This is a genomic window from Bacillus sp. EE-W1 (assembly GCF_009760835.1).
Classification (GTDB): domain Bacteria; phylum Bacillota; class Bacilli; order Bacillales; family Bacillaceae_G; genus Bacillus_A; species Bacillus_A wiedmannii.
The window spans coordinates 1-46,725 of the sequence record NZ_WIPE01000116.1 but is presented as its reverse complement, the minus strand read 5'-3'; the positions used below and the strand labels follow the sequence as shown (position 1 = coordinate 46,725).

Below are 46,725 nucleotides of genomic sequence, written 5' to 3'. Positions count from 1 at the left end.
ACCCCCACTGATTAAAGTTTCACTTTATAAGGCGAAGAAGAGGTGTACCCAGTAGTATAAGAGGAATAATGTGACGACTGTTGTGAGAGGAATAACGATAAGGGATACACTTAAATAGTCTTTCCATTTTACTTTAATTTTGTTTTGTTTCAGGATATACATCCAAATGAGGGAAGCTAACGTACCGATTGGTAATAATAGTGAACCGATGTCACTACCAATGATATTTGCGAGATAGATAGTTTTTAATGTGACTGGATCTAGGCCCATTTCTGTTAATGTGATTGTACCAATCATAAGTGCAGGATGGTTATTGAAGACGTTAGAGAGGAGAGAAACGAGTCCGCCCATTGCAAAGCTAGCATAGAGTAGATGTTGACTTACAACTGGTTCAAGCCAATTTACAAGCGCCGTTGTTAATCCTGCGTTGTGAAGCCCGTAAATAATTACATACATAGAGAAAGCGAAAATTAAAATGTGCCACGGTGTCTTTTTCAAAATATCGACTGGATTTGTTCGTAAGTAGTACCATCTCCAGATGAGAAGAACGAGTGAACCGAGTACAGCAACAATTTCGATTGGAATCGATAAGAAGGATGCAACGAATAGAAGACAGCGCATAAGAAAGACGAAACCTAATACTTTTAACATGAATTTTGTACGTTTTTGTTTCGTATTAACAGATTTTGTTCCTTTAAGTGGATGGAAGTTTTTTGTGAAGAAAATCTCTTCAATGTCATAAGAAGAAACAGGTAATTTTTTCGGAAGCTTTTTCTTTAACACTGTATACATGAGCCATGACATAAATAATAAACCTAGTGTTGCAGGTACAAACATCATAGCAGTATGCATGTAAAGAGTCATATTAACGATATTTAATGCGATTAAGTTTACGATATTACTTACACCAATTGGTGCACTAGATGCAGTAGCGATTAAAGCACCACTTAATAAATAAGGAATTTGTTGATGTGGTTTTAATTGAAGGTTTTTCAGAAGAAGAATTAAAATTGGAGTTGTAATTAAAATACTACCGTCGTTATTAAATAAAAGAGTCATAAGAAAACATAATAATTGAATATACCAGTATAGACGGCGACCAGATCCTTTTGCTAAATTTGCAAGTTTCGCTGCGGACCAGTGGAAGAAGCCGAAGCTTTCTAATATAACCGCCATAACGATGGTCGCTAATATTGTTATAGAGGCACCGCCAATTTTACTAATAATATCTATGACGTCTGGTCTTGATACAAGTCCAGTAATCAAGATAATGCCAGCGCCAATTGCTGCCGGCCAAGCCTCATTTAAGCCACGGGGTCGCCAAAAGATAACAATCATCGTTAAGAAGAATACAATAATAGTAATCCATATTTCAATGCTCATATTTTACCTACCTTTCTACTTTTCCTTAAACCAATGTAGCTTGTCTCAAGGTTTGTATTAGTAGTATATTCAGCGAAAAATAGGAAGAACTAGACATATAATGGAATAAAGTGAATATGTGTTTTTCAAGCGAAAGGACAAGTGTCACGAATAGTGAAATAACTATTATGAGAGAAGTCTATAAATTAGAGGGGCAGTAAGATAGTAAATGGAATTTATATGGGCGATTATGGAGATATATTGGCGCAACTCAAAATATATCAGCGATTTTTAAAATATATCGACTTATCGATAAAACATGACAAAAGGAGCCCATCCCAAATGCCTTTTGGAACAGACTCCCCCGAATATATTATTTTTCCTTTAAAAAAGTTCGATCCTTCAAGAATAAATTCCAGAAGAAAATAAATCCTGGTAGTAAAATTGCGATTCCAATTGCGTATAGGATAAGCAATGCATAGAATGTTTCTGTCGTTGTAAAACTTGTAAATACAGTTACATCAGGATAAATAATATAAGGTAAATGTGCGACACCGTAAGCGTAACTTGCAAATGCATATTGAGCGACGACCGCTAAAACGGCGATGCGAGGGTATCCTAGTGTGCCGTACTTCTTGTTTGTCCACCAAAGAGAAGAGTATCCGATAACGAATAAAACGATAGAAACTGTAAACCATGGGAATTGCTTTATTAGTCCTTGCATAAGCCAGTGTGTTTCCGGATCCATTACAACGAGGGCGATAATCGCCGTAACGAGTGTTGCAGGACCAAGGATGATGGCGTTTCTTCTATAAATTCTATACGAATCTTCTGAACCTTGCTCTCTCGCAAAATCAGCAAGAAAGAGAGAGGAGAGAAATAGTTCCGAAGTTAGCCCAAAGAGCATATAGCAGTAGATAACCGGGCTAGAAAGAAGTTTTCCATACAGGAGTACTTCTTTTCCTTCAGAAATTGTAATATAAGCCCCCTCTGTAACGGGTAAAACAGTAATTAATAAGGCTGGAATTAAGAGCCCAGTAATACCTGAAATCACCCGAAGGAGGAATTGATACTTTGGCAGAGAGTAAGCAAATACCATGAATGTACTGCGAATTGCAATGAGTATTAAAATTAACATAACTGGCACGAACATCACTGTCGCAAGGGTGAAAGCAGCTTTCGGAAAGAAACCGAGAAAAGCGACAACGACAAAAACGAGAAATGTATTTGTTACTTCCCAAGTTGGTGATAAGTATCGATTGGCAAGTTTGGCAGCGAGCGTTGGATGTTTTGCGTATACCATGCCCCAAAAACCTGCTCCAAAATCGATGGACCCTAATATACTGTATACGAAAATAAGAGCCCATAAGATGATGATTGCAATACTTTCCTCATGCACGAGAATCGCCTCCTTCGTGATGTAAATCATTTGTAAGCGGATGTTTCTTAAAGAATGTCCGTAGTACAAAAACTGTTAAAATGCCGAGTCCAATATATAAAATGATGAATAGAATAAATAAAGGACCGACAAAATCAGCGCGTGTAGAAGCGTCCACTGTCCGTTGCATACCATAAATGGTCCATGGTTGACGACCACTACAGCTGAAAATCCACCCGAATTCAATACCGAGCATCATAATTGGTCCACATGCTGCAGCTCCCCAAAGAAGCCACTTCGGTAATTCTGCACCTTTTTTTCGGTAAACAAAGTACCAATATAAGAGGGCGATTGCTGCAACTGCAAAAGTAAAGGCAGCGGTGCCGACCATTAAGTTGAATAGTGTATGTGTGTAAAATGGTGGCCATGTTTCTTGTGGGAATTCCTTTAGTCCTTTTACGACGGTGCTAGGGTCGAGTCCCACTAGTAGGCTAAGCATGTTCGGGATTTCTAGTGCATAGTTTAGTTCAAGTGTGTTAGGGTCTACAACTCCGCCAATTGATAACGGTGCATGTGATGTCGTTTCAAATAAAGCTTCAGCAGATGCAAGTTTTTCAGGAGAATGCTTATGTAAGGCAATCGCCGATTCGTGTCCCGAAAGCCACATCGTAGCACCTGTAATAAATGTCACGACGAGTCCTAACAGTAGTCCCTTTTTATGATAAGCAATTTCACGTTTACTTAAGTTCTTCTTTAATAATTTAAATCCAGCGATAGAGGCAATGACGGCAGCTCCAGTTGTATAGGCTGTAATCACAACGTGGAATGCGCTTGTACCAAAACTCGGATTAAAGAAAGCTTTCCATGGATCAACGTTAAAAACTGATCCATCTGGCCCCATTGAAAAGCCTGCGGGTGTATTCATCCATGTATTTGCTGATGTAATAAGCACGGCAGATGCCGTGGCACCAATCATGACGAAGAATAGCGAGATTAATCTCATGAATGGAGGTAGTTTGTCAGCTGCATATACATAAATAGACATGAACAACGCCTCTAAAAAGAAGGCGAAAATCTCAATTTGAAAGGGAACAGAAATAACCTGCCCAACAATTTTGGCAAAACCAGGCCAAAGAAGTGAGATTTGCACACCAACAATTGTTCCAGTTGGAATTGCTACACCGAGAAGGATGGCAAAAGCCTTCGTCCATCTTTTCGCCATAATGGCGTAATCGGAATCTTTCTTCCAGTGATAGAGTATTTCACTTATAAAAATCATTAATGAAAGTCCGACACCAAGTGTTGCAAAGATAATGTGGAATGCTAATGAAGAACCAAAAAATGCTCTTGCTAATGTTACCGTATCCATATGTAAACTCCTCTTCTTTTTGCCATTATTTTCTGATTGAATTGGAAGATTTATTCAGAAAAACTACCAAAAATATATATGTATTTAAAAAGTGGATATGGTAATATAATGTTTGAATATTCTGAATAGAAAGAAGTTAATGTTTAATAATATTTTGTTTGTTTTTTAGTAAGGAATATTTTATAATCTTTTATGCGAACATAAGTTCTGTTTTTCGAGGTGAAGAAGTTTATGTGAAATGGAGAGGATGTTTTATGTATCCTGAAGTCATTAAAAAGATGGCATTTTCAAAAGAGCATAGAGATTTATTATTGAAGCTGTATAATAAAGAGATTACGCGTCGTGAATATGATCGACTTGTGGCATCGCTATATAGACCTTCTAAAGAGGCTTGTGAGGGATAGAGGCAAGGGAGACAATCTAATAGATTGTCTTTTTTAATTTTACGTATGTTCTGGTAAAATTAAGGCTAGCCTTATTAGGGAGGTGAAAAGATTGCGGAAACGTTTATATATAGGGATTGGAGTTATTCTCTTAATCGCTTTAGGTGGCATTGTATTTTGGTCAGCTATACAAGGAAACCGTACAGAACATTTTATTTTAAGACATATGGTGAATGAAAATGGGACGCTTGCCACATATCGTTTAGCGGATACAAAGGCAGGTACGGGTGAAGCGAAAGGCCGTGAAGCTTTATCGGAATCAGCAGGACTATGGCTACAATATACATTGGATAAAGACGATCAAGCGTTATTCGATGAACAAGTTAAGGTTATTCAAAATAGCTTTGTACATAAGGATCATATTGTTATATGGAAAATCTCTGAAAAGGGAGAAATGCAGTCAGCTACAAATGCACTTATAGATGATCTTCGTATTATAGAACAATTATATCGTGCTTATGAAATGTACAAGGAAGAGCGTTATAAAAACTTGGCAGATCAATTGAGTGACGCTGTAATTCGTTATAATAAGAAAGATAATTATTACGTTGATTATTATGATGCAGATGCAGGGAAACAAAATAATTTTGCAACTACATCATACTTAAATCCACACGCATTTTCGTATATGAAAAAGTACGGCAAAGTTTCTGCACAGCAATATCAGGAAGTCGTTCAATTTTTAGCGGATTATCCAAGGCATGGCTGGGCATTCCCAAAAGAGTATAAAGAAGATGGTACATTTACGTACGATAAAGAAGTAAATCTTATTGACCAATCATACGTTGCATATCATCGAAGTTTAGGTGGCCTTTCATCAGCTGCTTATTTGGAATTTATCAAGAAGAAGTTCCAGGAGGATGGAAAGCTATACGGTCGTTACAATTTAGAAACGGGAAAACAAACTGTAAATTATGAATCACCAGCCGCATACGGACTAACGATCTTGTACGTACTACAAACAGGTGATACAAAGTTTGCAAAGGAATTATATGATCATATGGCCACATTCCGAAATGACAATATATTTAGTAGATATTATGGTGGATACGTAACAGGTGAAAATAATAATACGCATATTTTCGATAACGTATTGCCGCTTTTAGCGGAAATGGAATTGGAGAAGAGTAAGAAATAGAAGGTGCTATCCTCTGAAGGTGGCACCTTTTATTTTTTACTAAGTCGATATAATTTTACGTTCTAATATTGGAGAAGTAGTCAATTACGAATTTACGGAATTGCTGAGCGGTTTTTGATAAGTAGCGTTTCTTCGACCAACTCAATCCGATAGTCCGCTCGCAATTGGGTTCAATAATACGTAACTTATTTAATGCTAAAGTAGAGTTTTTTAATAAAGTTAAACTTGGGACAAAGGCGATGCCGAGACCTTGCTTAATAAGGTCGCTAATCACGGTTGGTTCATCTACTTCAAAAGCGATATGTGGAGTGAAGCCAGCTTCTTTACAAAATTCATCCGTTAAGTGCCGAAATCCGTAACCAGTGTTCATACTAATAAATGGTTCGTCTTTTACTTCATGCAGATGGATATTTTCGCGTCCTGATAAACGATGACCTGAAGGGACAACTAAGAAAATTTCTTCTGTAATAAGTGGTTCCCACATAATTTCCTCGCCTTCAATTGGCACAGAAGAAATGCAAAAGTCAATTTCTATATTATCTAGTTGTCGCTTCATAGAAGGAGTAGATGCGAGAAATTGTTGGAATCGAACGTTAGGATGTTCTAGTAAAAAAGAACCGAGTAGTTCTGGTAATATTCTCGGAATAGAAACTGCCAGTGTAATAGAGCTTTGTTGTAATTCAGCTAAATCTTTAATTTCTCGTTCGCCTTCACTTAATTCATAAAAAATGCGCTCTACTCGTTTTAAAAATACTTTCCCAAAAGAGTTTAATGTAATGTGTCGACCTTGGCGATCAAATAGCAAGACGCCTAAGTCTTTTTCTAATCTAGCGATTGTTTTGCTGAGCGAAGGTTGTGCGATATGCAATTCCTCAGCCGCTTTTGTCATATGTTCTAATCGTGCGACTGTCTGAAAGTATTTTAGTTGAAGAAGTTCCATTTTGACTCTCCTTTCTATAGACCAAAAGGAATGAATTAATAATTAAAGATGTATTATACAGTATGGAAAGTGGCGTGTATAGTAAATCTGTTAAACCATTCTAATGGTGTTAAATTAGGAGAAGGAGTATGTTTCATGAAGGGAATTCAACTTATATTTAAAGATTGGAAAGCGATGTGGCACCATAAACATGGACGTATCGCTTTAATTTTTTTATTAATCGTTCCTTTAATTTATTCAGGATTCTTTTTAGCTGGATACTGGGATCCATATGGAAAATTAGATAAATTACCTGTTGCGATTGTAAATTTAGATGAGGGTGCTGCGATGGATGAAAAAACAATTCACGCAGGAGACGATTTTGTCAAAAATTTAAAAGAGAATAAGGAACTAGCTTTTCATTTCGTATCAGAAAAAAATGCTGATGAAGGGTTAAAAAAAGATAAGTATTATATGGTCGTTACGATTCCAGAGGATTTCTCTAAAAAGGTAAGTACACTTATGGATGAGAAACCAGAGCCAGCGCAGCTTCAGTACAAAGTAAATCCTGGTAAAAACTTTGTAGCAGCTCAAATTGGAACGACAGCTGTTGAAAATATGAAAACAAAAATTTCAAATAGTATTACGAAATCTTATACAGAAGGTGTCTTTTCAAAGTTTCAAGATTTGGCACAAGGATTGAGTGATGCAAGTAATGGTGCTGAGAAGCTGCATGAAGGAACGACAGATGCAAAAAATGGGGCGAATCAGCTTGCAGATGGTATTCATCGTTTAAGTGACGGGGCATCAAAAGTGAAAGAGGGAAGTGAAAAGCTTGCTTCTAGCCAATCTGCCTTAAGTGGCGGCGCAAATGAGCTGAGTGAAGGGGCAACCTCACTTCATAGTGGTATGGCGTTATTAGCTCAAGGTGAAAAAACTTTACAATCAGGGGTTAGTGAATTAAGTGCTGGTACAAATGAATGGGTGAACGGAAGTGAGAAACTTGCTGAAGGGCAAGTGAAAGCGGACAATGCAGCAAATAGTGTAAAACAACAATTAGAAGAGTATGTGAAAAGTCATCCAGAAGTGCAGCAAGATCCTGCTTTTCAAAAGATCATTGCTACTTCTAACGGATTAGCTAAAGCAGTAAACACTTTAAATAATAGCCAACAACAATTGACACAAGGTGCGAAGAAGCTTGCTGACGGTCAGAATAAGATTGAAGAAGGTATGAATACATTCGGAGTTAAGTTAAGCGAAGCTACTGCTGGAACGAAAAAGATAGCAGATGGTGCTGCGAATGTAGCTAATGGATTTACGAAGTGGGGAAATGGATTTACAACATTACAAGAAGGTGTAAATCACCTTGCGATTGGCGGAACAGAGCTGAATCATGGTGCTAATAAGTTAGAGGACGGACTTGTTAAACTTGACGATGGTGCGAAAGAACTTTCTACGAAATTAGGAGAGGGCGCAGAGAAGATAGCGGATGTTCGCAATGATGATGCCCGTAATACGATGTTCTCAGAGCCGGTTCAGTTAGTGAAGTCGACAGTTTCTGATGTGCCTAACTACGGTTCAGGCATTGCACCATACTTTTTATCACTGGCATTTTATGTTGGCGGAATTATGGCATCGAATATTTTACCTCTTGGCCGTAGACAAAATATGAAGGTAAGCGGAACAGTACATTTTATTAATAAACTAGGATTGGTATATGTAATTGGACTTATTCAAGCATTACTTGTGGATGTGGCTGTGCTAGGAGTTATGAAATTAGAAGTTGCAAGTGTGCCACTCTTTGTTTTATCAAGTATCGTTATTTCCTTTACGTTCATGACGTTTATTCTTATGTTAGTAACGGTATTTGGTCTTGTTGGAAAGTTCTTAGCGGTAACGCTTCTAGTCTTGCAATTAGCGACGAGCGGGGGGACTTTCCCAGGAGAATTAAATATAGCTGTTCTTAGCAAAATTGGAGAATTTCTTCCAATGTCCCATTCTCTTAGAGGGCTACAAGATGTGATTTCTTTAGGAGATTGGTCGCAATTACAAATGCAAATTTTAATATTGTTATGCTATCTCGTTGTTGCTGGCGGAATTGCTTGGATTACGAGTCATATACAACATAGGGAAACGAATGCAGAACAAGTTTCTTAAAATGAAAGAAGCTATCCGTTTTTTTAGGATAGCTTCTTTTTTATTTACGCTCCATTACCGCAAAGTAATTGTTTTCATTATCAGCAAAGTTGAATGCTCTACCTGTAGGTAAATCTACAACTTGTCCAACTGTAACGTTTTTCTCAGAAAGATCTTTATACAGTTGATCTAAGTTATTAGAGAAGAACATAAGTGAAGGTGTATTTAAGTTTAATTCAGGTTGCATCTTCGCAATTAACGCTTTATCGTGAAGGACGATGCTTGTGCCTCCTTCTTTCGTTGGTGCAATTTCAATCCAGCGAAAGCCTTGTCCGTTATTTTCTTCCGCAATAATTTGGAATCCTACTGTCTCAGTCCAAAATTGTACTGCTTCATCTTGATTATTTACATATAACATAATTTGTCCAATTTGATTAATCATAGGTGTGTCCTACTTTCTTTTCTTGTATGGAATTCTATTATATCAAAGATATGGTTTGAATACTTTTTCGTGATTTTTCCGAAGTACAATCTTAGCCCATTTCATATTTGTCGTAGGGGAAGGCCCTGTAATCCATGTATGAAATGGTAGTGTACTGCAAATGACCATTGCTGAAATCGAGATTGTGGCCGTTATTGTAAATAATAATAAGCTATATAATATTGTGTTTTCTTGCAGTGTGAATAAAGAAAGAAATTTTGTACATAGTTGCAAGAAGAAAAAATGAGCTAAATAAGCACCATACGTGTAACTCCCAATAAATCGTAAAGCTTTATATAAGAAACCTCGTCGTTGTACGATTGTAATAGACAGCACGTAAAGTATAATAATTTCGCATACGATATATAAAAACATAGACGGTTTTAAATAAGTCGAAACGGTTAAATGAATAGAGTTTGCTCCGTAAAAACTAAATAACTCATAATTGATGAATAGAAATAAGACGAAAAATAACATTGTTATAAGCGGGATATGTTTCATGACAAATGTACGCCACGCTTTTAGTGCGACAGCAGCGATTCCTCCCATGACGAAATAGAATGAGTAGAAGAAGAAGGAACGATCTGTATAATGTAAAATGGTTGAGCTAGTCAATTTCTCTCCATTAAAAATGTAGTGGGAAGAATACCACATTAAGAGGAAATATAGACAAGCAAAGATGGTCATATATTTATATATGTCTTTTTTATTTTCTGTTCGTTTTTGAAACCAATAAAATAGTGTGCATAGCAAAGGGAACAATAAGTGAATTTGGAACATCATAATAACGTACCAAAGATGGGGCGCGGCTGTTCCGAGTAATAAACTTTTTATACCACTTTGTAGTGTAATCATATCGTTTGTTGTTAATAAGTAAAGAATAGACCAGAAGAAATAAGGAATGAGTAAATGTGCGGCTTTTTCATAAATATATTCTGTATAGGCTAGTTGCTTCGTATATTGCCGAATTAAGTGAAAGCCGACGATAAATATGAATGCAGGTGCTGAAAATTTTGCAAGGTTAAATAGCATACCCATAATGAGGGATTGCTCAAGTGAAACATTTCCTTGATTCATTGTATATAATAAGGAACTTTGCAAAACGACAGCGAGGAATGCAATGCTTTGCAAAACTTTAAATTCTGGTGCGCTTTGAGTCATAATGTCCATCTCCTTTTCCATACATGATTATAGTACGGAGAATGGATAATGAGTGTGGAATATTTGTGAAGATTATAACAAATTTGTGGCGGAATGGATTATATCGACGTTTCGACAAGGATATCGACTTATCAACAAATAACAACAAAAGAGGATGCTCAAAATGAGCATCCTCTTTCTATTTATTAAGCAAATTTATTTTTGATCCAGTTCTTACCTTCTACAAGGCGAGCTGTCATTACGGCACAAGCGTTATCTCCTGTTACGTTTAACACTGTTGCAGGAGGGTCAATGATTGTACTAATTGCTGCGATAATTGGCAATGCTTCTGGCGGGAAGCCGTATAGAGAAACGATTAACATTTCACCAATCATACCACCACCTGGAATAGCGCCCATTACTGTTCCTACTAATAGAGAAACAACAAGTGCAATTGCTAATGTTTTCGGTCCTTCGAATTCCATGTTGAAAATACCGAATAAGAAAGCAATTTTTAATACGCCACCTAAAACAGATCCATCTTTATGAAGTGTAGATCCAAGAAGGACAACTGTTTCACGAACGTCAGAAGAGATACCCATTTTCTTCGTTGCTTCCAAGTTCGCTGGAATACTAGCAGCACTACTACAAGTTGCTAGTGATGTAACTGTAGGAGATACCATGTTCTTCCAAAATATTTGTACACCTTGTTTGCGACCGGCAAGGTATGCATAGAACGTGAAGAATACAAAGAAGTAAATTAGAGACGCTGGATAGTATACCATTGCTGCTCGGAAGTAAGTTCCAAGAAGTTGTGGTCCGAATTCACCAACTAATGCCGCGAAGTAAGCAGCAAGTCCGATTGGAGCGTAGTACATAATGAAAGATACAACTTTCATTGAAATTTCTGCACCAGCTTGTAAGAATGTAGCGAATGGCTTTCCTTTTTCACCAACTGCGGAAGTGGCAACCCCCATTAAAATAGAGAAGAAAATAAGAGCTAACATATTTTCACGAGATAGTAACTTCGAGAAATCAGATACTGTTATAATACCAACAATTTGATCCGCAACACTAACCGCTTTTTCAGCTTTGTCAGGTTGTGTTAGTTCTAATACAACACCTTGTGCTGGCGGGAATACTTTCACGACAATAATCATAAAAATAGCAGCTAAAATACTTGTAAATAAGAAAGTCCCAGCCATACTAGACATAATTTTACCGAAACGTTTTAATCCATCCATATTAGCAATAGATGACGCGATGCTAAAGAACACTAAAGGTACAACAATCGTAAACATTAAGTTTAAGAAAATGTCACCAAGCGGCTTTAAAGCAACTGCATCGGCACCCATGAAATAACCAATGAAACCACCAATTAGGATAGAAGATAATAAAATAAGTGGAAAGCGATATGCCTTCATAAATATATCCTCCTATCAATTAAAAAAATCATACTGAATTATTATAGCGAGTTAGAGTCCTCTTTACTAGGAGAATAATGATAGATGGAATAGCGTGAAAACCGAGAAATTTTTGTTTTTAAGCTCGGCATACAGCAGGAAATCTAGACATATATATTTGTAACCTAGTGATGGCAAAGGATGCACCGTAACTTAGGTTTGGAAAAAGGGGGAGGGAAAAGGGATGAATATTTTACTTTGCTGTGCAGCGGGAATGTCTTCCAGTTTGATTGTTACAAAAATGGAGAAAGCAGCAGAGGCAAAAGGGATAGAGGTAAAGATTTGGGCTGTATCAGGTTCTGAAGTAAATAGTCACATAGATGAAGCTGATGTACTTTTACTAGGACCGCAAGTACGTTATTTATTACCGAAAATGAAAGAATTATGTAAGGAGAAGGGAATACCTGTTGATGTCATTCAATCCGTCCATTACGGGCTTTGTAATGGAGAAGCTATCTTGCAAGCAGCTTTGTTAATGAAACCATGAGGAGTGTGGGATAGATGATACGGTTTTTAGAGAAATATGTAATGCCAGTAGCGGGGAAGGTTGCAGAACAGAGGCATTTGCTAGCGATTCGTGATGGACTTGTATTGACGATGCCTTTCTTAATTATAGGATCATTTTTCCTTATTATTAGTGCTTTACCAATACCAGGTTATAATGATTTTATGGCAGGTTTGTTTGGAGATAATTGGCAGAGGGCTTTAGGGTATCCAGTTAGTGCAACTTTTAATATAATGGCTTTAATAGCTGTTTTTGGAATCGCTTACAGACTTGGAGAATATTATAAAGTGGACGCTTTAGCATCCGGGGCATTGTCGCTTGTGACGTTTTTACTTGCGACGCCATTTCAAGTTGCATATATTATACCAAGTACAAAAGAGAGTGTACTTGTAGAAGGTGCTATCCCAGCTGCGTTAATGGGAAGCCAAGGGTTATTTGTAGCAATGATTATTGCACTTATATCTACTGAACTTTATCGGTTTATTGTACAAAAAAAGATAATTATAAAGATGCCAGAGACAGTTCCGCCAGCTGTGACACGTTCATTTGCCGCGCTTGTTCCAGGATTTATTGTTGTAACGGTTATTTGGATTTTACGCTTAATTATAGAAAATACTTCTTTTGGCAGTATCCATAATATTGTGGGGCAAATTTTACAGGAACCACTTAGTGTACTTGGTGCTAGTCTTTGGGGCGCAATAATAGCTGTTATTCTCGTTCATGTTCTTTGGTCATGTGGAATTCATGGAGCTACTATTGTTGGTGGTGTAATGAGTCCGGTTTGGTTGTCGTTAATGGATCAAAATCGAGTTGCTTACCAAGCAGGGCAAGATATACCAAATACGATTACTGCACAGTTTTTTGATTTATGGATTTATATGGGCGGATCTGGTGCGACACTTGCTTTAGTTATTGGAATGTTATTGTTTGCACGAAGTCAGCAATTAAAAAGTTTAGGGAGATTGTCAATTGCACCTGGTATATTTAATATTAATGAGATGGTAACTTTTGGTATGCCGATTGTCATGAACCCAATTTTACTAATTCCATTTATATTGGTTCCAGTTGTGTTAACGATTGTTTCTTACTTTGCGATGGAATGGGGGTTAGTTGCCCGTCCGAGCGGAGCTGCTGTACCTTGGACGACACCTATTCTTTTTAGTGGATATTTAGGATCAGGTGGGAAAATTTCAGGTGTTGTGTTACAACTTGTTAATTTTGCGCTTGCATTCTTCATTTATTTACCGTTCTTAAAAATATGGGATAAACAAAAGTTGGCGGAAGAAAAGGGGGAGTAAAGAACTAAAATGGATACGATAGAAACGAAGGCTTTTCATTTAATTTTGCATGGGGGAAATGCGAGAAGTTGTTCAATGGAAGCAATTGATTGCGCAAAGCGTGGAGAATTTATAGAAGCAGAAGCTAAATTACAAGAAGCGTTAGAGGAATTAAAAGAGGCGCACCGTGTGCAAACGGAGCTCATACAGAAAGAAGCCGGTGGTGAAAAGACCGAGGTTACCCTTCTGATGGTGCACGCGCAAGATCATTTAATGAATGCGATTACGGTGAAGGAATTAGCGAGTGAATTTGTAGAATTATATAGGAAGATGTCAGTATCGGAATGAACCTTGCGTATGCAAGGTTTTTTTATGTATGTGTCTGTACCATCAGTGGAGTGTTCGTTCCACTGATGGTATTTATAATCCTCCTTTTTACAAATGAGTAAGAGTGATATTTAATCGGTAGTAACAATCTCCCCTATACCACGGATTAGCTTTTTTATATGCATCTCATTTGGTTTTAATATACTTACGATATAATCAATCGCTATTTGCGGTTCAACGGTCGTACCACACGTATAACAGTCAATGGCTGCAAAGTTTTTTTCTGGATAAGTGTGAATAGAAAGGTGGCTTTCAGATAGTAAAACTAAAACAGTAACGCCATGCGGATCGAATTCTTTTGTACTTACGTTTAAAACATGGGCACCAGAGCGATCAGCAGCAGTAACTAAATGATATTCTAAAAAGTGAACATCATCTAATAAAGAAAAGTCCACTCCCCATAAATCTACTATTATATGCTTACCGAAAGTAGAGTATTCCATAAAGTAGCACTCCTCACTATAATATCGTCAAAACTCCATTTCTTTTTTGTAACATTGATGTAGGATAAGGTTTGATTCTGAGTTTAAAAGAGCGAGATTACGTTGTTCTAAATGTTCTTCTTGAAATTGAAACAAAGGAGCAAGAAGAGAAGGTAATGTTCGAGGAGTTGGCACAACATATAATTGTTCAATTTGATCGAGTACATAGGCAGAGTTAGCAGCAATATGAAATCCCCAGTCAGTTCCGAAAGAAGGAACGATTGTATGATAACTTTTCACAGTCAATCCAGCATGTTCGATTGTGTTACCGATGCTCCAATATACAAGAGGTGCATCAGCAGGTGAATTAGATTGGCAGACGAATGCTCCATCTTCTGTTAAAAATGTAGCTATCCGAGCAAAAAGTTCGCTTGTATATAAAGTACTTAAAACTTCTGTTGCTGGATCAGGAAAATCAATAATAATTACATCGTATAGAGAGGAAGAAGAATTTAGAAATTCTTTTGCATCGCATACGTGTACATTTACACGACTATCAAAAAATGCACTTTGATTTAAAGAAACTACTTCCGGAACATTACGTGCCATATTAATCATTGCCTCGTCTAAATCAACAAGATCTACATGTAGCACAGTTTCATATTTTAAAACTTCTCGTAAAGCAAGACCATCGCCACCACCTAATATAAGAACACGTTTTGGATCAATTACCTTTGACATAATTGGATGAACAAGTGCTTCATGATAAATTTGCTCATCGACGGAACTAAATTGTAATTGCTTGTCCAAATATAAACGGACGTCACTTACTTGTAACAAAGTAATATTTTGATAATTACTTTGTTCTGCAAATAAATTTGTATGCTCACCAGCTTGTATTTCTTTAAGAGAAATTTCATCCCATATATCTAAGCTGTGTGAATTTGTGGGTACTATGATTACATTTTCCGATTGTTCTTGTTTGTTCTGCTTATCCTGTTTATCTTGCTTGTCCTGTTTATTTTCCATTTCCTGTTGTTCTAGTTCAAATTTATCAGAGTCTAATTCAGAGCGCTTGTCTTTTTTATAGCTTGTTATTCTATAAATCTTTATTTTGTTCTGTTTTCTATGTTTTGGCATAGGAATCCCCTTTCGAATTGTGTTATTTTATTCTATTCTATGTAATTTAGTAGAGTTGGCTTGGACAATAGATAGAAGAGTGTATTGAAGAGAGGTTTATTTTTACTAGATTTTCACGCGCAAAAAATTTTTTTAGTGTATTTTTTGTTTTAAATACAACTAGACAACTAAACACTAATCTATTTTCATACAGTTATGTGTTAAAAGCGTGTTGTTTTATAACACACTGTGTGTTTTTTAGGTGACACACTAATTGAAAGCGTTAACACACAAAGAAAACAGTCGAAAAAGTGCTGATTTTAGTGGTTTTAAAAAGTTGGCACGCTAATTGCATTAATAAATAGCGTAAAGAAAAATAAATAAACATAAATTTTTTATACTACACAAGGGGGATTTTCAAATGAATATTTTATTATGTTGCTCAGCAGGGATGTCTACAAGTTTACTAGTTACAAAAATGGAAGCGGCTGCAAAAGCTCGCGGTCTAGAAGGAAAGATCTGGGCTGTATCTGGGGATGCAGTAAAAACAAATATCGATCAAGCAGATGTATTATTACTAGGACCACAAGTTCGTTACATGCTTTCTTCAATGAAAACGCTTGCTGATGAGAGAAACGTTGGAATCGACGTTATCAATCCAATGCACTACGGCATGATGAATGGAGAAGCAGTTTTAGATCACGCGTTAACACTTAAAAAATAATTAGGGGGGAAGCGAAATGCAAAAGTTTATTGCATTCATGGAGAAATATATTGTTCCTGTCGCTGGTAAAATCGGATCGCAACGTCACTTAGCTGCGATCCGTGACGGATTTATTGCAGTTATGCCACTTATCTTAGTTGGTGCATTGGCATCACTAATTAATGGTTTTCCGTCTGAAGCTTTCCAAGAGTTTATGAAAGGTTTGTTTGGTGAAACGTGGAAACAAGTTGGCGGTGGAATGTGGACTGGTTCTTTCGCAATTCTAGCACTAATCATAGCATTTACAACAAGTTATAACTTAGCAAAATCTTACGGCGTTGATGGTTTGTCAGCAGGTATTATTTCATTTGGTGCGTTAATTATTCTTACGCCAACAACACCGAAAGAAGGCGGATTGAACTTAGCTTGGACAGGTGCACAAGGGTTATTCGTAGCAATTATTGTGGCGCTCCTTGTTACTGAGGTATTCCGTTTCTTTGTACAAAGAAACATTACATTTAAAATGCCTGATGGAGTACCACCAGCAGTTTTAAGATCGTTCGCAGCTATAGTTCCAGCATTTGTTATCTTAACAGTAGTTGCAGGTATTCAATTAGCAGTGAAATTAGCTGGTACAAGTGTTCATGAATTTATCTTTAATACGATTCAATCACCACTGCAAAGTTTAGCAGGGACATTACCAAGTGCAATTATCATTGTAATCCTTGTTCATCTTCTTTGGTTCTTCGGTTTACATGGTCCAAATATCGTTGGTGGTATTATTGAGCCATTATACTTACCGGCATTAGAGGAAAACATGAAGTTATTCAAAGGTGGTACATCTGCATTTGATGTTCCAAACATTGTTACAAAACCATTCTTTGATACTTTCGTATATCTTGGTGGTTCTGGTGCAACATTAGCGTTCTTAGTAGTTGTGTTAATTGTAGCGAAAAGTGCACAATTACGCAGTGTATCTCGTTTATCAATTGGTCCTGGTGCATTTAACATTAACGAACCAGTAATCTTTGGTACACCAATTATTTTAAATCCAATTTTATTCTTACCGTTTATCATAACACCAATTGTATTAGTAATTACTTCTTATACAGCTATATCTATTGGCTGGGTACCAAAAACAGTTGGGATGATTCCATGGGCAACACCACCAATTATTAGTGGTTATCTTGTAACAGGTGGACATCTTTCAGGTGCACTCCTACAGTTATTCAACTTTGTAATTGCGATGGTGATCTATTATCCATTTGTTGTATTATGCGATCGTTCTGTTGTTCGTACTGAAAAAGCAGCAGCACAAGGAAATAACAACTCTGTACCTATGTAACATAAAGGTTGTTCTCGCAGATAAGATTGTCTGTGAGAACAACTACCTTTATATCATGTTCAAAAAGATGAAATCCATCTACAAGAACACCAAACTATCATTCATAAAATAATAATGTAATAGAAATGTTCAAACTGAAGGGGTATTTCAATCGGTTGAACCATAATAGAGAGGGCGGTAATTATGATGACTACAGCAGAACAAATTCCATTCCAATTAATTTTAAATAGTGGTAATGCACGAAGCTTTGCAATGGAGGCACTTCAATTTGCCAAACAGGGGAAAATGGCAGAGGCTGATGAAGCGATGGTGAAGGCGAAAGAAGCGATTAATGAAGCGCATCATTTCCAAACAGAGCTCATACAATCAGAAGCAAGAGGAGAAAAAACAGAGATTAGTGTTCTTTTAATTCATGCACAAGATCATTTAATGAATGCGATTACAGTAAAAGAATTAGCAGCAGAATTTATTGATCTTTATAAAAAGTTAGAAGCGAAAGGGGAATAAAGCATGACTGGAATTAAAATTGCTACAATCGGCGGTGGATCTAGTTATACACCAGAGTTAATTGAAGGGTTTATTAAACGTTATGATGAGCTTCCTGTTCGTGAAATTTGGTTAGTAGATATTGAGGCAGGAAAAGAAAAATTAGAAATCGTTGGTAACTTAGCGAAGCGTATGGTGAAAAAATCTGGTTTACCAATCGAGGTACATTTAACACTTGATCGCCGTGAAGCATTAAAAGATGCTGACTTCGTAACAACGCAGCTTCGCGTAGGTTTATTAGAAGCTCGTGCAAAAGATGAAGCAATCCCATTAAAATATGATGTAATTGGTCAGGAAACGAATGGTCCTGGTGGTTTATTCAAAGCGCTGAGAACGATTCCTGTTATTTTAGATATTTGTAAGGATATGGAGGAGCTTTGTCCGAATGCATGGTTAATTAACTTCGCGAACCCAGCTGGTATGGTAACAGAAGCTGTCCTTCGTTATACAAATATTCAAAGAGTAGTTGGTCTATGTAACGTTCCAATCGGAATCCGCATGGGTCTTGCAAGATTACTTGAAGTAGATGCAAGTCGTGTACACGTTGATTTTGCAGGTTTAAATCATATGGTATACGGACTAGACGTATATTTAGATGGCGTAAGTGTAATGGATCGTGTGTTAGAGCTTGTAACAGATCCAGAAAAGCAAATTACGATGGAAAATATTGCAGCACTTAACTGGGAGCCAGACTTTATTCGCGGTCTTCGTGCAATTCCATGTCCATACCATCGTTATTACTACAAAACACGTGAAATGTTAGAAGAAGAGAAAGAAGCTTCGGTTGAAAAAGGTACACGTGCAGAAGTAGTAAAACAATTAGAAGATGATTTATTCGAGTTATATAAAGACCCGAACTTAGATATTAAACCACCACAATTAGAAAAACGTGGCGGCGCTTATTATAGTGACGCAGCATGTAGCTTAATTACGTCTATTTACAATAATAAAGGTGATATCCAGCCTGTTAATACACGAAACAATGGAACAATTGCAAGCTTACCGCATGATTCTGCTGTTGAAGTGAACTGTATTATTACGAAAGAGGGTCCAAAACCAATTGCGGTCGGAGATCTTCCCGTACCAGTTCGCGGTTTAGTACAACAAATTAAATCATTTGAGCGCACAACAATTGAAGCTGCTGTTACAGGAGATTATCATAAAGCGCTGCTTGCTATGACAATTAATCCACTTGTACCATCAGATAAAGTTGCAAAACAAATTTTAGATGAAATGTTGGAAGCACATAAAGAATATCTTCCGCAGTTCTTTAAAAAGGTAGAGAAATAAAGCGGCGCTATTTAGCCCGCTTTTTTTATTCTATTAGGAGGTATTACGATGATTAAGTTAATTGTAAACGCAGATGATTTTGGTCTTACAGAAGGTACAAATTACGGCATTATTGATGGACATATAAATGGACTTGTAAATTCAACGACGATGATGATGAATATGCCAGGAACAGAGCATGCGGTACGCTTAGCAAAAGAATATAACCTACTCGGAGTAGGCGTACATCTCGTATTAACGGCAGGGAAACCTCTTCTTGGAGACGTACCATCACTTGTAAATAGCGATGGATTGTTTCATAAACAAAGCGTCGTATGGGAAGGGAAGCTAAATGCAGAAGAAGTTGAGAGAGAATGGACTGCTCAAATTGAGAAATTCCTATCTTACGGATTAAAACCAACTCATTTAGATAGTCATCATCACGTGCATGGATTACCGATCTTGCACGATGTTCTTGAGAGATTAGCGGCTACATATAATGTTCCAATTCGTCGTTGTGAGGAAGAGCGAGCAGTACGCCCGTTTTCTGACGTGTTTTACAGTGACTTTTACGCGGATGGTGTGACGGAAGATTACTTTGTGAAGTTAAAAGAAAGAGTACAAGGTGAACAAACGGTAGAAATTATGGTTCATCCAGCGTATATTGATCCAGAGCTTGTGAAGCGTTCTTCTTACGTAATGGATCGTGTGAAAGAATTGCGTATTTTAACAGAGAGCGAGTTGCCTGAAGGAATAGAACTTGTGAAGTTTTAATAGAAAAACGACGGCTACATAATGCCGTCGTTTTTTTATTTACAAAATCGATAGGATATATCCGCCAAAGGCTCCGAGTATAACGATAACCCAAGGTGGTGTTTTCCAAAAAGCGAGCAAGCAAAATAGAAGAGATGCAAAAACAAAATCTACAGCGTTCATAATTGTGCTCGTCCAAATAGGATCATAAAAAGCTGCTAATAAAATACCGACAACAGCTGCATTGATTCCAAGTAGTGCGCCTTGTATGTAAGATATTTTTCTCACACTGTCCCAAAATGGTAAAACACCAATAACGAGCAAGAAAGCAGGAAGAAAGATTGCAATTGTTGCGAGTATTGCCCCAAGCGTCCCGTTTAACACAGCTCCTATATAAGAAGCGAATGTAAATAGTGGACCTGGTACGGCTTGTGTTAATCCGTATCCAGCTAGGAACTGTTCTTTCGTCATCATTCCGTTTTGTACGAACTCACCTTCAAGAAGGGGTAGCACGACGTGTCCGCCTCCAAATACAAGTGCGCCAGAGCGATAGAAACTATCAAATAAAGCGATGTAATATGAGAACGGTCTTAATATTGGTAGCAACAGTAATAGTCCGAAGAATAAGATGAGACAAGAAACTGCTATCGTTTTTGAAATAGGTACTTTTATATTTTGAGATTGACTAATTGGTTGGTTGCGATATAAAAACCAGCCGATAAAGCCAGATACTATAATGAGAATGACTTGTGTCCAGCTACTTGGCCATAATAAGGCGATTGCGGCAGTTACAATAGCAATCGTCGCACGATTTCGGTCTGGCGTTAATTTTTGCGCCATTCCCCATATGGCATGAGCAACAATTGCGACTGCTACAAGTTTTAGTCCATGAATCCAGCCAGCACTTCCAAGGTCGAATTGATTAAGGAATGAGGCGAAGAAAACTAAAACAAGCACAGACGGTAGAGTGAATCCAATCCATGAAATAATAGCTCCTAATACCCCGCCTCTTAATAATCCAACCCCCATACCGACTTGACTGCTAGCAGGACCAGGAAGGAATTGGCATAGTGCTACTAAATCTCCATAGCTTCGTTCATCCATCCATTTTCTTTTTTGTATGTATTCGTGGTGGAAATAGCCAAGATGGGCGACAGGACCACCAAATGAAGTAAGTCCTAATTTAAATGAGACGAGAAAAATCTCTAATAATGTGTGAAAAGTATATTTGTTATTTTTCAAAACTACCTCCTATAATGCTTTCCTACGTGCATTATACAAGAGATAGTAAAGAAAAAGGAACGATTCTAATGTAAAGATTATGTGAATCTTTTCTTCGTAATTAAAACTTGAAAAAGTCATAAATGATTATGTATAAACCATAAAGTAGTAGAAGTAGTGCTGGGAAATTTATATAAGGAGAATGCCTGTATGACAACACATTTCTTTGCGAGGTTAACAGGGAAGAGGGAAATACCTCCTGTAAATACAGAAGCTTATGGTGTAACAGAGTTTATATTTAGTGATGATTTAAAGAAATTACAATATCGGATCATATTGAAAAACATCGAAAAAGTTACATCATGCCAAATTCATTTAGGGAAAGCGGATCAAATTGGTCCAGTGGTTTTAAATTTGTTTGGCCCAATAAAGCAAGGTATTAGTGTAAATGAAGGAGTCGTGACCGGTGTAGTCAATGTGGAAGATTTTGAAGGGCCTTTACAGGGGAGAGCGTTTGATAGCCTACTTCAAGAAATCATTCAGGCAAATGTATATGTAAATGTTTATACGAAGTCGAATAAGAAGGGCGAAATCAGGGGGAGAATCAGAAAAGTAAAGAAGTAGAAAAAAGGCTGTCCATATTTTGGAACAGCCCTTTTTCCTATAAGGTACAAATTTTAGTGGTTATTGTCGGTAAATCGATATATTGTGAAAATCGCTAATATAATTCGCGTTACGGTCGATATATTTAAAAAACTGCTTCGATTAATTTTTTACAGGCTGATTTTTAATGAAGAAGTCCATGATATAAAACACTTCATCATCAGGTATTTGTATTTCAAATGTATTTTCAATTGGTTGTAATGCTTTTTTCACTTTCATATACATCCAGTACTCATCTTGTCTTCGTTTCTCTTTATCTGGATGAGGGAGGAGGCTTTCTCCTTTTTGAAGACGGTCTACCATACAGCTCATATGCAGAATCACACCCATTAAGCTGTCAGGAGTTAGCTGTAAGGAAATTAATTCTTGAATTGTATTTAATGCGTAACGAATTGTTTTAATAAGTAATGCTCCGTCGTTCCGCTGCATTTGTTGTTCCAGAATATCAGCCATTTTTGCATATGTTTCTTCATACGTAATTAATTCTTGAATTGGCTGAATCGCTGTGTAGTTTACAATGTCTTGGAAATGGTATGTTAAGCATGGCACCTGCACATCGAAATTTGTGACGATACAAATGATATTCCGCTCTTTTTTTATGTTCTCAATCATTTTCGTTAAATCTTTTTCATGGACGATACTAATCGGAATAATTTCAATTAAGTCTTTGTCAAATCGCAAATAGTTCTCTAACATTTTTTGAATAGCTAAAGCACTGCCTTCCCCAGTTAAACAAGCTGTTAAAATAACAGACTTCATTGGTGATAGTGGCTTTTTCTTTTCTTCTTGTACGTTTAAGTAAAACGGTGTTAAGTTCTTCACTGTTTCATATAATGCATCTAACGAGTAGCCAAGTTGAGCTTTTCGAGCTGCTTCTAGTGCATGTGGAGTGCTTGTCATGGAAAGAACACGTACCGGAATTTTGAACTCAGTTTCTAATATATCACCAATATAAGCGAGAGAGCCCATATCGACGAGTAAGAGAAGTCCATTTACATTTTGGAGTGTTTTCATATACACTTTCACACGCTCTAAGAAATCTTTCGGCGATTCATGTAACGGCATATCGATACCGGTTACTTCCTCGATGCCGAGCAGTTCGTTTGCGACGTTTGCCATTTCTGTTGCGATGCCGTTGCCGTGCGCTAATATTAATACTTTTACTTCTGTTTGTGAGGCAGGAATTGGATCAACAACGAAGAACATTGTTAAAAAGCCTGCTTCATCAATAGGCATTGTTATTTGTAATTCGTCCTCCAGTAGTTGAATGCATTGCATAGCTACGGAAAAAGCGTCCTTATATTTCGTACGAATTTGATTTAATTGTGGGTGATGAATTTGTTTCCCAGCTTGCAAACGTTGTAGAGTTGTCTGTACATGTAAGCTTAAAGCGAGAAATACTTTTTCATCAAACGTCTTAGATAAATGCTTTTCAGCAAGTTCCGCAATTCTTTCACATACGGAAACGATATTACGATCCACAATTTTAAAAACATTTTCATGACTTGTTTTTTTAGAAATTTGGTTAAAATATTGTACGAAAAAGCTTTGAATATCATTTTCTATTAGTAATTCTAATTCGTCTTCTTCAATACCGCGAGCTTGAAGTTCTTCGTATTTATAATCAATATAATCGTAAATAGAAGAACGTTTTTCATTCTCTATTTTATGATTACTCCAACCTTCATCACCTGTAAATATAAATGTTTCATTTGGTATTTGGTATAGATGACGGCTCTTTCTTTCAATGAATAGCCCTTCTTTCATATACCAAGGTAAATCTGTACTTGAAACGTAGACAGAATCACGTTTCTTTGTCACAAGGTCAGAATAGGCTTTCGCACAGGCAATTTGTACATCCGTTTTTAATTGCCCGATGTTATTGGGGCAATTGTAAAAGACGAAAGCGCGCATTGCATTCGGACTAACGTGAATTTCTTTTCGCAGACGGATTGCTTCATTTGTGAAAAATAGTTGCAGTAAAGCAAATCGTTCTTTATGTGTACGCTCACGAAGTGGTGGCAGCGTAACAGTCATTGGTATACGTCTTGTAAATGTTTTTAATAAAAATGAATTTGGTTCTTCTGTTGTTGCAGTAATGATTAATACTTGTGCTTTACGCTCGTTTTCTGTTTCTCCAAGGCGGCGGTATACCCCGCGGTCAATAAAGGTGAAAAGCATTTCTTGTCCCTCTGGAGGAAGGCGATGTACTTCATCTAAGAAAAGGATCCCTTCATGTGCTTTTTCAATTAACCCTTTTTGATCACTTGCCCCTGTATAAGCTCCTTTTTTAATCCCAAATAACTGCCCCAGTAGTAGCTGTGGATTATTTGCGTAATCGGCACAGTTAAAGACGATAAATGGTGCATTTTTAGGAAGCTGTTCAACTTCAATTGCATATTCGTGCATTAAAGAAGCGAACATAGATTTTCCGACCCCTGTTTCTCCTAGCAGTAAAGTATGCATACCGTTTGGAGGATAGAGAATAGAAGCTTTCGCTTTTTCGATTGCGATTTTAAGGCTTGTATTTTCAATTGCAAATGTATCTAATGAAGTCATTTCCTTTGAATGCGTTTCCAACGAAGCGTTCGTTTCTATATAAAAACGAACAGGACGCGTATTTGTTTTTAATAAACGTTTATCTTTTACAAGTTTGTTTAAGTCGCTACTTACATTGGCACGATCTAGTTGCAACAGGGTAGCGAGTTCTGATGCGGTTACACCTTCTATATAATTGCCTTCTTGTATTGCGTTAAAAATGAGATCTATTCGTTTCATTTCTATTCACCTCGAAACTTCATCACTATTTAAAATTTTACACAAAAATGGGAAGGGTGGGAAGAGAAAAATAAAACAGCTTTAGCAAATAGGCACTAAAGCTGTTACAATCTTGTGTCTTTCCAAAAGTTCACTTCGAGGTGAGAAGATGGATTATAGGGAAGAAGTTTGTATCCTTGTGACTGTAAGTAATCAATTACTTTAGGCAGTATTTGTACGGTTACACTCGAATCATGCATTAAAATCACTTCGACTTGTTCATCGCTCTGATTACGTACTCTTTCTAGTATGGCAGAAGGATTGTCATAGCTTTTCCAGTCATATGTATCGATTGTCCAATCCCACATTTTATACTGGGCGGATACAAGTGCATCACGGTAATTCTTTTTTAAGTAAGGCATGCTACCATACGGGACACGAACGAGATGTGAATTTAATTTTGTAACTTGCTGAACAATATTTTGTGTTTGTTCCATTTCTGTAATTAAAGCGGATGGATCACCAGTGTAAAGGCGTTTTACATCGTGTGACATACTGTGAAGTCCGATATAATGCCCCTCTTGAATCAATCGTTGCATTGTTTTTTTATAATGTGGTACTTTTCCACCAATAACAAAGAAAGTTGCTTTTCCGTTCTTTTCCTTTAAGATGTTTAAAATTTGCGTAGTATATTTGTTTGGTCCGTCATCAAATGTTAAGTACGCGATTTTTTTTGTAGAAGAGGTAGTTTCGGTATTTGGATGATGTTCAGCAGGGGTAATGGTAGTTGCTCCTGCATGAGATGACGTGTACATAGTAATTGTTAAAAATAAAATAACGTATTGAAATACTCGCTTGATCATAACATTCACCCTCAGTTTGACAATCAAGATGTAAAAAAGAAAATATAATCCTTTTCTTATTATGTATATCTTTCTCCAATAGTGGAGCTCTCAAACAATCTATATTTTGGAAATATAAAATGATGAATAAAAAATAGCATCCTCTTATAAGAAAGAGGATGCTATTTGAATATTTCATAATTGTAAAGGCTATACTACAATTAGTCTTCGCGTTTTTTCACTTTTTTATAAAAGGAAATAAGTGGTTTGTAACGTTCATGTACAAGCCCAATTACTTCAGCAATGATTTCTGTAAAGAAGATTAAAACGAAAAGAAGAATAATGGATAACCATAATGTCGCACTAGAGAAAATGATTGCATTTACACTAAAGAAAATACCGAATGCGTATATAATTAGTACCGTTTTACGATGAGAGAAGCCCATTGCAAGTAAACGGTGATGTAAATGCGATTTATCTGGTGCTGAAATAGGTTTTTTATTTACGATACGACGGATAATTGCAAATGTCGTATCAAATACAGGTACGCCTAAAATGATAACTGGAACGATAAAGCTGAATAACGTTACACTTTTGTATAATCCAAGTAACGATATAACAGAAATACAGTATCCTAAAAATAGTGCGCCTGTATCTCCCATGAAAATTTTTGCTGGATGGAAGTTGTAGAATAAAAATCCAATTGTACTTGCTAATGTAATTAATGCTAGTGGTAAGATAATAGCGGCTCCAGTGCCCCATGGGCTAGTGAAGGCCATATATGCTAGCGTTGCAAGTACGATAGATGAAATACCAGCAGATAACCCATCTAAGCCATCAATTAAGTTGATTGCATTTGTAATACCTACAATCCAAAATACTGTAATTGGATAAGCAAGCCATCCAAGTTCAGTATCCCCGAGGATTGGGATATATAATACTTGCACTAATAATCCACTTTTTACAATCATCATGGCAACTAGTAGTTGTCCACCGAATTTTACCTTCGCAGATAACTCGTACATATCATCTAAAATACCGATGATTACAATGATAATCGCACCTAGCGTTATCGATAACATTCTTTGTTCGTATAAGCCGCCGACAACAAATCCTACAGCTACACCAATAAATATCGCTAACCCGCCAAGACGAGGCATAATCTTTTGGTGTACTTTACGAGCGTTTGGCTTATCTGTTGCTCCTATTTTAAAAGCTAACTTAATAACTAAAGGAGTAACGACAAGTACAGTGATGAAAGATGCCAAGATGGCATAAATCACTTGTGAGTCCATTAATACCCCACCCTTTTATAGTCTAACGTAATTTTTTTTAATATATTTATCTGAAAATTATGATGTTTATTTACAGGCTCATAACATATGGTATCACAAAAAGATTAGAATTCAATCTTTTTTTCTTTGTGTGGTAAATGGAAGCGGATAGAATATATGACAATTGTATACAGAATGTTGAATCATTTGAGAAGGTTAATTGTATTGGACTTTAGAATATGACATTTTCTCTTTTTTCGATAATGAATATTTTTATTTCAGTATTATAAGTGTTACACCTAGAAATGAGTAAGTTCCGTGTTAAAATGTGGGAATTTATCCGCATGAACGGGCAGTAAGGTTCGCACCTCAAAATTCAGTTGGAGAAAAGAAGTTAGGTGGGGATCTTAATTCCTGTAAAAGCCTGATTGGTTTAACTAATAATTAGCCGGGGATGGATGCCCCTTACTGAATAAAGTTTCATTTTATATTCTTACATGTAATTTTACAAAAACTTAAAAAAGAATGGAAAAAGTAATTCATATAATAAAGAAGTAAAAGAGTTTTCTCATTTTTAATGTGAGAGGGGGAAGCACAGGGAGAATTCTATGTATTCGTATATTTTCTATTGTATATTCCTGTGCGAAAAGGAAATGAAAATTACGATAATAGGTACCGGATACGTTGGATTAATTACAGGAGTAGGATTGGCAATGTTAGGCCATTCAGTCACATGTTTTGATATAAATGATGAGAAAATTGAACGGATAAAGCAAGGAGATCTGCCTATTTATGAAGCGGGTTTATATGAATTAATAAATGATGCATGTGAGAATGACTGTTTAACTTTTACAACAAATAGAGTAAAAGCATTTTACGATGCAGAATTTATATTTATTGCAGTTGGAACGCCATCTTTATTAGATGGGACAGCGGATTTAACATATATTCGAAGTGCTTGTGACGATATTGGAACATATGCGACGAATGACATTATTGTCGTTACGAAAAGTACGGTTCCTGTAGGTACAAATGATGTTATGAGGGGATGGATTGAGGAGAAATTACAAAATAGATATGAATTACATATCGTATCGAATCCTGAATTTTTACGGGAAGGTTCAGGGATTTACGATTTTTTTCAGGGAGATCGTATTGTAATTGGAGAAGATAATGAGGAAGCGGAACGAAAAGTGGAGAATTTGTATAGTGAATTACGCTTAAAAACGTATGTTACAAATATAAAAAGTGCAGAGATGATTAAATATGCATCGAATGCTTTTTTAGCGACAAAAATTAGTTTTATCAATGAAATTTCAAATATATGTGAGAAGGTAGGAGCCAATGTATTAGACGTTGCACAAGGGATGGGAATGGATAAGAGAATTGGGGCGTCTTTTTTAAATGCTGGCATTGGTTATGGGGGTTCGTGTTTTCCGAAAGATACGAAAGCCCTTGTGCAAATTGCAGGGAATGTGGCGCATGATTTTCGCTTGTTAAAAGCAGTCATTGAAGTGAATAATAAACAACAGTTGTTATTGATTGAGAAAGCGAAGAAAGTATTAAATATGAACAAGAAGCGGATTGCGGTGCTGGGAGCGGCATTTAAACCGAATACTGATGATATAAGAGACGCACCGTCCCTTATTATGATACAAGAATTAATTCATATAGGTGCGGATGTAGTTCTATATGACCCAAAAGCGATTCCAAATATGAAAAATATCTTTGGAGAGACTATACAATATAGCGAATGTATAGATGAATCGATTAGAGGAGCGAGTGCGGCTTTTATCATGACAGAATGGGAGGCTATCCGAGCTTATCCGTTAGAAAGGTACGCACAACTTATGAGAGAACCTATTTTATTAGATGGAAGAAATTGTTATACTATTGAGGATGTCAAGAAGCAAGAGATAGATTATTATTCGGTTGGAAGAGAAAGTATTTGTAAGAGGGAATTTTCCGTTATTCGTTAAAAAGGCATGTATTCATGTATATTCTTATATGTCATAATAGAAGTTGTAACTAGTGAAAGAAAAGAGGCAATGAAATGACTGAACGTTTAAAAGTAATGACAATTTTCGGGACACGTCCAGAAGCAATTAAAATGGCACCTCTTGTGTTAGAGTTGCAAAAACATCCAGAAAAAATTGAGTCGATTGTGACTGTAACAGCGCAACATCGTCAAATGTTAGACCAAGTATTAAGTATCTTTGGAATTACGCCAGATTTCGATTTGAATATTATGAAAGACCGCCAAACTTTAATTGATATTACAACGCGTGGTTTAGAAGGTTTGGATAAAGTAATGAAAGAAGCAAAGCCGGATATTGTACTTGTACATGGTGATACAACGACAACATTTATTGCGAGTTTAGCTGCTTTCTACAATCAAATTCCAGTAGGGCATGTTGAAGCAGGACTTCGTACATGGGATAAATATTCTCCATACCCAGAAGAGATGAATCGCCAATTAACAGGCGTCATGGCAGATCTTCATTTCTCACCTACAACAAAATCAGCAACGAACTTACAGAAAGAAAATAAAGATGAGTCACGCATTTTCATAACAGGGAATACAGCGATTGACGCACTAAAAACGACTGTAAAAGAAACATATAGTCATCCTGTACTAGAGAAACTTGGAAACGATCGTCTTGTACTTATGACAGCTCACCGCCGTGAAAACTTAGGAGAGCCAATGCGTAATATGTTCCGTGCAATTAAACGTCTTGTTGATAAGCATGAAGACGTACAAGTTGTGTATCCGGTTCATATGAACCCAGTTGTTCGTGAGACAGCGAATGATATTTTAGGCGATCATAGCCGAATTCATTTAATTGAGCCGCTAGATGTAATTGATTTCCACAATGTTGCAGCTCGTTCATACTTAATGTTAACTGATTCTGGTGGTGTACAAGAGGAAGCGCCGTCACTTGGTGTACCGGTTCTTGTTCTTCGTGATACAACAGAGCGCCCAGAAGGTATTGAAGCAGGTACATTGAAATTAGCAGGAACAGACGAAGAGACAATCTTTGGTCTTGCTGATGAGTTGTTATCAGATAAAGAAGCTCATGATAAGATGTCAAAAGCATCTAATCCTTACGGTGATGGCCGTGCATCAGAGCGCATTGTAGAAGCAATTTTACAACACTTTAATAAGTAAATAAAAAAGAGCCAAATCATATGCGATTTGGCTCTTTTTGTTATTGCTGATTTCTCATAATCCACTCTGCATGAGCATTCGTAGAAGGAGGTGGTTCAGTTGGTGCTTTGTTCTGATTCTGATTCGTTCCTTTCTTTGCCTTTTCGTCAGAGTTAGAATTTGAAGAATGGTTTGATTCGGTTTTTGTAGTTGGATTTTCTTGAGTGTTTGCTGTTTCTCCTAATTCTTTTTTAATTTCGTTACGTACTGTCTCTACACCGATTGGATCTGGAAGGAAGTAATAAATACCACCTATTTTTTTGTCTTCTCCTTCAAGTTTGAACGTTTGCATTGTAGAAGGATCAAATCCAGATAGTTTATTGTAAAGAGCCAGTCCGTCTGAAATAGGAATGTCAGTTTTTATATATTTTCCAACGACTGCTGTTAAATCTTTAATTTTAAATACGGTAGAGGCTGAATTTAGTTTTTGAGCAACAGCGGCTAGTAATTGTCTTTGTCTAGCGGCCCGACCATAATCGCCGTTTGGATCCTGCTTTCGCATACGTACGTATGCGAGTGCTTCTTCCCCATTTAAGTCTTGTTGTCCTTGCTTAAATTCGATTTTTTTGTAGTAATCCACGTCTGAACGCTCCCAAAAATCGAATGGGACATCAACAGTAACACCGCCAACAGCATCAACAATTCCTTTAAAGCCTTGGAAATCAATTTTAATATAATGGTCTACAGGAACTTTTAGAAAACCTTCGACAGTTTTGATTGCCATTTCTTCTCCGCCGTAAGCGTGCGCAGCGTTAATTTTGTCCTCTTTGTTCTTACCAACAATTGGAACGCGACTATCACGAGGGATACTCATAAGCGAAATCTTTTTAGTTTTAGGATTGACGGTCGCAAACATTAATGAATCTGTACGACCGTTTTGACCGTCCGTTGCATAATCTTCTATACCCATAATGAGGAGTGTAAAAGGCTCCTTTGTAATTTCTACATCTTCGGTTCTCAAGTCCGATTTTTGACGAGTAAAACCACTATACATCCCCATGAGAGAAGAGTAGGAATTTAATATATAAAGTCCTACACCACCAAATAAAAATACGAAAATAAGGAAGTAGAAAAACTTTCTTCTTCGTTTCTTTTTTATTCTGCTATTTTGGAGATGATAATAACGTTCTTCCATATATAATCTCCTTAGTTCATTTGTAGGAAAGTAATTCACTACATTAATCTTTAAAGGTGAGGATGTAGTTATTCTTAGATAACATCTTGTTCTAAGTACAACATATCTCCTTCTGTAATTGTACATTTCCCATTTGTTAACTCAATCATCCAATCTGTGAATGCTTGTTTTCCGTCTTCTTCTACATACGTATCAAATGTGACATTTTCGAGATAATGTATATCTTTAATCGCATATTTCGAATTACGTAATTCATTTTCAATTTTGCCAAGTAATGTGTAATCAATTTCGGTCTGCATAACACGCATTAGTTTTCGCTGAACAACACCGACATGATTAATGCCTTCGCTTGTACATTTTCCATATGCGCGAATTAATCCACCTGCGCCAAGTTTGATGCCACCAAAATAGCGTGTAACGACAACGACGGTATCTTTTAAACCGCGTTTTTTTAGTACCTCTAACATAGGTACGCCAGCTGTACCGCTAGGTTCTCCGTCATCATTTGCTTTTTGGATTTGATCTTGTTCGCCAATCAAATACGCAGAACAATTATGTGTGGCATTCCAATTTTGTTTTTTTATTTTTTGTATAAATTCTTGAGCTTCTGCTTCGGTTGTAGCTCTGCTAACATAACAAATAAATCTTGATTTTTGAATGACAATTTCGTGCTCACCGTAGTCTTTGATTGTTAAATATTGTAATAACACTCGTATACGTCCCGATCTACCAAAATGACTAGTACTTTACATTTTAAAAGCGAGCGTTTTTATATTCAAACATTTTTTATAAATAAGTTAAAATTTTTGGTGAGTATTTCAACTTTTTGTTGTAATTTGTCGAGATGGTAAGTATTATTTCAAATCGGCATTTTTATGTATGGATGCACCATTTTTAGTTTTCGTGTAAACTTAGGGAATAAAAACTTTTTTATAAGGCAGGTACGCAAATGAAAACAGCTATTGTTACTGATAGTACAGCATATATACCGAAGCATATTCGTGATGAACTCAATATATATATGATTCCATTAAACGTTGTGTTTGGAACGGAATCTTATCAAGAAGAAGCTGAAATTTCAGTAGATGATTTCTATGTAAAAGTACGTGAGCAAGAAGAACTTCCGAAAACTTCTCAGCCAGCAATCGGAAAGTTTGTTGAGTTATTTGAAGAACTATCTAAGGATTATGATGCGGTTATTAGCATTCATCTTTCAAGTGGGATTAGTGGTACATATCAAACGGCAACGACAGCCGGGCAAATGGTAGAGGGTATTGATGTATATACGTACGACTCTGAAATTAGTTGTGAAGTACAAGGATTCTATGTACGTGAAGGTGCAAAGCTAGCAAGCGAAGGAAAAAATCCGAAAGAGATCGTTGCCCGTTTTGATGAAATGAAGAAAACGATGGACGCTTATTTTGTAGTGGATGATTTACATCATTTACAACGTGGAGGACGATTAAATAGTGCACAAGCTTTCATTGGTAGTTTGTTACAAGTGAAGCCAGTTTTATATTTTAGAGATAAAATCATTATTCCATTTGAAAAGATTCGTACACGTAAAAAAGCGTTAAAACGAATTGTTGAAATTTTTGATGAGCAAGCAAGTCAAGGTGTACCTATGGAAGCAGTTATCATTCATGCACAACGTGAAGAGGAAGCGAATGAATGGAAGGCAGAATTAGAAGCAAAATATCCCCATGTTACAATCCGCACAGGTTATTTCGGTGCTGTAATTGGTACGCATTTAGGTGAAGGTGCACTAGGTCTTGGATGGTATACGAAGTAATAAGATATAAAAAGCTCTCTTTTTGAAGAGGGTTTTTTTACGGATATTTTACGTGTAGTTGACAAGTTAATATTTGGAAATTATAAAATGTGCGTAAAATAAAATAATGAGGAAAGTTTTATAACTTACTTTTTACAAGAAACTATATTATAATAGAAGAGAGGTGAAACATATGGAGCATAATTCTTGTTTATGTCCAAAGTTTGAGTCAGCTTTTACTTTGCTTAGTAAAAAATGGACTGGCTTAATTATTAAATCTTTGCTTGAAGAGTCAAAACGTTTTAGAGAAATCGCAGATATTATACCGAATATGAGCGATCGTATGTTATCAGAGCGTTTAAAGGAATTGGAAAGCGAAGGCATTGTAGTTCGTAATGTTTATCCGGAAGTACCAGTTCGAATCGAGTACGGCTTAACTGAAAAAGGGAAAGCATTAGAAAGTGTTATGGATGAAGTCCAAAAGTGGGCTGAGCAATGGATGAAATAACGTTTTGATTTCATTCGTATTAGTGTATTTAACAAAACGTAAGGGAAACCTTGCGTTTTTTTCTTTGCTTATAAAAAGCTTTTAAAATTCTACACATATATACAAAAATATGCATATTTTGCGATAGAGTTACATATAATATTACATTTGTTTTACAATAGCGTAACATTAGCAAAAAAAATCCCGAATTATGGTATAAATTTTATAGGTTATATACGGAAAAAAGACAAAAGAAAGCGGTGTAAAAAATAAAATGAAAAAGCTAAAAATGGCATCTTGCGCATTAGTTGCAGGGTTAATGTTTTCAGGACTAACACCAAATGTATTTGCAGAAGATAAAATTTCTGACGTGAAATCACAAATTAATACACAAAATGACACTTTACATAAACAACAACAAGAACGTGATGTATTACAAAAACAAATGAATGACTTAAACAAAACAATTCAAGGTTTGGATAAATCTGTTCAAGAGAATGCTTCAAAACTTGATGAAACAACGAAAAAAGTTGCGGATACTGAGCAATTAATCGAAAATAAAAATAAAGATATTGCAGAACTACAAACGAAAATTGCAAAACGTGAAGAGTTATTAAGAAAACGTTTAGTTGCACTTCAAGAACAACCAAATACGAACGTTGTAACAGAAGTTCTTGTAAACTCTAAAAACGTTGCAGATTTAGTTGATCGTTTAACTTCTGTTTCTAAAATTCTTGAGTCTGACGAAGATATCATGAAAACACAACAAGAAGATCAAGCGAACGTGAAAAAAGATGTTGAAACGGTAAAAACAAAGCAAAAAGAATTAAAAGAAGCACAAGCTCAAATTGAAACTGCTAAGAAAGAACTTGACGCTGAAAAAGCGAAAAAATCAACAGCAGTAAATGATTTAAGCGGTAAAATGGATACAGTTGTAACTTCAATGACAAGTACGGAAAGTCAATTGAAAGATCTTGAAAAACAAGCACTACAATTACAACGTATTGCTGAACAAGAAGCACAAGAAAAAGCTGCACAAGAAGCTGCTGCTCAAAAACAAGCAGAACAAGCTGCTAAAGATGCGCAAGCGCCTACAGCACAAGCACCAGCAGAGCAAGCTGCACCTGCAGCACCAGCAAACAATGGTGGACAAGCTCAAAAAGAAGAGCCTAAAAAGGAAGAACCTAAAAAAGAAGCACCTAAAAAAGAAGAGAAAAAAGCAGAACCAACACCAGGCCCAGCTCCAGCTCCTGGCGTAATTGGTAAAGCACAACAATACTTAGGTATGCCATATGTTTGGGGAAGTGCATCTCCATCAAACGGTGGTTTTGACTGTAGTGGATTCATTTCTTACATCTTCGGCGTAGGTCGTCAAGACGTTGCAGGTTACTGGAACTCAGTTTCTAAAGTAAGTAGCCCACAACCTGGAGATTTAGTATTCTTCCAAGGTACTTATAAACCAGGTCCATCTCACATCGGTATTTACGTTGGTAATGGCCAAATGATTCATGCTGGTGATAAAGGGATTGCTTACGCTAGCTTAAGCAGTAGCTACAACCAAAAACATTTCTTAGGATACGGTAGATTCTAGGATTTATAAACGAATAAAACATGTGTATAAAGTCGATAGCTTACTATTTTATAAGTAGGTTATCGGCTTTTTTGAGTTTTTACGAGATTATGAGAAAGGTTTATAGTAGTGATGGAGGTGGTTGCTGATGTTAACAGGGAAACAGTTACTATTAGAGGAACTCTCTTCAGATTTACGGGATACATTACAAGATTTGAAAAAGAAGCGGAAGGTCGTATGTGTACAAGGTGTAATAAAGAAGGCTTCTAAATATATGTGTCAGCGCTGCGGAAATATAGAGCAGCGGCTATTTGCATCATTTTTATGTAAAAGGTGCAGTAAAGTATGTACGTATTGCCGAAAGTGTATAATGATGGGGAGAGTTAGTGAATGTGCTGTACTTGTTCGTGGGATCGCTGAAAGAAAAGGAGAAAAAGGTTTAAATTCTTTACAGTGGAACGGGACCTTGTCTACTGGTCAGGATTTGGCAGCGCAAGGTGTTATAGAAGCTATTAAGAAGAAAGACTCTTTTTTTATTTGGGCTGTGTGCGGGGCTGGAAAAACTGAAATGCTATTTTACGGTATGGAAGAGGCATTGCGAAAAGGAGAAAGGGTTTGTATCGCAACGCCAAGAACAGACGTTGTACTAGAATTAGCGCCGAGATTACAAAAAGTGTTTCCAAATGTAAATGTAGCGTCCTTATACGGAGGAAGTGAAGATAGGGAAAAAGATGCAGCGTTAGTCGTTGCAACGACTCATCAATTGTTACGTTACTATAGAGCGTTTCATGTCATGATTGTAGATGAGATCGATGCCTTCCCGTATCATGCGGATCAAATGTTGCAGTATGCAGTGCAACAAGCGATGAAAGAGAAAGCAGCGCGTATTTATTTAACTGCAACTCCAGATGAAAAGTGGAAGCGTAATTTCAGAAGCGGGAAACAAAAAGGTATCATTGTCTCTGGACGATACCATCGTCATCCGTTACCAGTTCCTCTATTTTGCTGGTGCGGAAATTGGAAGAAAAGTCTCCACCATAAAAGAATTCCTCGAGTGTTACTACAATGGTTAAAAATGTACGTAAGCAAAAAGTATCCCATTTTTTTATTTGTTCCTCATGTGCGATATATAGAAGAATTGAGCCTGATATTGAAAACGTTGGATCCTAGAATCGATGGTGTACATGCAGAAGATCCGATGAGAAAAGAAAAAGTAGCAGCTTTCAGAAAGGGAGAAATTCCGTTATTAGTTACAACGACAATTTTAGAGAGAGGAGTAACTGTGAAGAATTTACAAGTAGCGGTGTTAGGGGCGGAAGAAGAAATCTTTTCAGAAAGTGCGCTTGTACAAATTGCAGGCCGAGCAGGTCGTAGTTTTGAAGAACCTTATGGCGAGGTCGTTTATTTTCATTGCGGTAAGACAGAGGCGATGGTACGCGCGAAAAGGCATATTCAAAGTATGAACAAAAAGGCGAAAGAACAAGGATTAATCGATTAATGCATTGTCTACTTTGCGATGAGTATATGTTGGAAACAGTTAGTTGGTACACCTTCTTTGTAAAGTCTCACAAAAAATATATATGTGATAGGTGTGAGCGGAAACTTTCCTATATTATAGGAGAGATTTGCATGGAGTGTGGGCGACTTTTAGAGGACTTGACTTCCGAATATAAAGAAAATGATATTTGTGTGGATTGCATAAGGTGGATAAAAGAGGAGAAGTATCGTCCTTTTAAAAATCGTTCTTTGCACGTGTACGATGATGAGATGAAAGAAATATTAGCACAGTTTAAGTTTCGGGGAGATGCGGAGTTAGTTCATATTTTTTATCGATCCTTTCGGGAGCTGTTTCAAAAGCATTTTACGAGCGTTTCAAGTGTTATTGCTGTTCCGCTTAGTAGGGAACGGGAATATGAACGTGGTTTTAATCAGGCAGAGTTATTAGCAGCATGTTTACCTGTCAAAATTTCTTATCCCTCATTAAGAAGAAGGGAAACAGAAAAGCAAAGTAAGAAGACACGTAAAGAAAGGCTTTCGGGAAGTAATCCTTTTTATTTTCAGGGAGAAGATATGTTTCATGATCAACATATTTTACTCGTTGATGATGTATATACGACAGGAATTACAGTTAGACAGATTGGAAGTCTTTTATACGATAGAGGAGCAAGGGAAGTTTCTAGTTTGACGCTTTGTAGAAGTTGATCTGTAACTGTCGAAAGGGATAATAAAAAGACGATAAGTCTTCTTTGACTTCGTAAGTTGTCATTCGTTATAGTCAAAGTATGGGGCGAATGCCCTGATTTTTAGAGTGAAGGGAATGGAATGAACATGCAAGGAAGAGTGAAATGGTTCAATGCAGAAAAGGGATTTGGGTTTATTGAGCGTGAAGATGGTGATGATGTGTTTGTTCATTTTTCTGCTATTCAACAAGATGGATATAAGTCATTAGAAGAAGGACAACAAGTTGAGTTTGACATTGTAGATGGAGCACGTGGACCACAAGCAGCTAATGTTGTAAAACTGTAGGAATATTGTTTTTGGGAAGAGAGAGCTGCGTTTGTGGCAACGTTATATATATGGTAGAACCTCTTGTTTTTTGCAAGGGGTTTTTGTTATGAATCAAGTTGTCAAAAAGTTGTTTCTTTTCTGTAACGAATTGTCCACAGTTATATTCGTTATTCACGATGTTAATAGGATAAAATAAAGATAGAAACGATGCATCTTTTCATTTCAACAAAAAACGATAAAAAAATCGCAATTCCACTAATTTTTTTAAAAAAGTTAGAAGGAGTTTTTAAGCCAATGTCGAAATTATAGTACATAGGCTTGAAAGGAGGAATTCATCTATGAAATTCAACATTCGTGGTGAAAATATTGAAGTAACTCCAGCATTAAAGGAATATGTAGAGAAAAAACTAAGTAAGTTAGAGCGTTATTTTGATACATTCCCAGAGATTAAAGTTAATTTAAAAGTATACTCTGACAAGCAACGTGTCGAGGTAACAATTCCATTTACTGATTTATTACTTCGTGCAGAAGAAACTAATAGCGATATGTACGCTGCTATCGATTTAGTAGTTGATAAACTTGAGCGACAAATTCGTAAACATAAAACAAAGGTAAATCGTAAGTTACGTGAGAAAGGTTCTATGAAAACGAACTTTATCCTTCCAGAAGCAGTAGCTGTTCTGGATGCGGTAGAAGAGGATGAATTAGAACTTGTACGTACAAAACGATTTGATTTAAAACCGATGGACGTTGAAGAAGCGATCCTACAAATGGATATGCTAGGACATAATTTCTTCGTCTTCACAAATGCTGATACAAATGAAACTAATGTTGTATACGGCCGTAAAGATGGGAAATATGGTTTAATCGAAACTAAATAATAATTCAAAAGCGCAGCCGAAATGGCTGCGCTTTTTTTGCTGAAAATAGATTTTTTTTAAAAGTTTTCTTAATTTAGAACGAGACATTCGGCCGATTGTTGTCATAGTTATAAGACAAGTGTTACAATTATCATTAGGTATATACATTTTAGTTTTTTTAATTAGGAGAAAAATTGGTATAACATACATTTGATTTTTATAACGACTGATTGTAATAGAAAAAGAAAAAACAATCGGAAGTTTTATTTTAATAAAAAAGAGGAGCGTATTTCCTATGATCGGTATTTTAAAAAAGGTATTTGATGTAAATCAACGCCAAATTAAACGTATGCAGAAGACAGTTGAGCAAATTGATGCATTAGAATCATCTATTAAGCCACTAACAGATGAACAATTAAAAGGAAAGACGCTTGAATTTAAAGAACGTCTAACAAAAGGTGAGACAGTAGATGATCTACTTCCAGAAGCTTTTGCAGTTGTTCGCGAAGCTGCGACTCGTGTTCTTGGAATGCGTCCGTATGGCGTGCAGTTAATGGGTGGTATTGCCTTACATGAAGGGAATATCTCTGAGATGAAAACGGGTGAAGGTAAAACATTAACATCTACATTACCTGTATATTTAAATGCTTTAACAGGAAAAGGTGTTCACGTTGTTACAGTCAATGAATACTTAGCACAACGTGATGCGAGCGAAATGGGACAACTTCATGAGTTCCTAGGCTTAACAGTAGGAATTAACTTAAACAGCATGTCACGCGAAGAGAAACAAGAGGCTTATGCTGCTGATATTACGTATAGCACAAATAATGAGCTTGGATTCGATTACTTACGTGACAACATGGTTTTATATAGAGAACAGTGCGTTCAGCGTCCACTTCATTTTGCTATTATCGATGAAGTCGATTCTATTTTAGTCGATGAAGCACGTACGCCGCTTATTATTTCGGGACAAGCTCAAAAATCAACAGAGCTATACATGTTTGCAAATGCATTCGTTCGTACATTAGAAAATGAAAAAGAGTATTCATTTGATGTGAAAACGAAAAATGTAATGTTAACTGAAGATGGTATTACGAAAGCAGAGAAAGCTTTCCATATTGAAAACTTATTCGATTTAAAACATGTCGCACTTCTTCACCATATTAATCAGGCGCTTCGTGCACACGTTGTTATGCATCTTGATACAGATTATGTTGTACAAGAAGGCGAAATCGTAATTGTAGACCAATTCACTGGTCGTCTTATGAAAGGTCGTCGTTATAGCGAAGGTTTGCACCAAGCTATTGAAGCAAAAGAAGGCGTAGAAATTCAAAATGAAAGTATGACACTCGCAACAATTACGTTCCAGAACTATTTCCGTATGTATGAAAAGTTATCTGGTATGACTGGTACAGCGAAAACGGAAGAAGAAGAATTCCGTAGTATTTACAATATGAATGTTATCGTAATTCCAACGAACAAAGATATTATTCGTGATGACCGTGCTGATTTAATCTTCAAATCAATGGAAGGCAAATTCAATGCAGTTGTTGAGGATATTGTAAATCGTCATAAACAAGGGCAACCTATTCTTGTCGGTACAGTTGCAATTGAAACATCAGAGCTTATTTCAAAAATGTTAACACGTAAAGGTGTACGCCATAACATTTTAAACGCGAAAAACCATGCGCGTGAAGCAGATATCATTGCAGAAGCTGGTATGAAAGGTGCTGTAACGATTGCGACGAATATGGCTGGTCGTGGTACGGATATTAAGCTTGGAGACGATATTAAAAACGTTGGTCTAGCAGTTATCGGTACAGAGCGTCACGAAAGCCGTCGTATTGATAATCAGTTACGTGGTCGTGCTGGTCGTCAAGGGGACCCTGGTGTAACGCAGTTCTACTTGTCTATGGAAGATGAACTAATGCGCCGATTCGGTTCTGACAATATGAAAGCGATGATGGATCGTCTTGGTATGGATGATTCACAGCCGATTGAAAGTAAAATGGTTTCTCGTGCGGTAGAATCTGCACAAAAACGTGTAGAAGGAAATAACTATGATGCACGTAAGCAGTTACTGCAGTACGATGATGTACTTCGTCAGCAACGTGAAGTTATTTACAAACAGCGTCAAGAAGTAATGGATTCTGAGAATTTACGCAGTATTATTGAAGGTATGATGAAATCTACAGTAGAACGTGCTGTTGCGCTTCATACACAAGAGGAAATTGAAGAAGATTGGAACATTAAAGGTCTTGTTGACTACTTAAATGCCAACCTTCTGCAAGAAGGCGATATAAAAGAAGAAGAGTTACGTCGTCTTGCTCCAGAGGAAATGAGCGAGCCAATTATCGCGAAATTAATAGAGCGTTACAACGACAAAGAAAAGCTTCTGCCAGAAGAGCAAATGCGTGAGTTCGAAAAAGTTGTTGTATTCCGTGTAGTAGATACGAAATGGACAGAGCATATTGATGCGATGGATCACCTTCGTGAAGGTATTCATTTACGTGCTTACGGTCAAATTGATCCACTTCGTGAGTATCAAATGGAAGGATTCGCAATGTTCGAGTCAATGATTGCTTCTATTGAAGAGGAAATTTCTCGTTACATTATGAAAGCTGAAATTGAACAAAACTTAGAGCGTCAAGAAGTTGTTCAAGGTGAAGCTGTTCATCCATCTAGCGATGGCGAAGAAGAGAAGAAAAAACCAGTTGTAAAAGGTGACCAAGTAGGCCGCAACGATTTATGTAAATGTGGTAGCGGTAAAAAATATAAAAACTGCTGTGGTATCGGGAAGTAATACAGGGCGGTAGCCCAGATTGCTTTGCGAAATTTTACATCAAAAATGTATAATTAAGAAAGTTTAAACTCTCTCCGTCATAAGTGGAGAGAGTTTCCCTTGTTCTCATAAGAAAGTAACAGCAATTACATAGAGGTGAAGGAAATGGAATTAGTAGAAATTAGACAAGAATTAGAGAAAATGGCTAAGAGATTAGCGGCTTTTAGGGGGTCTCTTTGACCTTCCTACTAAGGAGAAACAAATTGCAGAGTTAGAAGAGACAATGATGGGTGCAGGATTTTGGGATGACCAACAAGGCGCACAAGCTGTAATTAACGAAGCTAATGCACTGAAAGAGATGGTTGGAAAGTTCCGTCAGTTAGATGAGACCTTCGAAAATTTAGAAATCACGCATGAGCTTTTAAAAGAAGAGTATGATGAAGATTTACATGAGGAGCTTGAATCAGAAGTGAAAGGCTTAATTCAAGAAATGAATGAGTATGAGCTTCAGCTACTACTAAGCGATCCTTATGATAAAAATAACGCTATTTTAGAATTACACCCAGGTGCTGGTGGAACAGAGTCACAAGACTGGGGTTCTATGTTATTACGTATGTACACACGTTGGGCTGAAAAACGTGGGTTTAAAGTAGAAACGGTTGACTACTTACCAGGTGATGAAGCTGGTATTAAGAGTGTTACTTTATTAATTAAAGGTCATAACGCTTACGGTTATTTAAAGGCAGAGAAAGGTGTACATCGTCTTGTACGTATCTCGCCATTCGATTCTTCAGGCCGTCGTCATACATCGTTCGTATCTTGTGAAGTCGTACCTGAGTTCAATGATGAAGTTGAAATCGAAATACGTTCAGAAGACTTAAAAGTTGATACGTACCGTGCAAGTGGTGCAGGTGGACAGCATATTAATACGACAGACTCAGCAGTTCGTATTACACATACACCAACAAACACAGTTGTAACATGTCAGTCAGAGCGTTCACAAATTAAAAACCGTGAGCACGCGATGAAAATGTTAAAAGCGAAATTATACCAAAAGAAATTAGAAGAGCAACAAGCGGAGTTAGATGAAATTCGCGGTGAACAAAAAGAAATCGGATGGGGTAGCCAAATTCGTTCTTACGTATTCCACCCGTATTCTCTTGTGAAAGACCACCGTACAAATACAGAGGTTGGGAACGTGCAAGCAGTTATGGATGGAGAAATTGATCCATTTATTGATGCTTACTTACGTTCTCGCATCTAATAAGCGAAAAAAAGCCAACAAAGTTGTCGGCGTATGCTGAGGATAATCGAGGATATAAAGAATTTGATTTTATTTCTATAGATGAAGTAAAGAGGAAGAGAAGTTGGAAACGACAACTTCTCTTTTTGATGAGATTATATGTAGCATACAATGTTGTATATTGTATTGTAAAAAGTAGAGAATAGTAAAACAGAGCGGCAATAGAGTAAGACTTGAACAGAACTTTTCTGATTTTCTGTTCAACAAGAATTCTTTATAGAAGTTTTTATGTTGTTCACAGAATTGAAACAACTTATGAAAGCTTTATATTATCAGGGTTTTTACTGTATTTTTGAAAAATATGAAATATACCTTAGTTTTTCTATATAAAGATAATGCTTATAATGAAAATGAGTGTGTTAGGAATGAAAAGAATATCAACAATGGGGAGCGATAGAAGTGAAAAAGAAATTGTTGGCTATTGCGTTAGGAACATCAGTCGTTTTTGCTTTAGGAGCATGTGGAAATAAAGAAGAGAGTAAGCCTTCGAAACAATCTGCAAGCACAGATAGCGCAGAGCAAATTTACCAAAAAAGTTGTATAGGCTGTCACGCGAAAGATTTATCGGGAGCAACTGGACCGGATTTACGAAAAGTGGGACAGAAATATGATGCAGCAGAGATTGAAAAGATTATTGAAAAAGGTCGCGGTTCCATGTCACCAGGAATTATTCAAGGTGAGGATGCGAAAAAAGTAGCTGAGTGGTTAGCTGAACATAAATAAAAAGGGTGAACTGGACGGGTTGGTTATATAATCTTATCCCAAAATGATTTTGGGTAAGAACTATGACGACTCGTTTCCTTTTTTTTTGATGTAACATAACTGTAACAAAAATGTATCCGAACTGGAAACCGTTTGATGTTACAATGAGGTTTGTAGAATTTTGCTGAAATATATTACATAGAGTAGCGCTGCTAATAAAAAGCATGAATGGAAGCTACCTTCAACAAGAGTGGTTAAGCGAGAATAAAAGGTTATCTTTTATTTTCAGATGTACAGAAAAGTATTTCGAAAAAAATCATTAAGTATTGGGTGATAAATAATGATAAAAATGACGAATGTTTATAAGGAGTACCCGAATGGTATGAAAGCCATTGCTGGTCTCACAGTTAACATTAAACAAGGTGAGTTTGTATACGTAGTTGGACCGAGTGGAGCCGGGAAATCTACATTTATTAAAATGATGTATCGTGAAGAGAAGCCATCTACAGGATCAATTAATGTAAATGGACTTGTTATTGAAACATTAGCAGAAAGAGATGTTCCATATTTCCGTCGTCAATTAGGCGTAATTTTCCAAGATTTTAAATTACTACCTAAGTTAACGGTATATGAGAATGTTGCGTTTGCTTTAGAAGTAATTGAAGAAGAAAAAGAAGCCATTCGTGAGCGTGTAACAGAAGTTTTAGGTCTTGTAGGTCTTGAGGATCGTGCAGACGCACTACCAAGTGAACTTTCGGGCGGAGAGCAGCAACGTGTTGCGATTGCGAGAGCAATTGTTAATAGACCGAAGGTTGTAATTGCCGATGAGCCAACAGGTAACTTAGATATTGAAACAGCTCTTGATATTATGAAGATTTTTACGCGTATTAACGAGCGTGGTACAACGATTGTTATGGCGACACATAACTCAGATATCGTAAATACAATTCGTCATCGTGTAATCGCGATTGAAGGCGGAAAAATTGTTCGAGATGAGATTGAGGGAGGATACGGATATGAAGGCTAAGACCCTTAGTCGACATTTGCGAGAAGGTGTAAAGAATCTATCACGTAACGGATGGATGACATTTGCTTCTGTTAGTGCAGTAACAGTTACATTATTACTTGTAGGTGTCTTTTTAACAGCGATAATGAATATGAACCATTTTGCGACGAAAGTAGAGCAAGATGTAGAAATTCGTGTACACATTGATCCAGCAGCAAAAGAAGCTGATCAAAAGAAATTAGAAGATGATATGAGTAAGATTGCAAAAGTAGAATCTATTAAATATTCTTCTAAAGAAGAAGAGCTAAAACGCTTAATTAAAAGCTTAGGTGATAGCGGAAAAACGTTTGAGTTATTTGAACAAGATAACCCACTTAAAAACGTATTCATTGTAAAAGCAAAAGAACCAACAGATACAGCGACAATCGCGAAAAAGATTGAGAAAATGCAGTTTGTAAGTAATGTTCAATACGGTAAAGGTCAAGTTGAAAAATTATTTGATACTGTAAAAACAGGACGTAATATCGGGATTGCGTTAATTGCAGGTCTTTTATTCACAGCGATGTTCTTAATCTCTAATACAATTAAAATTACAATTTATGCTCGTAGTACAGAAATCGAAATTATGAAACTGGTAGGTGCAACAAACTGGTTTATTCGTTGGCCGTTCTTATTAGAGGGATTATTCCTAGGAGTATTAGGATCAATTATTCCAATTGGCTTAATTCTAGCTACGTATAATTCACTACAAAGTGTGTTTAACGAAAAACTTGGCGGAACAATTTTCGAACTTCTACCATACAGTCCTTTCGTATTCCAATTAGCTGGTTTACTAGTGTTAATCGGGGCTTTAATCGGTATGTGGGGAAGTGTAATGTCAATTCGTCGCTTCTTAAAAGTATAAAAAGTTGCAAACATAATTCGTACAAGCTTATCATATAGTAGAAATAGGTAAAGGCATCACACACTGTGTGATGCCTTTTGCTACACCACCTGTGTGTTTTGGAAAGGGGAATTCCGCATTGAAACGTAGAGTTGCAATTATTGGAATGGTTGTTGCATTTTTAATTGGTGCTGGCGGAATGTTTGCAGGTATGTCTTTATTTGGGGTTAACCCAGCAGAAGTAACGCAAACAATTTCGAGTGGAAACGCTAGCACCTCACAAGGGAATTTGGCAAAAATTAATGAGGCGTATGCACTAATTGATTCACGTTATGTGGAAGACGTGAAGGATGACAAGTTAGTCGAAGGTGCAATACAAGGCATGTTGTCTACGCTGAAGGACCCTTATTCCACGTATATGGATAAAGAAACGGCTAAACAGTTTAGTGAATCACTTGATCCTGAGCTAGAGGGGATCGGGGCTGAGGTGAACAAAACGGACGGTAAGCTCATTATCGTATCTCCAATTAAAGGCTCACCGGCAGAAAAGATTGGAATTAAACCGAATGACCAAATTTTATCTGTAGATGGAAATAGTGTGAAAGATTTATCACGTGAAGAAGCAGTATTAAAGATTCGTGGTAAAAAAGGAACGACTGTCGCGATTGAAATTAAGCGTGCAGGAGTAGCTGATCCGATTGTATTTAAAATTAAGCGTGAAAAAATTCCAATCTTCACGGTGTTTAGTTCTGTGAAACAAGAGAGCGGAAAAGATATCGGTTATATGCAAATCACTTCTTTTGCTGAAAATACAGCGAAAGAATTTAAGGATCAGTTAAAAGAGTTAGAGAAGAAAAACATAAAAGGCTTAGTTATTGACGTGCGTGGTAATCCTGGTGGCTACTTAAATAGTGTAGAAGAGATACTAGGGGAAATTATGACGGATAAAAAGCCGATGCTACAAGTAGAGCAACGAAATGGTGAGAAAAAGAAATTCTCTACGGAACTGAAAGAGAAAAAGCCATATCCAATTTCAGTATTAATTGATAACGGAAGTGCTTCTGCTTCAGAGATTTTAGCGGGTGCGCTAAAAGAGGGAGAAGGATACGATTTAATTGGTGAAAAAACGTTTGGTAAAGGTACTGTTCAGCAAGCCGTTCCATTTAAAGATGGCAGCAACATTAAATTAACGATGTTTAAATGGTTAACACCGGATGGAAACTGGATTCATAAAAAAGGAATCGCGCCAACAGTAGAAGTGAAGCAACCAGATTATTATCATGCGACACCAATTCAAATTGAAAAGACACTTTCATACAATTCAAATGATGTGCAAGTAAAACACGCGCAAGAAATGCTTAAGAGTTTAGGATATGTACCAGGGCGTGAAGATGGATACTTTAGTAAAGAGACAGAATCAGCGCTGAAAGCATTCCAAAATGCGAATGAGATGGAAGCGACGGGACAGCTTGATAAAAAGACAGCTGAGGCGATTCAAACTAAAATTATTGAAAAAATCCGTTCTGGAGAAAATGATCTACAATTACAGTCCGCATTAAAATTAATAGTGAAATAAAGTGAAACTTTAATCAGTGGGG

At 36.7% G+C, this 46,725-nt stretch carries 42 protein-coding genes; 27 read left to right on the top strand and 15 right to left on the bottom strand.

Annotated features, from left to right (window positions below; all coding sequences use genetic code 11):
• Nucleotides 1-24 precede the first annotated feature (24 nt).
• The 3 genes from GFJ36_RS26660 to cydA all read right to left on the bottom strand — a co-directional run bounded on the left by GFJ36_RS26660 (nt 25) and on the right by cydA (nt 4,109).
• The gene (locus tag GFJ36_RS26660) at nt 25-1,383 is read right to left on the bottom strand and encodes an arsenic transporter (RefSeq protein WP_157349795.1); all 1,359 of its coding nucleotides are present in this window, start codon (nt 1,381-1,383) and stop codon (nt 25-27) included.
• A 352-nt stretch (nt 1,384-1,735) separates the two neighbouring features.
• On the bottom strand, nt 1,736-2,761 hold the full coding sequence (locus GFJ36_RS26655; RefSeq protein WP_000544164.1) for a cytochrome d ubiquinol oxidase subunit II: 1,026 nt from the start codon (nt 2,759-2,761) through the stop codon (nt 1,736-1,738).
• Nucleotides 2,754-4,109 (bottom strand): cytochrome ubiquinol oxidase subunit I, encoded by a 1,356-nt coding sequence (gene cydA / locus GFJ36_RS26650; protein WP_000381970.1) that lies wholly within the window; start codon nt 4,107-4,109, stop codon nt 2,754-2,756. The genes GFJ36_RS26655 and cydA overlap by 8 nt, the downstream gene beginning before the upstream one ends.
• Nucleotides 4,110-4,363: 254 nt before the next feature.
• Here cydA and GFJ36_RS29270 point away from each other — a divergent pair, with 254 nt between their 5' ends.
• The gene (locus tag GFJ36_RS29270) at nt 4,364-4,513 is read left to right on the top strand and encodes a hypothetical protein (RefSeq protein WP_000283173.1); all 150 of its coding nucleotides are present in this window, start codon (nt 4,364-4,366) and stop codon (nt 4,511-4,513) included.
• 91 nt (nt 4,514-4,604) lie between these two features.
• On the top strand, nt 4,605-5,690 hold the full coding sequence (locus tag GFJ36_RS26645) for a transcriptional regulator (protein WP_157349794.1): 1,086 nt from the start codon (nt 4,605-4,607) through the stop codon (nt 5,688-5,690).
• Between the two features lie 55 nt (nt 5,691-5,745).
• On the opposite strand, the gene GFJ36_RS26640 is transcribed toward GFJ36_RS26645, so the two are convergent.
• Nucleotides 5,746-6,630 (bottom strand): LysR family transcriptional regulator, encoded by an 885-nt coding sequence (locus GFJ36_RS26640; RefSeq protein WP_157349793.1) that lies wholly within the window; start codon nt 6,628-6,630, stop codon nt 5,746-5,748.
• A gap of 135 nt (nt 6,631-6,765) precedes the next feature.
• Between GFJ36_RS26640 and GFJ36_RS26635 the strand changes: the two genes are divergently transcribed.
• Nucleotides 6,766-8,766, top strand: coding sequence for a YhgE/Pip family protein (locus tag GFJ36_RS26635; RefSeq protein WP_157349792.1), 2,001 nt, complete (start codon nt 6,766-6,768; stop codon nt 8,764-8,766).
• A gap of 40 nt (nt 8,767-8,806) precedes the next feature.
• On the opposite strand, the gene GFJ36_RS26630 is transcribed toward GFJ36_RS26635, so the two are convergent.
• The 3 genes from GFJ36_RS26630 to GFJ36_RS26620 all read right to left on the bottom strand — a co-directional run bounded on the left by GFJ36_RS26630 (nt 8,807) and on the right by GFJ36_RS26620 (nt 11,790).
• Nucleotides 8,807-9,187 (bottom strand): VOC family protein, encoded by a 381-nt coding sequence (locus GFJ36_RS26630; RefSeq protein ID WP_046960095.1) that lies wholly within the window; start codon nt 9,185-9,187, stop codon nt 8,807-8,809.
• Nucleotides 9,188-9,229: 42 nt separating this feature from the next.
• Nucleotides 9,230-10,387, bottom strand: a complete 1,158-nt coding sequence (locus tag GFJ36_RS26625; protein WP_098114955.1) for an acyltransferase — start codon at nt 10,385-10,387, stop codon at nt 9,230-9,232.
• A gap of 185 nt (nt 10,388-10,572) precedes the next feature.
• Complete coding sequence (locus GFJ36_RS26620) at nt 10,573-11,790, bottom strand: dicarboxylate/amino acid:cation symporter (RefSeq protein ID WP_048542556.1); 1,218 nt, start codon at nt 11,788-11,790, stop codon at nt 10,573-10,575.
• Between the two features lie 223 nt (nt 11,791-12,013).
• On the opposite strand from GFJ36_RS26620, the gene GFJ36_RS26615 reads away from it, so the two are divergent.
• Genes GFJ36_RS26615 through GFJ36_RS26605 form a run of 3 tightly spaced genes read left to right on the top strand, consistent with a single transcriptional unit; the run spans nt 12,014 to nt 13,959 of the window.
• Nucleotides 12,014-12,316 (top strand): PTS sugar transporter subunit IIB, encoded by a 303-nt coding sequence (locus GFJ36_RS26615; RefSeq protein WP_048542554.1) that lies wholly within the window; start codon nt 12,014-12,016, stop codon nt 12,314-12,316.
• A 14-nt stretch (nt 12,317-12,330) separates the two neighbouring features.
• The gene (celB, locus tag GFJ36_RS26610) at nt 12,331-13,632 is read left to right on the top strand and encodes a PTS cellobiose transporter subunit IIC (RefSeq protein ID WP_157349791.1); all 1,302 of its coding nucleotides are present in this window, start codon (nt 12,331-12,333) and stop codon (nt 13,630-13,632) included.
• A gap of 9 nt (nt 13,633-13,641) precedes the next feature.
• On the top strand, nt 13,642-13,959 hold the full coding sequence (locus GFJ36_RS26605) for a PTS lactose/cellobiose transporter subunit IIA (RefSeq protein WP_061679347.1): 318 nt from the start codon (nt 13,642-13,644) through the stop codon (nt 13,957-13,959).
• A gap of 110 nt (nt 13,960-14,069) precedes the next feature.
• Here GFJ36_RS26605 and speD read toward each other — a convergent pair whose 3' ends face one another.
• Nucleotides 14,070-14,441 carry an adenosylmethionine decarboxylase gene (gene speD, locus GFJ36_RS26600; RefSeq protein ID WP_088123753.1) on the bottom strand — a complete coding sequence of 124 codons (372 nt, stop codon included), beginning with the start codon at nt 14,439-14,441 and terminating at the stop codon, nt 14,070-14,072.
• 27 nt (nt 14,442-14,468) lie between these two features.
• Nucleotides 14,469-15,560: a polyamine aminopropyltransferase gene (locus tag GFJ36_RS26595; RefSeq protein WP_088064811.1), complete on the bottom strand. Its 1,092-nt coding sequence runs from the start codon at nt 15,558-15,560 to the stop codon at nt 14,469-14,471.
• A gap of 400 nt (nt 15,561-15,960) precedes the next feature.
• On the opposite strand from GFJ36_RS26595, the gene GFJ36_RS26590 reads away from it, so the two are divergent.
• From GFJ36_RS26590 to chbG, 5 genes are all read left to right on the top strand, one after another.
• Nucleotides 15,961-16,263, top strand: coding sequence for a PTS sugar transporter subunit IIB (locus GFJ36_RS26590; protein ID WP_001023569.1), 303 nt, complete (start codon nt 15,961-15,963; stop codon nt 16,261-16,263).
• A gap of 16 nt (nt 16,264-16,279) precedes the next feature.
• Nucleotides 16,280-17,587 (top strand): PTS cellobiose transporter subunit IIC, encoded by a 1,308-nt coding sequence (celB, locus tag GFJ36_RS26585; protein WP_088064810.1) that lies wholly within the window; start codon nt 16,280-16,282, stop codon nt 17,585-17,587.
• 183 nt (nt 17,588-17,770) lie between these two features.
• The gene (locus GFJ36_RS26580) at nt 17,771-18,094 is read left to right on the top strand and encodes a PTS lactose/cellobiose transporter subunit IIA (protein ID WP_000989050.1); all 324 of its coding nucleotides are present in this window, start codon (nt 17,771-17,773) and stop codon (nt 18,092-18,094) included.
• Nucleotides 18,095-18,097: 3 nt separating this feature from the next.
• On the top strand, nt 18,098-19,423 hold the full coding sequence (gene celF / locus GFJ36_RS26575) for a 6-phospho-beta-glucosidase (protein WP_000145757.1): 1,326 nt from the start codon (nt 18,098-18,100) through the stop codon (nt 19,421-19,423).
• 48 nt (nt 19,424-19,471) lie between these two features.
• Entirely contained in the window at nt 19,472-20,176 is a 705-nt protein-coding gene (chbG, locus tag GFJ36_RS26570; protein ID WP_088064809.1) for a chitin disaccharide deacetylase, read from the top strand.
• Nucleotides 20,177-20,215: 39 nt separating this feature from the next.
• On the opposite strand, the gene GFJ36_RS26565 is transcribed toward chbG, so the two are convergent.
• Nucleotides 20,216-21,397 carry a chromate transporter gene (locus GFJ36_RS26565; RefSeq protein ID WP_097889559.1) on the bottom strand — a complete coding sequence of 394 codons (1,182 nt, stop codon included), beginning with the start codon at nt 21,395-21,397 and terminating at the stop codon, nt 20,216-20,218.
• A 189-nt stretch (nt 21,398-21,586) separates the two neighbouring features.
• Between GFJ36_RS26565 and exsM the strand changes: the two genes are divergently transcribed.
• Entirely contained in the window at nt 21,587-22,000 is a 414-nt protein-coding gene (gene exsM, locus GFJ36_RS26560; protein ID WP_000207035.1) for an exosporium regulatory protein ExsM, read from the top strand.
• Nucleotides 22,001-22,141: 141 nt separating this feature from the next.
• Here exsM and GFJ36_RS26555 read toward each other — a convergent pair whose 3' ends face one another.
• From GFJ36_RS26555 to GFJ36_RS26545, 3 genes are all read right to left on the bottom strand, one after another.
• Nucleotides 22,142-24,817, bottom strand: a complete 2,676-nt coding sequence (locus GFJ36_RS26555; RefSeq protein ID WP_046960087.1) for a sigma-54-dependent transcriptional regulator — start codon at nt 24,815-24,817, stop codon at nt 22,142-22,144.
• 104 nt (nt 24,818-24,921) lie between these two features.
• Nucleotides 24,922-25,659: a polysaccharide deacetylase family protein gene (locus GFJ36_RS26550; RefSeq protein ID WP_097889560.1), complete on the bottom strand. Its 738-nt coding sequence runs from the start codon at nt 25,657-25,659 to the stop codon at nt 24,922-24,924.
• Nucleotides 25,660-25,859: 200 nt separating this feature from the next.
• The gene (locus tag GFJ36_RS26545) at nt 25,860-26,933 is read right to left on the bottom strand and encodes a glycosyltransferase family 4 protein (protein ID WP_000378314.1); all 1,074 of its coding nucleotides are present in this window, start codon (nt 26,931-26,933) and stop codon (nt 25,860-25,862) included.
• 587 nt (nt 26,934-27,520) lie between these two features.
• On the opposite strand from GFJ36_RS26545, the gene GFJ36_RS26540 reads away from it, so the two are divergent.
• Together GFJ36_RS26540 and wecB are read left to right on the top strand one after the other, a co-directional pair.
• On the top strand, nt 27,521-28,891 hold the full coding sequence (locus tag GFJ36_RS26540) for a UDP-glucose dehydrogenase family protein (protein WP_157349790.1): 1,371 nt from the start codon (nt 27,521-27,523) through the stop codon (nt 28,889-28,891).
• Nucleotides 28,892-28,965: 74 nt separating this feature from the next.
• Entirely contained in the window at nt 28,966-30,081 is a 1,116-nt protein-coding gene (gene wecB / locus GFJ36_RS26535) for a non-hydrolyzing UDP-N-acetylglucosamine 2-epimerase (protein WP_000140139.1), read from the top strand.
• Between the two features lie 40 nt (nt 30,082-30,121).
• Here the strand turns inward: wecB and GFJ36_RS26530 are convergent, their stop codons facing one another.
• Together GFJ36_RS26530 and GFJ36_RS26525 are read right to left on the bottom strand one after the other, a co-directional pair.
• Entirely contained in the window at nt 30,122-31,255 is a 1,134-nt protein-coding gene (locus GFJ36_RS26530) for an LCP family protein (protein ID WP_097889562.1), read from the bottom strand.
• Nucleotides 31,256-31,329: 74 nt separating this feature from the next.
• Complete coding sequence (locus GFJ36_RS26525; RefSeq protein ID WP_000926678.1) at nt 31,330-31,965, bottom strand: YigZ family protein; 636 nt, start codon at nt 31,963-31,965, stop codon at nt 31,330-31,332.
• Between the two features lie 239 nt (nt 31,966-32,204).
• On the opposite strand from GFJ36_RS26525, the gene GFJ36_RS26520 reads away from it, so the two are divergent.
• From GFJ36_RS26520 to GFJ36_RS26460, 13 genes are all read left to right on the top strand, one after another.
• A complete protein-coding gene (locus GFJ36_RS26520) occupies nt 32,205-33,047 on the top strand; it encodes a DegV family protein (protein ID WP_088608299.1) in 843 nt (280 codons plus the stop codon).
• A gap of 172 nt (nt 33,048-33,219) precedes the next feature.
• Nucleotides 33,220-33,534, top strand: coding sequence for a winged helix-turn-helix transcriptional regulator (locus GFJ36_RS26515; protein ID WP_088608300.1), 315 nt, complete (start codon nt 33,220-33,222; stop codon nt 33,532-33,534).
• Nucleotides 33,535-33,787: 253 nt separating this feature from the next.
• Nucleotides 33,788-35,104, top strand: coding sequence for a C40 family peptidase (locus GFJ36_RS26510; protein ID WP_097889563.1), 1,317 nt, complete (start codon nt 33,788-33,790; stop codon nt 35,102-35,104).
• Between the two features lie 127 nt (nt 35,105-35,231).
• Nucleotides 35,232-36,581: an ATP-dependent helicase ComFA gene (comFA, locus tag GFJ36_RS26505; RefSeq protein ID WP_098230422.1), complete on the top strand. Its 1,350-nt coding sequence runs from the start codon at nt 35,232-35,234 to the stop codon at nt 36,579-36,581.
• On the top strand, nt 36,581-37,285 hold the full coding sequence (locus GFJ36_RS26500; RefSeq protein WP_097889564.1) for a ComF family protein: 705 nt from the start codon (nt 36,581-36,583) through the stop codon (nt 37,283-37,285). Before comFA ends, GFJ36_RS26500 begins: the two co-directional genes overlap by 1 nt.
• 126 nt (nt 37,286-37,411) lie before the next feature.
• Nucleotides 37,412-37,609, top strand: a complete 198-nt coding sequence (cspC, locus tag GFJ36_RS26495) for a cold shock protein CspC (protein ID WP_001990088.1) — start codon at nt 37,412-37,414, stop codon at nt 37,607-37,609.
• Between the two features lie 320 nt (nt 37,610-37,929).
• Complete coding sequence (gene hpf, locus GFJ36_RS26490) at nt 37,930-38,472, top strand: ribosome hibernation-promoting factor, HPF/YfiA family (protein ID WP_000671189.1); 543 nt, start codon at nt 37,930-37,932, stop codon at nt 38,470-38,472.
• A 274-nt stretch (nt 38,473-38,746) separates the two neighbouring features.
• Complete coding sequence (gene secA, locus GFJ36_RS26485; RefSeq protein ID WP_097889565.1) at nt 38,747-41,254, top strand: preprotein translocase subunit SecA; 2,508 nt, start codon at nt 38,747-38,749, stop codon at nt 41,252-41,254.
• Nucleotides 41,255-41,398: 144 nt separating this feature from the next.
• Nucleotides 41,399-42,497, top strand: a protein-coding gene (gene prfB, locus GFJ36_RS26480; RefSeq protein ID WP_096001656.1) for a peptide chain release factor 2 whose coding sequence is annotated in 2 segments (ribosomal slippage) — nt 41,399-41,470 and nt 41,472-42,497 — 1,098 coding nt in all. Because the reading frame shifts where the segments join, the coding sequence is not laid out codon by codon here.
• Between the two features lie 438 nt (nt 42,498-42,935).
• Nucleotides 42,936-43,259, top strand: coding sequence for a cytochrome c551 (gene cccB / locus GFJ36_RS26475; protein ID WP_000727965.1), 324 nt, complete (start codon nt 42,936-42,938; stop codon nt 43,257-43,259).
• Between the two features lie 319 nt (nt 43,260-43,578).
• A complete protein-coding gene (gene ftsE, locus GFJ36_RS26470) occupies nt 43,579-44,265 on the top strand; it encodes a cell division ATP-binding protein FtsE (protein WP_000594325.1) in 687 nt (228 codons plus the stop codon).
• Nucleotides 44,255-45,148: a permease-like cell division protein FtsX gene (gene ftsX, locus GFJ36_RS26465; RefSeq protein ID WP_087983949.1), complete on the top strand. Its 894-nt coding sequence runs from the start codon at nt 44,255-44,257 to the stop codon at nt 45,146-45,148. Before ftsE ends, ftsX begins: the two co-directional genes overlap by 11 nt.
• A gap of 118 nt (nt 45,149-45,266) precedes the next feature.
• Entirely contained in the window at nt 45,267-46,703 is a 1,437-nt protein-coding gene (locus GFJ36_RS26460) for a S41 family peptidase (RefSeq protein WP_000830301.1), read from the top strand.
• Nucleotides 46,704-46,725: the final 22 nt, after the last annotated feature.

Bases quoted from the DNA above. Each gene is read 5' to 3' on its own strand.
- hpf (WP_000671189.1), top strand. From the start codon at position 37,930: ATGAAATTCAACATTCGTGGTGAAAATATTGAAGTAACTCCAGCATTA.
- GFJ36_RS26500 (WP_097889564.1), top strand. From the start codon at position 36,581: ATGCATTGTCTACTTTGCGATGAGTATATGTTGGAAACAGTTAGTTGG.
- GFJ36_RS26615 (WP_048542554.1), top strand. From the start codon at position 12,014: ATGAATATTTTACTTTGCTGTGCAGCGGGAATGTCTTCCAGTTTGATT.
- GFJ36_RS26595 (WP_088064811.1), bottom strand. From the start codon at position 15,560: ATGCCAAAACATAGAAAACAGAACAAAATAAAGATTTATAGAATAACA.
- comFA (WP_098230422.1), top strand. From the start codon at position 35,232: ATGTTAACAGGGAAACAGTTACTATTAGAGGAACTCTCTTCAGATTTA.
- ftsE (WP_000594325.1), top strand. From the start codon at position 43,579: ATGATAAAAATGACGAATGTTTATAAGGAGTACCCGAATGGTATGAAA.
- GFJ36_RS26520 (WP_088608299.1), top strand. From the start codon at position 32,205: ATGAAAACAGCTATTGTTACTGATAGTACAGCATATATACCGAAGCAT.
- cspC (WP_001990088.1), top strand. From the start codon at position 37,412: ATGCAAGGAAGAGTGAAATGGTTCAATGCAGAAAAGGGATTTGGGTTT.
- GFJ36_RS26635 (WP_157349792.1), top strand. From the start codon at position 6,766: ATGAAGGGAATTCAACTTATATTTAAAGATTGGAAAGCGATGTGGCAC.
- GFJ36_RS26555 (WP_046960087.1), bottom strand. From the start codon at position 24,817: ATGAAACGAATAGATCTCATTTTTAACGCAATACAAGAAGGCAATTAT.
- chbG (WP_088064809.1), top strand. From the start codon at position 19,472: ATGATTAAGTTAATTGTAAACGCAGATGATTTTGGTCTTACAGAAGGT.
- GFJ36_RS26620 (WP_048542556.1), bottom strand. From the start codon at position 11,790: ATGAAGGCATATCGCTTTCCACTTATTTTATTATCTTCTATCCTAATT.
- GFJ36_RS26580 (WP_000989050.1), top strand. From the start codon at position 17,771: ATGATGACTACAGCAGAACAAATTCCATTCCAATTAATTTTAAATAGT.
- GFJ36_RS26515 (WP_088608300.1), top strand. From the start codon at position 33,220: ATGGAGCATAATTCTTGTTTATGTCCAAAGTTTGAGTCAGCTTTTACT.
- GFJ36_RS26590 (WP_001023569.1), top strand. From the start codon at position 15,961: ATGAATATTTTATTATGTTGCTCAGCAGGGATGTCTACAAGTTTACTA.
- GFJ36_RS26510 (WP_097889563.1), top strand. From the start codon at position 33,788: ATGAAAAAGCTAAAAATGGCATCTTGCGCATTAGTTGCAGGGTTAATG.
- GFJ36_RS26640 (WP_157349793.1), bottom strand. From the start codon at position 6,630: ATGGAACTTCTTCAACTAAAATACTTTCAGACAGTCGCACGATTAGAA.
- speD (WP_088123753.1), bottom strand. From the start codon at position 14,441: ATGGAATACTCTACTTTCGGTAAGCATATAATAGTAGATTTATGGGGA.
- GFJ36_RS26540 (WP_157349790.1), top strand. From the start codon at position 27,521: ATGTATTCGTATATTTTCTATTGTATATTCCTGTGCGAAAAGGAAATG.
- GFJ36_RS29270 (WP_000283173.1), top strand. From the start codon at position 4,364: ATGTATCCTGAAGTCATTAAAAAGATGGCATTTTCAAAAGAGCATAGA.
- GFJ36_RS26630 (WP_046960095.1), bottom strand. From the start codon at position 9,187: ATGATTAATCAAATTGGACAAATTATGTTATATGTAAATAATCAAGAT.
- celB (WP_088064810.1), top strand. From the start codon at position 16,280: ATGCAAAAGTTTATTGCATTCATGGAGAAATATATTGTTCCTGTCGCT.
- secA (WP_097889565.1), top strand. From the start codon at position 38,747: ATGATCGGTATTTTAAAAAAGGTATTTGATGTAAATCAACGCCAAATT.
- GFJ36_RS26605 (WP_061679347.1), top strand. From the start codon at position 13,642: ATGGATACGATAGAAACGAAGGCTTTTCATTTAATTTTGCATGGGGGA.
- celB (WP_157349791.1), top strand. From the start codon at position 12,331: ATGATACGGTTTTTAGAGAAATATGTAATGCCAGTAGCGGGGAAGGTT.
- GFJ36_RS26550 (WP_097889560.1), bottom strand. From the start codon at position 25,659: ATGATCAAGCGAGTATTTCAATACGTTATTTTATTTTTAACAATTACT.
- wecB (WP_000140139.1), top strand. From the start codon at position 28,966: ATGACTGAACGTTTAAAAGTAATGACAATTTTCGGGACACGTCCAGAA.
- GFJ36_RS26530 (WP_097889562.1), bottom strand. From the start codon at position 31,255: ATGGAAGAACGTTATTATCATCTCCAAAATAGCAGAATAAAAAAGAAA.
- GFJ36_RS26625 (WP_098114955.1), bottom strand. From the start codon at position 10,387: ATGACTCAAAGCGCACCAGAATTTAAAGTTTTGCAAAGCATTGCATTC.
- ftsX (WP_087983949.1), top strand. From the start codon at position 44,255: ATGAAGGCTAAGACCCTTAGTCGACATTTGCGAGAAGGTGTAAAGAAT.
- GFJ36_RS26545 (WP_000378314.1), bottom strand. From the start codon at position 26,933: ATGGACTCACAAGTGATTTATGCCATCTTGGCATCTTTCATCACTGTA.
- cydA (WP_000381970.1), bottom strand. From the start codon at position 4,109: ATGGATACGGTAACATTAGCAAGAGCATTTTTTGGTTCTTCATTAGCA.
- celF (WP_000145757.1), top strand. From the start codon at position 18,098: ATGACTGGAATTAAAATTGCTACAATCGGCGGTGGATCTAGTTATACA.
- GFJ36_RS26660 (WP_157349795.1), bottom strand. From the start codon at position 1,383: ATGAGCATTGAAATATGGATTACTATTATTGTATTCTTCTTAACGATG.
- exsM (WP_000207035.1), top strand. From the start codon at position 21,587: ATGACAACACATTTCTTTGCGAGGTTAACAGGGAAGAGGGAAATACCT.